The organism is Pseudomonas sp. GW456-12-10-14-LB2 (assembly GCF_002884345.1).
Taxonomy (GTDB): domain Bacteria; phylum Pseudomonadota; class Gammaproteobacteria; order Pseudomonadales; family Pseudomonadaceae; genus Aquipseudomonas; species Aquipseudomonas paraglycinae.
Window position 1 is genome coordinate 52,415 of the sequence record NZ_POHV01000015.1, and the last position, 55,602, is coordinate 108,016.

Annotated in this window: 55 protein-coding genes (2 of these 55 only partly in view); 34 read left to right on the forward strand and 21 right to left on the reverse strand. The window is 61.6% G+C overall.

Going from position 1 to position 55,602, the window contains the following annotated elements:
• Together arcD and C1X29_RS12740 are read left to right on the forward strand one after the other, a co-directional pair.
• A protein-coding gene (gene arcD, locus C1X29_RS12735) for an arginine-ornithine antiporter (protein ID WP_102717578.1) crosses the window boundary here: on the forward strand, window positions 1-37 show its 3' portion. 1,454 nt of this gene lie to the left of the window's left edge; 37 of the gene's 1,491 nt are visible here — the last part of the coding sequence; its start codon lies off the left edge, out of view; it ends in the stop codon at window positions 35-37.
• Between the two features lie 89 nt (window positions 38-126).
• Window positions 127-669, forward strand: coding sequence for an Hsp20/alpha crystallin family protein (locus C1X29_RS12740; protein WP_085746149.1), 543 nt, complete (start codon window positions 127-129; stop codon window positions 667-669).
• 42 nt (window positions 670-711) lie between these two features.
• On the opposite strand, the gene C1X29_RS12745 is transcribed toward C1X29_RS12740, so the two are convergent.
• Together C1X29_RS12745 and C1X29_RS12750 are read right to left on the reverse strand one after the other, a co-directional pair.
• Window positions 712-2,100 carry an MBL fold metallo-hydrolase RNA specificity domain-containing protein gene (locus C1X29_RS12745; RefSeq protein WP_102717579.1) on the reverse strand — a complete coding sequence of 463 codons (1,389 nt, stop codon included), beginning with the start codon at window positions 2,098-2,100 and terminating at the stop codon, window positions 712-714.
• Between the two features lie 98 nt (window positions 2,101-2,198).
• The gene (locus C1X29_RS12750) at window positions 2,199-3,119 is read right to left on the reverse strand and encodes a universal stress protein (RefSeq protein WP_085746147.1); all 921 of its coding nucleotides are present in this window, start codon (window positions 3,117-3,119) and stop codon (window positions 2,199-2,201) included.
• A 346-nt stretch (window positions 3,120-3,465) separates the two neighbouring features.
• Here C1X29_RS12750 and fnr point away from each other — a divergent pair, with 346 nt between their 5' ends.
• Window positions 3,466-4,209 (forward strand): fumarate/nitrate reduction transcriptional regulator Fnr, encoded by a 744-nt coding sequence (gene fnr / locus C1X29_RS12755; protein ID WP_102717580.1) that lies wholly within the window; start codon window positions 3,466-3,468, stop codon window positions 4,207-4,209.
• A 22-nt stretch (window positions 4,210-4,231) separates the two neighbouring features.
• On the forward strand, window positions 4,232-5,215 hold the full coding sequence (locus tag C1X29_RS12760) for a zinc-dependent alcohol dehydrogenase family protein (protein ID WP_085746145.1): 984 nt from the start codon (window positions 4,232-4,234) through the stop codon (window positions 5,213-5,215).
• Between the two features lie 18 nt (window positions 5,216-5,233).
• Here the strand turns inward: C1X29_RS12760 and C1X29_RS12765 are convergent, their stop codons facing one another.
• Window positions 5,234-6,307 carry an NAD(P)-dependent alcohol dehydrogenase gene (locus tag C1X29_RS12765; protein ID WP_102717581.1) on the reverse strand — a complete coding sequence of 358 codons (1,074 nt, stop codon included), beginning with the start codon at window positions 6,305-6,307 and terminating at the stop codon, window positions 5,234-5,236.
• A 219-nt stretch (window positions 6,308-6,526) separates the two neighbouring features.
• On the opposite strand from C1X29_RS12765, the gene C1X29_RS12770 reads away from it, so the two are divergent.
• Entirely contained in the window at window positions 6,527-7,453 is a 927-nt protein-coding gene (locus C1X29_RS12770; protein ID WP_102717582.1) for a universal stress protein, read from the forward strand.
• Window positions 7,454-7,466: 13 nt separating this feature from the next.
• Here C1X29_RS12770 and C1X29_RS12775 read toward each other — a convergent pair whose 3' ends face one another.
• On the reverse strand, window positions 7,467-8,018 hold the full coding sequence (locus C1X29_RS12775; protein WP_102717583.1) for a cytochrome b: 552 nt from the start codon (window positions 8,016-8,018) through the stop codon (window positions 7,467-7,469).
• Window positions 8,019-8,223: 205 nt separating this feature from the next.
• On the opposite strand from C1X29_RS12775, the gene C1X29_RS12780 reads away from it, so the two are divergent.
• The 7 genes from C1X29_RS12780 to C1X29_RS12810 are packed head-to-tail and all read left to right on the forward strand — an operon-like array spanning window position 8,224 to window position 14,518.
• Window positions 8,224-8,901, forward strand: coding sequence for a thermostable hemolysin (locus C1X29_RS12780; protein ID WP_102717584.1), 678 nt, complete (start codon window positions 8,224-8,226; stop codon window positions 8,899-8,901).
• On the forward strand, window positions 8,891-10,372 hold the full coding sequence (locus C1X29_RS12785; RefSeq protein WP_102717585.1) for an AMP-binding protein: 1,482 nt from the start codon (window positions 8,891-8,893) through the stop codon (window positions 10,370-10,372). The genes C1X29_RS12780 and C1X29_RS12785 overlap by 11 nt, the downstream gene beginning before the upstream one ends.
• Window positions 10,369-11,043 carry a TenA family transcriptional regulator gene (locus C1X29_RS12790; protein ID WP_039767068.1) on the forward strand — a complete coding sequence of 225 codons (675 nt, stop codon included), beginning with the start codon at window positions 10,369-10,371 and terminating at the stop codon, window positions 11,041-11,043. Before C1X29_RS12785 ends, C1X29_RS12790 begins: the two co-directional genes overlap by 4 nt.
• Window positions 11,030-11,839, forward strand: coding sequence for an SDR family oxidoreductase (locus C1X29_RS12795; protein WP_102717586.1), 810 nt, complete (start codon window positions 11,030-11,032; stop codon window positions 11,837-11,839). Before C1X29_RS12790 ends, C1X29_RS12795 begins: the two co-directional genes overlap by 14 nt.
• Window positions 11,836-12,480: a tetratricopeptide repeat protein gene (locus tag C1X29_RS12800; RefSeq protein ID WP_102717587.1), complete on the forward strand. Its 645-nt coding sequence runs from the start codon at window positions 11,836-11,838 to the stop codon at window positions 12,478-12,480. The genes C1X29_RS12795 and C1X29_RS12800 overlap by 4 nt, the downstream gene beginning before the upstream one ends.
• A gap of 11 nt (window positions 12,481-12,491) precedes the next feature.
• Window positions 12,492-13,154: a response regulator gene (locus C1X29_RS12805; protein WP_064379489.1), complete on the forward strand. Its 663-nt coding sequence runs from the start codon at window positions 12,492-12,494 to the stop codon at window positions 13,152-13,154.
• Window positions 13,151-14,518: an ATP-binding protein gene (locus C1X29_RS12810; protein ID WP_102717588.1), complete on the forward strand. Its 1,368-nt coding sequence runs from the start codon at window positions 13,151-13,153 to the stop codon at window positions 14,516-14,518. The genes C1X29_RS12805 and C1X29_RS12810 overlap by 4 nt, the downstream gene beginning before the upstream one ends.
• Window positions 14,519-14,540: 22 nt before the next feature.
• On the opposite strand, the gene C1X29_RS12815 is transcribed toward C1X29_RS12810, so the two are convergent.
• Window positions 14,541-15,803 carry an MFS transporter gene (locus C1X29_RS12815; RefSeq protein WP_102717589.1) on the reverse strand — a complete coding sequence of 421 codons (1,263 nt, stop codon included), beginning with the start codon at window positions 15,801-15,803 and terminating at the stop codon, window positions 14,541-14,543.
• 97 nt (window positions 15,804-15,900) lie between these two features.
• On the reverse strand, window positions 15,901-16,788 hold the full coding sequence (locus C1X29_RS12820) for a LysR family transcriptional regulator (protein ID WP_064379494.1): 888 nt from the start codon (window positions 16,786-16,788) through the stop codon (window positions 15,901-15,903).
• 133 nt (window positions 16,789-16,921) lie between these two features.
• Between C1X29_RS12820 and C1X29_RS12825 the strand changes: the two genes are divergently transcribed.
• The 5 genes from C1X29_RS12825 (at window position 16,922) to C1X29_RS12845 (ending at window position 24,345) form a co-directional block, all read left to right on the forward strand.
• Window positions 16,922-18,571: a GMC family oxidoreductase gene (locus C1X29_RS12825; RefSeq protein WP_102717590.1), complete on the forward strand. Its 1,650-nt coding sequence runs from the start codon at window positions 16,922-16,924 to the stop codon at window positions 18,569-18,571.
• A gap of 81 nt (window positions 18,572-18,652) precedes the next feature.
• Entirely contained in the window at window positions 18,653-20,275 is a 1,623-nt protein-coding gene (locus C1X29_RS12830) for an MFS transporter (RefSeq protein ID WP_085746133.1), read from the forward strand.
• A gap of 196 nt (window positions 20,276-20,471) precedes the next feature.
• Window positions 20,472-22,697, forward strand: a complete 2,226-nt coding sequence (locus C1X29_RS12835) for a C1 family peptidase (protein ID WP_102717591.1) — start codon at window positions 20,472-20,474, stop codon at window positions 22,695-22,697.
• A gap of 16 nt (window positions 22,698-22,713) precedes the next feature.
• A complete protein-coding gene (locus C1X29_RS12840; protein ID WP_102717592.1) occupies window positions 22,714-23,133 on the forward strand; it encodes a hypothetical protein in 420 nt (139 codons plus the stop codon).
• A gap of 138 nt (window positions 23,134-23,271) precedes the next feature.
• Entirely contained in the window at window positions 23,272-24,345 is a 1,074-nt protein-coding gene (locus C1X29_RS12845) for an SGNH/GDSL hydrolase family protein (protein WP_158247901.1), read from the forward strand.
• Window positions 24,346-24,383: 38 nt separating this feature from the next.
• Here the strand turns inward: C1X29_RS12845 and C1X29_RS12850 are convergent, their stop codons facing one another.
• Window positions 24,384-24,752: a DUF427 domain-containing protein gene (locus C1X29_RS12850; protein WP_102717594.1), complete on the reverse strand. Its 369-nt coding sequence runs from the start codon at window positions 24,750-24,752 to the stop codon at window positions 24,384-24,386.
• 171 nt (window positions 24,753-24,923) lie between these two features.
• Between C1X29_RS12850 and C1X29_RS12855 the strand changes: the two genes are divergently transcribed.
• Window positions 24,924-26,138 carry an MFS transporter gene (locus tag C1X29_RS12855; protein WP_102717595.1) on the forward strand — a complete coding sequence of 405 codons (1,215 nt, stop codon included), beginning with the start codon at window positions 24,924-24,926 and terminating at the stop codon, window positions 26,136-26,138.
• A 94-nt stretch (window positions 26,139-26,232) separates the two neighbouring features.
• Here the strand turns inward: C1X29_RS12855 and C1X29_RS12860 are convergent, their stop codons facing one another.
• Window positions 26,233-27,639 carry a serralysin family metalloprotease gene (locus tag C1X29_RS12860; RefSeq protein ID WP_102717596.1) on the reverse strand — a complete coding sequence of 469 codons (1,407 nt, stop codon included), beginning with the start codon at window positions 27,637-27,639 and terminating at the stop codon, window positions 26,233-26,235.
• Window positions 27,640-27,916: 277 nt separating this feature from the next.
• On the opposite strand from C1X29_RS12860, the gene C1X29_RS12865 reads away from it, so the two are divergent.
• Window positions 27,917-29,860, forward strand: coding sequence for a DNA topoisomerase III (locus tag C1X29_RS12865; protein WP_102717597.1), 1,944 nt, complete (start codon window positions 27,917-27,919; stop codon window positions 29,858-29,860).
• A gap of 47 nt (window positions 29,861-29,907) precedes the next feature.
• Entirely contained in the window at window positions 29,908-30,411 is a 504-nt protein-coding gene (locus C1X29_RS12870; RefSeq protein WP_085746128.1) for a GNAT family N-acetyltransferase, read from the forward strand.
• Window positions 30,412-30,423: 12 nt separating this feature from the next.
• Here the strand turns inward: C1X29_RS12870 and C1X29_RS12875 are convergent, their stop codons facing one another.
• A complete protein-coding gene (locus tag C1X29_RS12875; protein ID WP_052026217.1) occupies window positions 30,424-30,795 on the reverse strand; it encodes a hypothetical protein in 372 nt (123 codons plus the stop codon).
• Window positions 30,796-30,922: 127 nt separating this feature from the next.
• Between C1X29_RS12875 and C1X29_RS12880 the strand changes: the two genes are divergently transcribed.
• Entirely contained in the window at window positions 30,923-31,252 is a 330-nt protein-coding gene (locus C1X29_RS12880) for a hypothetical protein (protein ID WP_047293552.1), read from the forward strand.
• A gap of 69 nt (window positions 31,253-31,321) precedes the next feature.
• Here the strand turns inward: C1X29_RS12880 and cynR are convergent, their stop codons facing one another.
• On the reverse strand, window positions 31,322-32,200 hold the full coding sequence (gene cynR / locus C1X29_RS12885; RefSeq protein ID WP_102717598.1) for a transcriptional regulator CynR: 879 nt from the start codon (window positions 32,198-32,200) through the stop codon (window positions 31,322-31,324).
• A gap of 120 nt (window positions 32,201-32,320) precedes the next feature.
• Between cynR and cynS the strand changes: the two genes are divergently transcribed.
• The 3 genes from cynS (at window position 32,321) to C1X29_RS12900 (ending at window position 33,776) form a co-directional block, all read left to right on the forward strand.
• A complete protein-coding gene (gene cynS / locus C1X29_RS12890; protein ID WP_102687038.1) occupies window positions 32,321-32,785 on the forward strand; it encodes a cyanase in 465 nt (154 codons plus the stop codon).
• An 83-nt stretch (window positions 32,786-32,868) separates the two neighbouring features.
• Entirely contained in the window at window positions 32,869-33,105 is a 237-nt protein-coding gene (locus tag C1X29_RS12895) for a DUF2790 domain-containing protein (protein ID WP_085746126.1), read from the forward strand.
• 11 nt (window positions 33,106-33,116) lie between these two features.
• Entirely contained in the window at window positions 33,117-33,776 is a 660-nt protein-coding gene (locus C1X29_RS12900; protein ID WP_007950573.1) for a carbonic anhydrase, read from the forward strand.
• Between the two features lie 48 nt (window positions 33,777-33,824).
• Here the strand turns inward: C1X29_RS12900 and C1X29_RS12905 are convergent, their stop codons facing one another.
• Together C1X29_RS12905 and glsB are read right to left on the reverse strand one after the other, a co-directional pair.
• The gene (locus C1X29_RS12905) at window positions 33,825-35,327 is read right to left on the reverse strand and encodes an aldehyde dehydrogenase family protein (protein ID WP_102717599.1); all 1,503 of its coding nucleotides are present in this window, start codon (window positions 35,325-35,327) and stop codon (window positions 33,825-33,827) included.
• A 69-nt stretch (window positions 35,328-35,396) separates the two neighbouring features.
• The gene (gene glsB / locus C1X29_RS12910) at window positions 35,397-36,305 is read right to left on the reverse strand and encodes a glutaminase B (protein WP_085746123.1); all 909 of its coding nucleotides are present in this window, start codon (window positions 36,303-36,305) and stop codon (window positions 35,397-35,399) included.
• Between the two features lie 241 nt (window positions 36,306-36,546).
• Between glsB and C1X29_RS12915 the strand changes: the two genes are divergently transcribed.
• Both C1X29_RS12915 and C1X29_RS12920 read left to right on the forward strand, forming a co-directional pair.
• Window positions 36,547-36,750: a hypothetical protein gene (locus C1X29_RS12915; RefSeq protein WP_085746122.1), complete on the forward strand. Its 204-nt coding sequence runs from the start codon at window positions 36,547-36,549 to the stop codon at window positions 36,748-36,750.
• A gap of 57 nt (window positions 36,751-36,807) precedes the next feature.
• Window positions 36,808-37,323, forward strand: a complete 516-nt coding sequence (locus tag C1X29_RS12920) for a DoxX family protein (protein ID WP_102687035.1) — start codon at window positions 36,808-36,810, stop codon at window positions 37,321-37,323.
• A gap of 3 nt (window positions 37,324-37,326) precedes the next feature.
• Here the strand turns inward: C1X29_RS12920 and C1X29_RS12925 are convergent, their stop codons facing one another.
• Entirely contained in the window at window positions 37,327-38,940 is a 1,614-nt protein-coding gene (locus C1X29_RS12925) for a murein L,D-transpeptidase (protein WP_102717600.1), read from the reverse strand.
• 151 nt (window positions 38,941-39,091) lie between these two features.
• Here C1X29_RS12925 and C1X29_RS12930 point away from each other — a divergent pair, with 151 nt between their 5' ends.
• The 4 genes from C1X29_RS12930 to C1X29_RS12945 all read left to right on the forward strand — a co-directional run bounded on the left by C1X29_RS12930 (window position 39,092) and on the right by C1X29_RS12945 (window position 42,306).
• Window positions 39,092-39,805: a murein L,D-transpeptidase catalytic domain family protein gene (locus C1X29_RS12930; protein ID WP_102717601.1), complete on the forward strand. Its 714-nt coding sequence runs from the start codon at window positions 39,092-39,094 to the stop codon at window positions 39,803-39,805.
• 147 nt (window positions 39,806-39,952) lie between these two features.
• Complete coding sequence (locus C1X29_RS12935) at window positions 39,953-40,210, forward strand: DUF2790 domain-containing protein (protein ID WP_085746118.1); 258 nt, start codon at window positions 39,953-39,955, stop codon at window positions 40,208-40,210.
• A 12-nt stretch (window positions 40,211-40,222) separates the two neighbouring features.
• Window positions 40,223-40,894: a heavy metal response regulator transcription factor gene (locus C1X29_RS12940; RefSeq protein WP_102717602.1), complete on the forward strand. Its 672-nt coding sequence runs from the start codon at window positions 40,223-40,225 to the stop codon at window positions 40,892-40,894.
• Window positions 40,891-42,306: a heavy metal sensor histidine kinase gene (locus C1X29_RS12945; protein ID WP_102717603.1), complete on the forward strand. Its 1,416-nt coding sequence runs from the start codon at window positions 40,891-40,893 to the stop codon at window positions 42,304-42,306. Before C1X29_RS12940 ends, C1X29_RS12945 begins: the two co-directional genes overlap by 4 nt.
• On the opposite strand, the gene C1X29_RS12950 is transcribed toward C1X29_RS12945, so the two are convergent.
• On the reverse strand, window positions 42,251-43,651 hold the full coding sequence (locus C1X29_RS12950; protein ID WP_102717604.1) for an MFS transporter: 1,401 nt from the start codon (window positions 43,649-43,651) through the stop codon (window positions 42,251-42,253). The genes C1X29_RS12945 and C1X29_RS12950 overlap by 56 nt on opposite strands.
• A gap of 103 nt (window positions 43,652-43,754) precedes the next feature.
• Between C1X29_RS12950 and C1X29_RS12955 the strand changes: the two genes are divergently transcribed.
• Window positions 43,755-44,642: a LysR family transcriptional regulator gene (locus C1X29_RS12955; protein WP_102717605.1), complete on the forward strand. Its 888-nt coding sequence runs from the start codon at window positions 43,755-43,757 to the stop codon at window positions 44,640-44,642.
• Here C1X29_RS12955 and C1X29_RS12960 read toward each other — a convergent pair.
• Window positions 44,639-45,259, reverse strand: coding sequence for a cell wall hydrolase (locus C1X29_RS12960; protein WP_102717606.1), 621 nt, complete (start codon window positions 45,257-45,259; stop codon window positions 44,639-44,641). The two genes, C1X29_RS12955 and C1X29_RS12960, sit on opposite strands and share 4 nt — an antisense overlap.
• Window positions 45,260-45,458: 199 nt before the next feature.
• Between C1X29_RS12960 and C1X29_RS12965 the strand changes: the two genes are divergently transcribed.
• Window positions 45,459-46,310 (forward strand): CAP domain-containing protein, encoded by an 852-nt coding sequence (locus C1X29_RS12965; RefSeq protein ID WP_064379534.1) that lies wholly within the window; start codon window positions 45,459-45,461, stop codon window positions 46,308-46,310.
• A 45-nt stretch (window positions 46,311-46,355) separates the two neighbouring features.
• Here the strand turns inward: C1X29_RS12965 and C1X29_RS12970 are convergent, their stop codons facing one another.
• The 4 genes from C1X29_RS12970 to C1X29_RS12985 all read right to left on the reverse strand — a co-directional run bounded on the left by C1X29_RS12970 (window position 46,356) and on the right by C1X29_RS12985 (window position 51,381).
• Complete coding sequence (locus C1X29_RS12970; protein ID WP_102687029.1) at window positions 46,356-46,511, reverse strand: DUF2474 domain-containing protein; 156 nt, start codon at window positions 46,509-46,511, stop codon at window positions 46,356-46,358.
• Window positions 46,498-47,514, reverse strand: a complete 1,017-nt coding sequence (gene cydB / locus C1X29_RS12975; protein WP_102717607.1) for a cytochrome d ubiquinol oxidase subunit II — start codon at window positions 47,512-47,514, stop codon at window positions 46,498-46,500. Before cydB ends, C1X29_RS12970 begins: the two co-directional genes overlap by 14 nt.
• 17 nt (window positions 47,515-47,531) lie before the next feature.
• On the reverse strand, window positions 47,532-48,947 hold the full coding sequence (locus C1X29_RS12980; RefSeq protein WP_102717628.1) for a cytochrome ubiquinol oxidase subunit I: 1,416 nt from the start codon (window positions 48,945-48,947) through the stop codon (window positions 47,532-47,534).
• A 109-nt stretch (window positions 48,948-49,056) separates the two neighbouring features.
• Window positions 49,057-51,381, reverse strand: coding sequence for an FdhF/YdeP family oxidoreductase (locus tag C1X29_RS12985; RefSeq protein WP_102717608.1), 2,325 nt, complete (start codon window positions 51,379-51,381; stop codon window positions 49,057-49,059).
• A 357-nt stretch (window positions 51,382-51,738) separates the two neighbouring features.
• On the opposite strand from C1X29_RS12985, the gene moaA reads away from it, so the two are divergent.
• Window positions 51,739-52,737, forward strand: a complete 999-nt coding sequence (gene moaA, locus C1X29_RS12990; RefSeq protein ID WP_102687026.1) for a GTP 3',8-cyclase MoaA — start codon at window positions 51,739-51,741, stop codon at window positions 52,735-52,737.
• A 29-nt stretch (window positions 52,738-52,766) separates the two neighbouring features.
• Window positions 52,767-53,666, forward strand: a complete 900-nt coding sequence (locus C1X29_RS12995) for a bestrophin family protein (protein ID WP_102717609.1) — start codon at window positions 52,767-52,769, stop codon at window positions 53,664-53,666.
• A gap of 34 nt (window positions 53,667-53,700) precedes the next feature.
• Here the strand turns inward: C1X29_RS12995 and C1X29_RS13000 are convergent, their stop codons facing one another.
• The gene (locus tag C1X29_RS13000) at window positions 53,701-54,987 is read right to left on the reverse strand and encodes an ATP-binding protein (protein ID WP_102717610.1); all 1,287 of its coding nucleotides are present in this window, start codon (window positions 54,985-54,987) and stop codon (window positions 53,701-53,703) included.
• A protein-coding gene (locus tag C1X29_RS13005) for a response regulator (RefSeq protein ID WP_064380497.1) crosses the window boundary here: on the reverse strand, window positions 54,988-55,602 show its 3' portion. 93 nt of this gene lie beyond the right edge of the window; the window shows 615 of its 708 coding nt (coding positions 94-708); its start codon lies off the right edge, out of view; it ends in the stop codon at window positions 54,988-54,990.

Consider the following 55,602-nt stretch of genomic DNA (forward strand, 5'->3'; position numbering starts at 1 on the left):
CGGCTGGATGCTGTGGACCGGGGCACTGACGCTTTGAGGCCAGTGCCCGCGCCGTATTTTTTTTCCAGGGTGGACTCGCGTACAGGACATTTGCAGCCTGCCCTTCATCTGAGAGGAGTCGTCAAAATGAGCAATTCCGTGAAAAAAATGCCGATCCATCCCGAGGACAAATCGAGCCAGCTGCCCCTGCCATCAGACCCGTGGCGCCCTCTGGAAAAACTCCGGCAACAGGTTGATCGCCTGTTCGAAGATTTCAATCGCGGTTCGGCGCTGTCGCCGTTCAGCCGTGGACTGTTCGATGTCGAACCCTTCTGGCGGCGCGAACTGAGCAGCCACGGCCTGCCTGCCGTGGACATCACCGAAAAGGACAAGAGTTTCGAGATCACGGCCGAGTTGCCCGGCATGGATCAAAAGAACATCGAGCTCAAGCTGTCCAACGGCAACCTGATCATCAAGGGGGAGAAGAAAGAGGACAAGGAGGAAAAAAGGAAGGGCTATCACCTCAGCGAGCGTCACTACGGCTCCTTCGAGCGAGTATTCAATCTGCCCAAGGGCGTTGATGCCGAGAAGATCGAAGCCAGCTTCAGCAAAGGTGTGCTGAACATTTCCCTGCCGAAAAAGCCCGAAGCCATGAAGGCGGACAAGGTCGTGCCGATCAAGGCCGACTGACCGCCTGACAGCCTCCGCCCGATAACGGCGGGGGCTTTTTCATCAGAGTCGCGAATGCTCTGGGGCATCGGTTTCGCCTAAATCCACGCTGTCACGATACTCCGGCACCGACACCGACCATCCCAGTTCCAGGCTGATGCGGCGGCGCAGCGTGTCGGATGCGTTTGGCTCGCCGTGCACCACGAAGGTGTGTTTCGGCGGCCGCTTGAATCCACGCAACCACTGCATGATTTCGTCGGCGTCGGCATGCGCCGACAGGGTTTGCATGGGTACCACCTCAGCGTTGATGGGTACGTCCCTGCCATGGATGCGTACGCTGGGAGCGCCCGCGACAATCTGCGCCCCACGGGTGCCACCGGCCTGAAAGCCCGGCATCAACAATGTGTTGAGCGGGTTGGGAGCCAACGCCTTGAGATGATGGACGACCCGCCCTCCCGTCGCCATGCCGCTGGCAGCAATGATCACTGCCGGCGTGCGCAGTTGATCAAGCTCTCTCGAGTCCTGGACCGTCCGGACAAACTGCGCGACATGGCACATGCCGTCGCAGTCCTGCGCAGACAATTTGTGCTCGCTGCGAAATCGCTGATACAGGCCCGTGACGTCAGTAGCCATGGGACTGTTCAGGTAGACAGGAAGATCGGGAATCGCTTTTGTGCGTTTCAATTGATACAGGTGATACATCAGCAATTGGGCACGTCCGACTGCGAACGATGGCACCAGCGTGATGCCTCGGCGCAACGCAGTACGGTTGATGACCTCGGCCAACTGTTGATGCGGCGATTCGGCTGGATGCCTGCGGTCGCCGTACGTTGACTCCACCAGCAGAAAGTCCGCTTGCTCGACGATTTCCGGGGCGAGCATCAAGGGATCATCCGGTCGGCCAAGATCCCCTGAAAACACCAGGGACCGTCCGTCGGCAACCACCGTGACCGTCGCTGCGCCCAGGATATGCCCGGCGCAGCGTAGCTCGATGGTCATGCCGGGGATGATTTGAACCTTGTGACGCAACTCCACCGGCCGTAACAGTTTCAATGCTTGTGCCGCATCTTGCTCGGTGTAAAGCGGCTGCGCCGGGTTATGCTTCGAGAAGCCATGCCGATTGGCGAACTCAGCCTCTTCTTCCTGCAATCGGCCACTGTCCAGCAACAGGATCTTTACCAGTTCACAGGTCGCTGGCGTGGCGTAGACCGGGCCGCGATAACCATTGCGTACCAGTACCGGCAGATAGCCGCTGTGATCAAGATGGGCATGGGTCAGTACAATCGCGTCAAGACCGCCGAGAGGGAGCGGGAACGGGTCGCGGTTGTGCAATCGCAGTTGCTTGTAGCCCTGGAACAGGCCGCAATCGATCAGTACATGTTGATCATGATGTCCCAGCAAATACTTGCTGCCCGTCACCGTGCCCGCAGCACCCAGAAATGTGATTCGCATGGCCGTTTCCTTGAACGCTCAGAGGAGCACTATTGAGCGCTCCTTCTGGCTCGGGAGCCGTTGATTTTTATCAACTGCAGGCCTGACAGCGCTGACTTTCACTCGGAGGGCTGCGGCGGTTTGACGATCATCAGACTGCAGGGAGCCTGGTTCAACACGCTCTCGACGATACTGCCGATGAACCGGTGTTTGCCGTCGGGATACAGCGTGCCCAGCACCACCATGTCAAAAGCGTGCTGCCGGGCAAACAGGCCGATGACCTTTTGCGGGATGCCGGTCAGCAAGTGTCTGCATGAACTCTGGATGCCATAGCGTTCGGCGAGTGCTTCGAAAGCTTCTTGCTGGGCGTCCTCGATTGCACCTTTCAGACTGCCATCCAGGCTGCCTGTCGGCACACTTGCGGCCCCATCACCCATAACCGCCCAGCAACCGACATTGAGCAGGTGCAGCGTCGCGTCGCAGCCGGCCGCCAGTGTGGAAGCGAGGTCGAGTATCCGGTCGTTCAACCCTTGCGTCAGTTCTTCCAGATGCGACAGATCGACCGCCGCAAGAATTTTCATTGGCCTGGCATGCCCGGCGTGGGTCACCAGGTGCAGGTGTGCCGGACATTCGCGCAGCAAGTGCCAGTCCAGCGGGCGATGAAAGGCGCGGTCGAGTGCCGGGACGTAATGGGTATCCTTGATGACCAGGTCCGGATGAAAGTCATTCACGTACTCAAGCACGTGCGCCAGGTTCGATCTGGCCCAGACCACTTCAGTGGTCACGTTCAAGCCAATGCATCGTTTGAAGCGGGCCTGCTGCTCCAGCCAGTGCCGATGCACTTGCAGATACCCTTCCCGCGCCTGGGCCATTGCTTCCGGTGCAAACAGCCCGGCCGCTGCCAGCACCGGGACATAATCGAACGCGACGATGTGCAACAGCGCTCCGCTCGCACCACCCAGCGCATAGGCGCGTTCAAAGGCCGGGGTCAGGATCATTTCACCCGGGGCTATCAATAGAATGCGTTTGAGTTTGAGCATCACGTGCCTCTCCCCGAAACGTGTATCTGGAAGATTGCAAGCTTCATTTCCTGTGCCGGAACCCGGGCGTCGAAGCACGCACAAAGGCTTGATGCATGACGTCCCCCAGCGTGGTCACAACAGGCAATGCTGTCGTTCAAGTATCTGGCGGCGTTCGTGCGCAGTACTGATTTTTATCAATTGAGTCGGCGTTGCGTCACAGCAGTGATGCATGACTCATTTCCAATACGCCTGGATATTCGACAGCAACGGCTCCGTTCGTCGTTTCAGCTGGGCTCACGACACTTTTTGCGTGTCAAAGGCGCCTTGAGAACTATGCTCAACAGGTGACGGGGAGGGTTTCCTGGTGGCAGAAACTCGCGCGTACCACGACCAGCATCTCAAAACCGCATGCTCCAGTTGCAGCGTGCTCGAACTCTGTCTGCCGCTCGGCTTGACCGGTGGGGAAATCGAGCGTCTGGACACGCTGATCGTGCAGAGATCGAAGGTCAAAAAAGGTGTGGCGCTCTACCGTGCCGGCGACCCCTTGCGCTCGCTTTATGCCGTGCGGCTGGGCTCGTTCAAGACCAGCGTGCTGTCGATCGACGGTCGCGAGCAAGTCACCGGGTTCCAGATTGCCGGTGAAATGCTCGGTCTGGACGCCATCAGTTCGGATCTGCACACCTGCGATGCAGTCGCGCTGGAAGACAGCGAAGTCTGCCCCATCCATTTCGGTCATCTGGAAAAACTGGCCAGGGAGCTGCCATCACTGCAGCACAACCTGAACAAGATCCTCAGCCGGGAGATCGTTCGCGATCACGACATGCTGATGATGCTGGGCAACATGAGCTCGGATGAACGCTTGGCAGCGTTCCTGTTGAACATGTCGCAACGCTTGAACTCTCGTGGTTATTCGTCGCGCTGCTTTGTGTTGAAGATGCGTCGGGAGGAGATCGGCTCTTACCTGGGCCTGCGCCTCGAAACCATCTGTCGCGGCATCGCCCACCTGCGCGACATGGGGCTGGTGGAAATCACCGGCCGCGACGTCACCATTCAGAACATGGATGGGCTCAAGCAGTTGATCGTCGGCTGCCATCGTCACCTGCGGTGACCCTGCCGACGGGAGTGACGTCATGCGCGCCATGGTTCTGCACCGCCCCGGCCAGCCTTTGATACTTGAAGAGCGGCCCATTCCCACGCCCGGCTCACACCAGTTATTGATCAAGGTTTTGGCCTGCGGGGTGTGCCGTACCGATCTGCATCTGGTCGACGGTGAGTTGCCTCAGGCACGGTTGCCACGGGTGCCGGGGCATGAGGTGGTCGGCGCCGTCTCGGCCGTCGGTAGCGATGTCGGGCCCGAATGGGTCGGCCGAAGGGTCGGCGTTCCCTGGCTGGGCCGAACCTGCGGTCAGTGTTCGTTTTGCCGCACGGGCCGGGAAAACCTTTGCGACAAGGCCCAGTTCACCGGTTGCCATCTCGACGGTGGTTATGCCGAGTACCTCGTGGCCGACGCCCGTTTCTGCCTGGTCATTCCTGAAACCCTTTCCGATACCCAGGCTGCGCCGCTGCTGTGCGCAGGGCTGATCGGTTTTCGCGCATTGCAAATGGCCAGGGAGGCGCGCCATTTGGGGCTTTACGGTTTCGGGGCTGCGGCGCATCTGGCGATTCAGGTCGCACGCGCACGCAAACAGAAGGTGTATGCCTTTACACGACCGGATGACAGCGAAGGCCAGCGCTACGCCCGATCGCTGGGCGCCGAATGGGCCGGGCCTTCGGATCAGCCACCGCCACACCTGCTCGATGCCAGTCTGATCTTCGCCCCGGTCGGGGCCCTGGTGCCGTTGGCGCTGGCTGTCACGGCCAAAGGGGGGGGCGTGGTCTGCGCCGGAATTCACATGAGTGACATTCCGGCCTTCCCCTACCGGCTGCTGTGGGGCGAGCGCAGCGTCCGCTCGGTGGCCAACCTGACCCGCGAAGATGGCACGGCTTTTTTCGCGGAGCTGCAGCACGCCCCGGTGCACTGCGACACCACCCTGTTTGCGCTCGAAGAAGCCAATCAGGCACTGGAGCGATTGCGCGCCGGGCAATTCAACGGCGCGATCGTGCTCGTCCCGTGAGCGGCAGGACCTGCACCTTCACGGTGTAATCGCCACTTTCATCACTCCGTCACGCTGGTGCGCAAACAAGTCATAGGCTGCTTCGATGTCATCCAGTTTGAATCGGTGAGTCACCAGCGGTGACAGGTCAACCATGCCGCTCTGCACGACCGCCATCAAACGCCGCATACGCTCTTTCCCGCCGGGGCACAGGGTGGTGACGATGCTGTAATCGCCCAACCCGGCCGCAAAGGCGTCGAGGGGTATGTGCAGGTTGCTCGAGTAAACACCCAGGCTCGACAAGCGGCCGCCCGGACGCAGCACGCGCAACGCCGATTCAAAGGTACCTTGTGTGCCCAGTGCCTCGATCGCGACATCGACACCGCGCCCATCGGTGAGGGCCATGATCTGCTCGACCACATCGCCCTCGCGAAAATTGACGACATGCGTGGTCCCCAATCGACGCGCTACCGTCATGCGTTCGGCCACCGCATCGACACCGATGATCGTGCTGGCGCCTTTGAGCCGGGCACCGGCGACTGCACACAGACCAATGGGGCCGAGTGCGAATACGGCGACGCTGTCGCCGATGCTCACCTCGCCCCGTTCGGCACCGGAAAAACCGGTGGACATGATGTCAGGACACATCAGCACTTGTTCATCACTGAGGCCGTCCGGTATTGGACACAGATTGGCCATGGCATCGGGCACCAAGACGTATTCGGCCTGGCAGCCATCGATGGTGTTGCCGAACTTCCACCCGCCGATGGCCCGGAAACCATGACGAGTGTCCGGCCCGTCCTGAGAACCACAGCCACACAGGCAAGCATAACTTTGCCCACTGGGAGTGATGGCGCCGGCAATCACGCGTTGCCCCTCTACAAACCCGCGCACCTGTGATCCCAGACGCTCGATGAAGCCCACCGGCTCGTGACCGACCGTCAAACCCTGCGCCACCGGGTATTCGCCGCGCAGGATATGCACATCCGTACCGCATATAGTCGTGGTGGTTATTCGAATCAAAGCGTCCTGCGGGCCAACTTCGGGGATCGGCTTGTCGTCGAGCACGATGCGATTGTTCTCGACGAAAATCGCGGCTTTCATGGTGGCCATGAGCATTCTCCTGAGGGATTCGACTCGTAACCCAGCCTGCGCCGCACGGTCTGGCCAGCGTTTGATAATGATCAACAATCGACGACATCCACCTCGATTGACCACCCGTCTGACGGCGTTCTGCCGACCATCGGTTGTTTGACAAAGATCAAACGGCCACCCCGCGCCTGGCGCAGCCTGTAACCATCGGTTCAAGTGTCCTGCCAAAGGAGAGTCGTCATGTCAGAGCAATCGCGTTACATGCTGGTCGCCTCACCCCTGATGGAAAACAACCCTGCCTTCGACCGTGCAGCGGCACTGGCCAAGGCGGCGGGCGCGGCCCTGCACATCGTGGCTTTCGATTATCTGGAAGGTCTGGCGACCGCCAGCATGGTCAACGAGCAAGCACTGGAACAGATGCGAATCGGCTATATCGAGCGTCATCGTCAGTGGCTCGAAGAACGGGCGCATTCGATGCGCAAGCTCGGGGTCACCGTCACCACGGAAGTGGTGTGGGTGGAACGGCCCTTACAGGAAATCCTCATTCACCTCAGAGAACAGCCCATGGCGGCGTTGATCAAGGCGCTGGAGCCGGAATCGCTCCTGTCACGGTTGATGTTCACCCCGCTGGATATTCACCTGCTGCGCGAATGCCCGGTGCCGCTGCATTTCGTCAGCCATGTCGGGCATGCCCTGCCCCGCAAGATCCTGGCCGCCGTGGACCCGTTCCACCGTGACGGGCAGTACGCCGGCTTCAACGACCGGATCCTGCGCGAGGCCGCCAAACTGGCCAGCCTGTGCAATGCCGAACTCGACGTGCTGTATGCCCATGATCTGTCATCAATCAGCGCCAGTGAATTCGGCTTCAACAATGCCTCGGCGTTCTTCTCCTCCAGCGCCGCCAAGTCCCTGTTCGATGCCCAGGCCGAGGCGTTCCGCGAACTGGCCGAACGCAACGGCATTCCGGACGAGCGTCAGCACATGGTCATGGGCAACCCGGCCAAGGTGCTGTGCAGCTACGCGAGCGGGTATGACATCGACATGATCGTCATGGGCCGCGTCGGCCATCGCGGCGCAGGCCGGCTGGTCGGCAGCACGGTAGAACACCTGCTGTACAAGATTCCGTGCAGCGTATGGGTGGTGTCGCCGGAACACCTGGCTGACTGAGCGGGCCTGGTCCTCAGGAGCGATTGCGCCCGCCCAGCATCCGGTCCAGGGTGTCGTCGCCGACCCAGTAATGATGGAACAGTCCGGCAGCGGCATGCAGGCCGATCAGCCAGTAACCGGCATTGCCGATCAGCTCGTGCCAGCTCTTGATCTGCTTGGCCAGATCCGGATCGACCGCCACCGGCGCCGGCACATGAAAGCCGAAATACGGAAAAGGTTTGTCGCCGGCCGCGAGCATCAGCCAGGCCAGCACCGGGGTGGCGATCATCAGCCCATACAGGGCCAGGTGGATCAGGTGCGCGATTGCCGTCTGCCAGGCAGGCGGTTTGGGGGTGATCGGCGGACGCGGCGTCAGGCGGCCAAACAGGCGCACCCACACCAGAACGAAAATGCTCGCGCCGAACATCCCGTGCAGGCCCATTAACAGGCCCCGCGCTTCGCTGCCTCGGGGCATGAAGCCTTTGATTTCAACGCAGGCATACACGCCCACGAACAGCGCCAGCATCAGCCAGTGCAAGGTGATCGACAGTTTTCCATAATGGGGTGCGGCCATGTCGCGGGTCATAGTTGCCTCGTGATTGTTGTAAGCGACGGCCGACTCGTTCGGCTGTCTCGATCCGGTTGCCGGGCGAACCGACGGCGTCACACTGCCGTGACAGTCTTAAGACAATCTGAAGATCCGTCGTTCGTTAACCTTTTTTCACCTTCAGACTTCGTTAAGAAATGGTCCGGATACTCCACTCAAACCTATTGAGGGAGGCGTTCAGCCCATGCCCGATTCTGACTGGAACATCCACCTGCCCCTGCGTTTTGGCCAAGGCGAAACAACGCAGATGCAGCTGTCGAGCGCCCAACCCGGCGACGCTCAACGGGCGGCGTTCGAAGCGTTTATTCAACAACGTTTTCGCAAGGCCCACGGCGCCGATATCCGCCATTTCATGCCTGAACTGTTTGGTGTGCACAACGACTCCGGGGACTTGTGCGCGGTCGCTGGAGTACGTCGTGCGCACCTTGAACCACTTTTTCTCGAACGTTACCTGGATGAACCGATCGAGCCGTTGATCAGCGCGGCGGCAGACCATCCGGTGGAGCGCAGCGCGATTGTCGAAGTCGGCAACCTTGCCGCCAACGACACCGGCAGCGCGCGCCTGAGCATCATTGCGATCACTTATCTGTTGGCCATGGGCGGTCTGGAATGGGTGACCTTCACCGGCAATATCGGGCTGGTCAACAGCTTCCATCGCCTGGGTCTGAAGCCGGTGACGCTGTGCGCCGCTGACCCGGAGCGTCTGGGCGATGACCGTCACCACTGGGGCAGTTACTACGAAAGCAAACCCTGGGTGCACGTGGGCAATATCCGCTCCGGTTTCATCCATCTGCGCAACATCGGTCTGTTCAGTCGGCTGGGATTGCCGACTTCTGTCGAAGGAGCCTGCCATGTCGCTTGAACGCCAACGATTCCAGGAAACCCTGCGCAGCCATGCAGGGCGCAATGACAACGCCCTGGCGTTATGGGGCGACACGCTGAAAATCAGCTACACGACGCTGTACGCCGAGGTGATGTACCGCCAGCAGCGCCTGCGCGATGAAAAGGTGAAGGTTATCGCCCTGGCGCTGGACAACGGCGTCGAGGCCATACTCTGGGATCTGGCGGCGTTGTTTGAAGGTCTGGCCTGCGTGACGCTGCCGCCCTTTTTCAGCCCCGCGCAGCGTGCCCATTGCCTAGAGCAAAGCCAGGCCGAGCGAGTGATCGCCGAACCGGAGTTGGTGCCAGAATTGCTGGCCGCCGGTTATGAACAACGCGGTGAATTCTGGTGCCGCGCCTTTGAAGGCCCGAACCGCCTGCCAGTCGGCACCGCCAAACTGACGTTTACCTCCGGGACCACCGGTACACCGAAGGGCGTGTGCCTGAGCGCCGACAGTCTGCTGCGGGTCGCTCGGGAGCTGGAAGAGGCCAGCAAACCCACAGCCCCTCAACATCACGTGGCGTTGCTGCCGCTGGCGATCCTGCTGGAGAACCTCGGCTGTTACGCGGCGCTGTACGCCGGTGCGACGCTGAGCGTGCCGAGCCAGAAAACCCTGGGCATCCAGGGCGCCAGCGGCGTCGACCTGCCGCGCTTGCTGGGCTGTCTGGCCAGCCGGGCACCCGAGAGCCTGATTCTGGTGCCGCAATTGCTGCTGTTACTGGTCAGCGCTGCCGAACAGAAAGCCTTCGATCCGCAATCGCTGCGTTTTGCCGCCGTTGGTGGCGCACGGGTATCCGAGGATCTGCTGCACCGCGCGCAACGGGTCGGCCTGCCGGTCTACGAAGGCTACGGCCTGTCCGAATGCGCCTCGGTTGTCTGTCTCAACCGGCCTGGGGCTCGACGTCCGGGCAGCGTCGGGCGGCCCCTGCCCCACGTCGACGTGCGCTTGGCCGAAGATGGTGAGGTGTTGATCAAAGGCTCGCCCCTGCTCGGTTACCTTGGCGAACCGGCGTACACCGATGAGTGGTGGCCCAGCGGCGATCTGGGGGAGTTCGACCCGGAAGGTTTTCTCTACCTCAAGGGCCGCAAGAAGCATCAGTTCGTCACCAGTTTCGGCCGCAACGTCAACCCGGAATGGGTCGAATCCGAACTGACCCAGCGTCATCACATCGCCCAGGCCTTTGTGTATGGCGAAGCCTTGCCGCACAACCACGCCCTGCTCTGGCCGCACCGTCCGGACTGCACCGATGCTCAGCTCGCCGCCGCCGTCGCCGCTGCCAACGAGGCCTTGCCCGATTACGCCCAGGTGCATCACTGGACACGTCTCAAACAACCTTTCACGGCCGCCAACGGCCTGCTCACCGCCAACGGTCGCCCGCGCCGCGAGGCAATCGTCGCGCAGTACCGCGCCGTGCTTGCCGAATCCGCCCTTTCCGAGGAATCCGCACCATGAGTTTTTTCGACACCCTGCAAGAAGCCACGCACCAGGAACGCCACGAGCTGTTCAATTTGCCGATCATTCTCGATGCGCTGCAAGGCAAGGTCAGCCTTGAAAGTTATCGCGCGTTTCTCGCCCAGGCCTACTACCACGTGCGTCACACCGTACCTCTGATGATGGCCTGTGGTGCACGCCTGCCGACGCACCTGGAATGGCTGCGCAAAGCCGTGTGCGAATACATCGAGGACGAATACGGCCACGAGCAATGGGTGCTCAACGACATCGAGGCCTGTGGCGGTGACCGTAACGCGGTGCGTGACGGACAGCCGTCGCTGCCGATCGAGCTGATGGTCAGCTTTCTCTACGACCTGATCGCCCGAGGCAATCCGGTGGGCCTGTTTGGCATGGTCAACGTGCTGGAGGGCACCAGCATCGCCCTGGCCACCCACGCCGCGGGCAGTATCCGCGAGCGTCTGGCCCTGCCGGAAACGGCGTTCAGCTACCTCAGTTCCCACGGCTCGCTGGACATCGAGCACATGCAAACCTATCGCCGGCTGATGAATCAGCTGGAAGATCCGGCCGACCAGGCGGCGGTGATCCATGCCTCGAAAGTCGTCTATCGGCTCTACACCGACATGTTCCGCGGCCTGCCCCGTGACGCGGAGGCTCAACATGCAGCTGCATGAAGCCCGTGTGGTGTTGACCGGTGCCAGCGGCGGCATCGGGATAGCGATCACGCGTGCCTTGTGCGCTGCCGGTGCGCAGGTCCTGACGGTCGCGCGGCATCAGGAATCGCTGCGCCCGTTGCTCGACCTTTACCCGCAGAACCTGTGCTGGGTCGCCGCCGATCTGACGTTCCTCAGCGACCGGCGCAAGGTGCTGGCCGCCGCCGAGGCCATCGGCGGCATCAACCTGCTGATCAACGCCGCCGGGGTCAATCATTTCGCAATGCTGGAACAGCTCGACGACAGCGACATCAACGCCATGCTGGCGGTGAACATCGGTGCGCCGATCTGCCTGACCAAACTGTTGCTGCCGCTGCTCAAGCAGGCCGACAGTGCCATGGTGGTCAACGTCGGCTCGACCTATGGTTCGATCGGTTATCCAGGTTATGCCAGTTACTGCGCGACCAAGTTTGCCTTGCGCGGATTTTCCGAGGCCTTGCGCCGAGAGTTGGCGGATACCCGGGTCGGTGTGTTGTACGTGGCGCCCCGCGCCACACGCACCGCCATGAACAGCCCCGCCGCCCAGGCATTGAACGACGCACTCAAATCCAGCGTCGACGATCCGCAAGCCGTCGCTGCCGCCGTGATCCATGCGATTGCCGGTGATCGCCGCGACCTCTATCTGGGCTGGCCGGAGCGCTTCTTCGTACGCCTCAACAGCCTGCTGCCCAATCTGGTGGATCGCGGTCTGCGCAAGCAATTGCCATTGATCCGTCGCCTGAGTGAAAAACCTGAAAACGAGACGCCGAAACCATGAAAAAAATTCTCGCCTGTGTGCTGCTGGGCGCCCTCAGTCAATGTGTCTGGGCGCTGGACGCTGCCGATCAACAACGCCTCAACAGCATCCAACAGAGCTGGGCGCACATCCAGTACGAAACACCGGAAAAACAGCGCGCCGCTGCATTTGAACAGTTGGCCGTCCAGGCAACGCACTTCGCCACCGAACGTCCGGCCGTCGCCGAGGCCTGGATCTGGAAAGGCATCGTCACCAGCAGTTGGGCCGGTGCCGAGGGCGGGCTCGGGGCCCTGGGCAAAGCCAAGGACGCCAAAGCCGATCTGGAAAAATCCCTGACCCTCGACCCCAAGGCATTGCAAGGTTCGGCCTACACCAGCCTTGCCGCGCTGTACGACCGGGTACCGGGCTGGCCGATCGGGTTCGGCGACAGCGACAAGGCTGAACAACTGCTCAAACAGGCCCTGCAACTCAACCCGGACGGCATCGACAGTCTGTACTTCTGGGGCGATCACCTTTATCGTCAAAAACGCTACGCTGAAGCCAAAGCAGCGCTGCTCAAGGCCCTGCAAGCCGCTCCTCGCCCAGGCCGGGAAAGTGCCGATGCCGGGCGCCGCAAAGAGATCGCCGCGTTGCTGGTGGACGTGAACAAGAAACTCGACTGACAGGAGTCCGTGTGCGTTTATTACTGATCGAGGATGACGTGGCCCTCGGCGAGGGCATTCATCAGGCGCTGGGGCGCGAGGGCTACACCGTCGACTGGCTCAAGGACGGCAGCAGCGCCCTGCACGCCCTGCTCAGCGAAACCTTTGATTTGGCGGTGCTCGATCTCGGCCTGCCGCGCATGGATGGGCTCGAAGTCCTGCGTCGTCTGCGTGGCAGCGGTTCGAACCTGCCGGTGCTGATCCTCACCGCCCGCGATGCCACCGAAGACCGCATCGCGGGGCTGGATGCCGGCGCCGACGACTATCTGATCAAACCCTTCGACCTGGCCGAGCTCAAGGCCCGCCTGCGCGCCCTGCTGCGGCGCAGTGCCGGACGCGCGCAGATGCTGATCGAACATGCCGGCATCAGCCTCAACCCCGGCACCCAGCAAGTCAGCTACCTGGGGCAGCCGGTGGTGCTCACGCCCAAGGAATATCAGTTGTTGCACGAACTGCTCTCGCCGCCGGGTCGGGTCATGACCCGCGACCACCTCACACAACTGCTTTACGGCTGGAACGAAGAAGCCGAAAGCAACACTCTCGAAGTGCATATTCATCACCTGCGCAAGAAATTCTCCACCGACCTGATCCGCACCATTCGCGGCGTGGGTTATCTGGTGGAGGAGCGCCGATGACCTCGATCCGGCGCCGCACCCTGACCCTGATCATCGGCCTGATGCTCGCCGGTCTGACCGTGCTCAGCCTGTTCAATCTGCACGACAGCAACCACGAAATCGCCGAAGTCTACGACGCGCAACTGGCGCAGAACGCACGGTTGCTGCAAGGCGTGATGCGCATGCCGTTGCCGGGGCAGGAGCACGCGGATCTTTATCGGGCGTTCAACTCGGCCCTGGCTGAAGCCGTGCCCAAGGGTGACGGCCATCCCTACGAAAGAAAGCTCGCCTTTCAGGTCTGGAATGCCAAGGGCGAGGTCCTGGTGCATACCGCCAGCGCGCCCTCCTTCAGCACGCCACCGATCCAGCCTGGCTTCAGCGACGTGGAGGATCTGAACAAGCGCCACTGGCGGGCGTTTGTGCTTGAAGACAAACAGAACGGTTTGCGCATCTGGGTGGGTGAGCGTGGCGATGTGCGAGCGGACCTGGTTGACCGGATCGTCCGCCATACCCTGTGGCCGAACGTGATCGGCAGTCTGATCCTGGCGGCGATGATCTGGCTGGCCATCGGCTGGGGGCTCAAGCCCCTGGCCAATATGGCGGCGACGCTACGCGCCAGGCACAGCGGCTCCCTCGAACCGCTGCAACTGACGCCGCTGCCCAGCGAACTGGAACCAATGCAGGCCGCGCTCAACCGCATGCTTGCGCAGATCCAGGAAGTGCTCGGTCGCGAGCGCCGGTTCATCGCCGACGCCGCCCACGAAATGCGCACGCCGCTGGCGGTTCTGCGGGTACACGCGCAAAACCTGCTGGAAGCCGGCACCGAGCAGGAACGTCGCGAGTCACTCGAGTTTCTGATTGCCGGCGTGGATCGAACCAGCCGACTGGTCAATCAGTTGCTGACCATGGCCCGCCTCGAACCCAAGGCCAGTGCGCCTGCCAACCAACGCATCGACCTTGGCGACACCGTGCGCAACAGTCTGGTGCAACTCACGCCATGGTTGCTGAGCAAGCATCTGGAACTGGCCTTCGACGTCAGCGAACAACCTTTTCCAGTGTTCGCCGATGCTGCCACCATCGACATTGCCCTGAACAACCTCATCACCAACGCCGCCAACTTCTCCCCGGAGCAAGGCGTGATCAGTGTGCAATTGACCCGGGCCGACGGGTTTTACCATTTGAGCGTTGAAGATCAGGGGCCGGGTATCGATGAAGCGGACAGGGCACGACTGTTCGAACGGTTCTACAGCCGGGGCAATCCCGAGGGCGCGGGCCTCGGGCTGACCATCGTCAATACCATCGCAACGCGTCTGGGTGGAGGGATCACACTGGAAAACCGGGTCGAAGGTGGCCTGCGGGCGACGTTGTCGATTCCCGCCGGTTGAACAGGTCTTGAGACCGTTTGAGTCAAGGCGCAACCATCGGCGGCGCCTTGCCTTGCAGGGCCATTGAGTCAACGTTTGAGCGCTGCACCGTCTCCGGCACCGCCACCCAAAGCAGCACCAGCGCCGCCATCGCCACCCCCGCCAAGGTCAGGAACGCAGCGCTGTAACCGGCCTCTTGTACCACGATGCCCGCCAGACTGTTGCTCAATGCAGCACCCAGACCGAACACCGTTGAAATCGCCCCGAGACTGACATTGAAATGCCCGGTCCCCTGCGTCAGGTCTTTCACCACCACCGGAAACAGCGCGCCGAAAATCCCCGCGCCGATGCCATCGAGCAACTGCACCGAAACCAGCCACCTCGGATCGTTCGACAGCACATACAACACGCCACGCAACGGCAGGATCAGAAACCCCGCCAGCAGCAACGGCTTGCGTCCCCACAGATCCGCTTTCGCTCCCACCAGCAGCGCGACCGGCACCATCACGAGTTGCGCCGCGACGATGCAGGCGGACGTGAGCGGCGTGGCCATTTGCAGATTGGCCTGCGCCAGTTTCTGACTCACCAGCGGCAACATCGCCGCGTTCGCCAGATGAAACAGCGCGCAGCAAATCGCAAATATCAGCAACGGTCGGTTGGTGAGCAACACGGAAAAGCCCGAAGGCTGCTTGCCCTGCCCCGTTTCGCTGGGATTCAGGCCTCGGGCGAGATCGTGGTCAATCGCGTCTGCCGATACGAACGAAACGGCAATCACGCTGGCCAGCGCCATGACCGCCATCAAATAAAACACCGCGACCGGGCCGAACAGGTACGCGGACAAACCGGCCAACAACGCGGCGCAGGCGTTGCCGGCGTGATTGAAAGTTTCGTTGCGCCCAGTTCTTCGCGTGAAGGCACGAGGCCCGGTAATGCCGAGGGTGATCGCGCAAATGGCCGGCGCGAAAATCGAAGCGGCGACGGCACTGATAGCTTGCGTCACCGCCACCAGGCTGAACGACGTCACAAACGGCAGCAGCAGACAGCTTGCGGTGACCACCAGCGCGGCAATCGCAATCAGCGACCGTTTGAAGCGCGTGCTGTCGACCAGTGCGCCTGCCGGGGTCTGCGTGATGAGCGCGGCGATCCCGGCAATCGTCATCACCAGGCCAATGCTCGCCGGCTCCCAGTGGTGAACCGCCAGCAGGTAAATCGCCAGATAAGGACCGAGCCCGTCACGCACATCGGCGAGGAAGAAATTCAGGCTGTCGAGGGACAGGTTATTGCGGCGATCGAGGTGAGTGGCCACGGGTAACGCCTTCGTTGTCGAGGTTCTGCGAGATGACTCAACCTCCGCAAATCGAATGACCTTTTGCCAAGCATTTTAGTTGCATGAAACAGCTTCTTTACTGGCCCATCAACAACTCGCGCTCGCCTTCGCACAACCCCACCACGTAATCCCAGACCACCCGCAACCGCACCGACTTGTGCAACTCGCGCCGCGTACTGATCCAGTAGCTGCGCTCGATGCTCTCATCGGGCAACAGCGGCACCAGATCCGGGTCCGACGCGGCCATGTAACAAGGAAGAACTGCAATGCCGAGACCTGAGCGCGCCGCCTGCTGCTGCGCGATCACGCTGGTGCTGTGAAACACAACACGCGGGTTGCGACAGAAGCTGTTGAGAAACATCAGTTCCTGACTGAACAGCAGATCATCGACGTAGCCGATCCACGCGTGTCGTCCGAGATCTTCGCGACTGCGCAGCGGCGGCGCATTGTCGAGATAGGCGCGGCTGGCATAGAGCGCGAGCCGGTAATCGGTGAGTTTGCGGGTGACCAGCATGTCAGCTGCCGGCCGTTCCAGGTGAATGCTGATTTCCGCCTCGCGGTTGAGGATGCTGACGAAACGCGGCACCGCCACCAGTTCCACTTCCAGCCCCGGATAGCGTTCGAACAACCCGATCATGCGGCTGGCCAAAAACATGATGCCCAGCCCTTCCGTGACGCCGACGCGAATCTTGCCCAGCGGTGCGGTGGACTGGGTGATTTCTTCCTGGGCGAGCAGCGCGACGTTTTCCATCGCTTCGGCGTGTTTGAGCAGCGCCTCCCCCGCCGGGGTCATTTCGTAGCCTTGGGCGTGCTGGACGAACAGCGCGGTGCCGAGGCTTTTTTCGATGGCCTCGATATGCCGGGCGACGGTGGCGTGCGTGGTGTTCAGGCGGCGGGCGGCAGTGAGCAAGCGGCCGCTGCGCTGCAACTCGAGAAAGAACCGCAGGTCGTTCCAGTCGAACATGGCTTGTCCTTGTCGGCTATCGTCAGGGAGCGCTGTTTGAAAACGCACAGCGGCTGCGCAAAAACTAACATTCTTTTGACGAAAGCTAACAACTAGGATGACCGACAACAAAAACAATAAGCGAGGTCAGGGAATGCAGACTTCCCTCGATGAATTCGATTACATCGTGGTCGGTGCCGGGCCGGCCGGGTGTTTGCTGGCCAATCGGCTGTCGGCGGATCCACAGCAGCGCGTGCTGTTGCTGGAGGCCGGCGGGCGCGACAACTACCCGTGGATTCACATCCCCGTGGGTTACCTGTTCTGCATCGGCAACCCGCGCACCGACTGGTGCTTCAAGACCGAAGAGCAACCGGGCCTCAATGGCCGCGCGCTGAGTTATCCGCGCGGCAAGGTGCTGGGCGGCTGTTCGTCGATCAACGGCATGATCTACATGCGCGGCCAGGCCAACGACTACGACGGCTGGGCTGCGGAGGGCAATCCGGGCTGGGCCTGGAATGACGTGCTGCCATTGTTCAAAAAGAGCGAAAACCACTTCGCCGGCGCGGCGGACTTTCATGGCGACAAGGGTGAGTGGCGAGTCGAACGCCAGCGCCTGTCGTGGCCGATTCTCGATGCCTTCCGCAGTGCTGCCGAGCAGAGCGGCATCGCCAGCATTGATGACTTCAACCAGGGCGACAACGAGGGTTGCGGCTACTTTCAGGTCAATCAGAAAGCCGGCGTACGCTGGAATGCGGCGAAGGCGTTTCTGAACCCGATTCGCGATCGGGCCAATCTCAAGGTGTTGACTGACGTCGAGGTTGATCGCGTGTTGTTCGAGGACGGTCGCGCTTCGAAAGTCAGCGCCCGGTGGCAGGGTCAACAAAAGAGTTTCAAGGCGCGCAAGGAGATCGTGTTGTGCGCCGGCTCCGTGGGTTCGCCGAGCATTCTGCAACGCTCCGGAATCGGCCCGCGCCCGCTGCTGGAAAAGCTCGGGATCGGCGTGGTGCATGAACTGCCGGGCGTCGGCGGCAACCTGCAGGATCACCTGCAACTGCGGCTGATCTACAAACTGGAAAACGCCCGCACCCTCAACCAGATCGCCGGTAGTGTGTGGGGCAAGATGGGCATGGGCCTGCGTTATCTGTATGACCGCAGCGGGCCGTTGTCGATGGCGCCGAGTCAGCTGGGCGCGTTTGCCCGATCCGGGCCGGAACAGACCTCGGCCAACCTCGAATATCACGTGCAACCGCTGTCGCTGGAGCGCTTTGGCGAGCCGTTGCACAGCTTCCCCGCGTTCACTGCATCGGTGTGTGATCTGCGGCCGCAGAGCCGTGGCCGAATAGAGATCCGCTCCGCCGATCCGAAAGAAGCCCCGCTGATTCAACCCAATTACCTCAGCCATCCCGAAGACCTGCGCGTGGCCGCCGACGCGATTCGCCTGACCCGGCGCATCGTCAGCGCCCCGGCCCTGCAAGCCTTCAATCCGGTGGAATACCTGCCCGGCGCCAGCCTGCAGACCGAAGAACAACTGCACGAAGCGGCGGCGAAGATCGGCACGACGATTTTCCACCCGGTCGGCACCTGTCGCATGGGCAACGACGCGGACGCGGTGGTCGATGCGCAGTTGCGCGTGCACGGCGTGCCCGGTCTGCGGATTGCCGATGCGTCGATCATGCCGCGCATTACCTCGGGCAACACCTGTTCGCCTACGCTGATGATTGCTGAAAAAGCGGCACAGCTGATTCTCAACCCAACCGCCCGGAGTTTTCCCGCCGAAGAAAAAGCACTGACCGCACTCTCTTGACCAAAGGAACAGCGGCGCACGCCCACAAGGTCGGCGCCGACAGTGGAAACAACAAAAACAATCACTGTGAGGGATACCGATATGTCAGAACACGCTCAACCGCTGGACGCCGTGCGCAGCACGGACGCCAGCCCCGATACCCGAAAGGTCATATTCGCCTCGTCCCTGGGGACGGTGTTCGAGTGGTATGACTTTTTTCTCTACGGCGCCCTGGCGGCGGTCATCAGCAAGCAGTTCTTCGCTGGGGTCAACGACACCACGGCGTTCATCTTCGCGCTGATGGCGTTTGCCGCAGGCTTCATCGTGCGGCCGTTCGGGGCGCTGGTGTTCGGTCGGTTGGGGGACATGATCGGGCGCAAATACACCTTCCTCGCGACCATCATCCTGATGGGCGTAGCGACCTTCGCGGTGGGCCTGCTGCCGACCTACGCCAGCATCGGCATCGCCGCGCCGATCATTCTTGTTGTGTTGCGCATGCTGCAGGGCCTGGCCCTTGGCGGCGAATATGGCGGCGCCGCAACTTACGTGGCGGAGCACGCGCCGATCGGCAAACGCGGTTTCCACACAAGCTGGATTCAATCCACTGCCACCCTCGGTCTGCTGCTGTCGCTGCTGGTGGTGCTCGGTTGCCGCTACTTCACCGGCGATCAGTTCGAAGTCTGGGGCTGGCGCATTCCGTTCCTGCTGTCGATCGTGCTGCTGGGCATTTCCACCTGGATTCGCCTGAGCCTGCACGAGTCGCCGGCCTATCTGAAAATGAAAGAGGAAGGCAAGGCCAGCAAGGCGCCGATCCGCGAATCCTTTGGTAAATGGGAAAACCTCAAGGTCGTGCTGATCGCACTGTTCAGCATCAACGCCGGCCAGGCGGTGACCTTTTATGCGGCGCAGTTCTACGTGCTGTTCTTCCTCACCCAGTTCCTGAAAATGGACCCGGCGGTGGCCAACAGTCTGTTGATCATCAGCGTGGTGATCGGCGCGCCGTTCTTCATCATTTTCGGCTGGCTATCGGACAAGGTAGGGCGCAAACCGGTGCTGATGCTCGGCCTGCTGCTGGCCACCGCGCTGTACTTCCCGATCTTCAAATCCCTGGCCCACTACGCCAACCCGGCCATCGACCACGCCAGCCGTCAGGCACCGATCACCGTGGTGGCTGACCCGGCGACCTGCACCTTCCAGTTCGATCCGGTGGGCAAGGCCAAATTCGACAGCCCGTGCGACAAGGTCAAGACCTTCCTGGTCAAGCAAGGCCTGCCCTACTCCAGCGTCGCCGCCCCAGCGGGCAGCACGGTGCAAGTGAGCGTCGGAGATGTGAAACTCGACGGCTTCGACGAAGCAGCCTTACGCGGCGCCATCACCCTCGCCGGTTATCCGCAACAGGCTGACATGCAGCAGATCAACAAACCGATGATCGTGGCCCTGATCGTCGGCCTGATCATCATCTCGGCCATGTGCTACGGCCCGCTCGCGGCGCTGATGGTCGAACTGTTCCCGACCCGCATCCGCTACACCTCGATGTCCCTGCCGTACCACATCGGTAACGGCTGGTTCGGCGGTTTCCTGCCGACCGTGTCGTTTGCGCTGGTGGTGTACACCGGGGATATTTTCTATGGGCTGTGGTATCCGGTTTTGATCACCGGGGTGAGCCTGGTGGTGGGCATGATCTGTTTGCGGGAGACCAAGAATATCGACCTCGACAAGAACTGATGCAGGCTGTCGCTGACGGGGCAGTTCCTCGTCAGCGACGTACCGTGCGGCCACTCGTCGGCGCTGTAGAACTTCTCGCGGGTCCCAATTTGCTTCGGCAAAAACTCGTCTACGATAAATCAGACCAATAGACCCTACGACGCAGAAAAGCGTTCGTGGCGTGGGGGTACGAGCCTCTGGACCCGAGGATCCTCCCATGCCTGCCAGCCTGTTTTCGTTCGCCAAAAATTCGATCACCCTAGACGCCCGTCCGGATCGCCTGGATCTGCGCGATCGCCTTTTCACTCCACGGGCGCAATCACTCCCCGCCTCCTTTCCGTCGGACGAGGACATTACCGGCAAACTGGCCGATTACCTCGGCCGGGGCATGGTGCTGTATCAGGGCAACGAAGGGGCGTGTACCGGTTTCGGACTTTCGGCGGTGATCAACTACCTGTTGTGGCGGCGTGACAGTCAATCGGTGCTGACCAGCCCGCGCCAGCTCTATCACCTGGCCAAGCTCTATGACGAATGGCCGGGTGAAGACTATGCCGGCTCCAGTTGCCGTGGTGCGTTGAAAGGCTGGCACAAACACGGTGTCTGCGAGAGAAGTCTCTGGCCCTACACCGTCGCACCGAACGGCTCGGTACCCGACTTTGAGGCACCCACCGACAACTGGGCAGAGGATGCCGTGACGCGGCCCCTGGGTGTTTACTATCGGGTTGAAAAGGATGACATCACCGCAATGATGGCGGCGCTGTATGAAACCAATGCGCTGTATGTCTCGGCCAATGTGCACAAGGGCTGGGATCTGCCAGCCACAGGCAAACCGGGTCCCAAGGTGTTCCAGAGCACCTCCCAGCTGCCTGTCATCAAGTGGAAATCAAAAGTCGAAGGCGGCCATGCCTTCGCTCTGATCGGCTACACCCACGAAGGTTTTATTGTGCAGAACTCCTGGTCCACAGACTGGGGCTTTTCGGGCTTCGCGATCCTGACCTACGAGGACTGGCTGGCCAACGGCACCGATGCCTGGACCGTTGCCCTCGGTGTGCCGATCAAGCACGGCGCCATCACACGCAGCACCAGACCTTCGAACAGCCGCAACGTTGTTCAGTCGGCATTTCTGGGGGCCCTGCCCTCCGCAAGCGCAAAGCGCGAGGGCATGTCACTGCTCTCCTTCGATTCTTCGATGGTTACCCGCAAGGGACCGCCCGCTCTGACCACGGATCAAGCCTATGGAATGACCGTGGTCATGGAGAACAACGGCAGCATCGGCCCGCGCCTCACCGATGTAGAGAATGTGCGCGCAGGCGTGGCCCGAATCGTCCGGGAAGCTCCGAAGGTCTGGTACGGCAATCTTCCTGATGCAACCCGACCCGACAAATTGCGTATCGCCGTGTTCTCCCACGGCGGGCTGAACAACGAAGCCGACTCGATCAAGCGCATTTGTGCGATGGCCCCGTACTTTCTCGAAAACGGTATCTATCCGTTATTCGTCACCTGGCGCACCGGGGTTCTGGAAACGCTGATGGACATCGTCAAGGACACATTGCCCGGCTTGTTCCCCGAGGCAGGCGGCTTCGGTGACATTTTCAAAGTGGTCAAGGACAAGGCCGCCGAAGGCCTCGATCGCACGGTGGAAATGATCACCAAAAAACTCGGTGGCGACCAGTGGAGCCAGATGAAACAGAATGCCGAGGCCGCAGCGGTCAGCGGTTTCACGCCCCGTGGTCTTGTGGAAATGACCCTGAACCTGCAGGCGCTGGTCAATGATCTGGGCGCCGATAAAGTCGAACTGCACCTGATCGGGCATTCGGCGGGGTCACTGATCAACGGACATCTGATTCGCCTGCTCTGGGCCAGGCACCTGCCAATTGCAACCTCGACCCTGATGGCTCCCGCGTGCACCCTCGATTTCGCCAACCGGACTTATCGCAGTGTCATCGAAGGTGGCGGACTGCAACGCGATGATTTCCACATGCACATCATGTCGGACAAGCGCGAACAGGATGACAATGTCATCGGTGTCTATCACAAATCACTGCTTTATCTCGTCTCCCGTTCCTATGAAGAATTGCAACGCATGCCCCTGCTGGGCATGGCCAAGAGTCTGGATGGCGCGTACCAGGATTTCAGCGATCCCAAACTCAGCGAATGGAACATCGCCGCGCAAGACATGACGACTCAATGGAACGCTTTTTTCTGGGACAACGACGTTCCTGCCGGCTTTGCCGCGACCGGTAGCGGTCTCACGCACCCCCGGGCGTCAACCCTGCACATCTATAACGACCCGAAAATGACCTATGGGCCACACACCAAGGCCGACACCTCGCATGGCGGGTTCGATAACGACTTGAACGTGATGACCACCACACTCAAGAACATCCTTGGGCTCGACGCCGACGCCAGGCTGGATCAACCCTTCATTGACCTGGATTATTGAGCTACGGAGAGCGCTCATGGCTCCTTCAGTCATCGCGCCACCGGGCGCACAGACGTTGCTGCACAGTGTGCAGATTCAGGCCAATGACCCCTGGTGCCCGACATCGGTAATGCTTGCCGTCGGTCAACGCTATTTCTTCCGCGCCACCGGCAACTGGTTCGACTGGCACGAAGAACACAACGTCAACGGCGCGGCCGTCCCGAAGCTGAAACTGTTTCTGCCACTCATCCGGTGCAAGGCACAAGGTGCCACATGGTTCACCCTGATCGGTTCGATCGACAAGGATTCGCACAGTTTTTTTCCCATCGGTGATGGCAGCCGCTGGCCGAACGGTTGGGTCGCACCGGCCAGCGCACAACTCAGGTGCTTCGCCAACGACGTGCGGTTGATGTATCGCAACAACACAGGCGCGATCACCCTGCAGGTCTGGACTTAGGTGCCTTCCTGTCGCTATGCAGAAGTGCTGAACAGTCTGGACGTAGCAGCACCCTGAAGACGTCGTTCGGACTCAATGAATGGAGCCGGCAACGCGCCGGTTCCCGAGCGTTTTTTCCGACAAAAAGAGACTGCCGACATGAATTACGAAAGTGAAGACGCACTGGCAAAAATCAACCTGGCCATCTGGCAACATGAGCAGCCCGCACAAAAAATGGCACCGGGCGCCGCTGGGGGATTCTTCTTTGGTTCCGATGGTGTGGATGTAGTTGCCCAGGGAGATTCCTGGTTCGACTACTTGCCAGGGGTGGACATCATCAAATGGCTCAAGCTGACATCCGGCTACAAGATCAAGAACTTCGCCACGGGCGGCGACACCCTGGAAAATATGGTGTACGGCACTGAAATCAAAGAAGGATCATGGACCCGGAAACCGACGGAATTCGTCGAGGTACTGGCAGAAATCAAACGCACGAAACCGGCGTTCTTTCTGTTTTCGGCCGGTGGCAACGACATCGCCGGGGACGAGTTCGCATCGTTTCTGAACCATGCCGACAGTTCGCCTCCTTCTCTACTGCGAACCGCATACGTCACCGACATCATCGACCGGGTGTTTCGAGGTGGTTACGAAGACATGATCAAGAAGGTCAAGGCTGCCAGCCCCAAGACCAGAATCATCTTCCACGGCTACGGCCGCGCCGTTCCGACCGGTAAAGGTGTGGTCAACATCGGCAACTATCGCTTCATCGGACCGTGGATCCGTCCGTCGCTGACCCGCAAGAACATTCTCGACCCACAGGTGCAGCGCAAGATCGTGGCGGACTTTATCGATCAGCTCAACGTGATGCTCCAGTCAGTCGCCAACAGCCATCAAGACGTCTACTTCCTCGACCTGAGAAACTTGATCAACGACGATGACTGGATCAACGAACTGCATCTGAATGCACTCGCATACAAACGTGTAGCGCAGGTGTTCGAGAATAAAATGGACGCACTGTTATCACCGAAGCTGGCGGCCATCCAGACGAAAGCCAAGGCGGTCGCACAGGCGTCGTTCCAGTTGCTTGAACAATCGTTGGAGAGCACCCAACCGGGGGCGCCGGCCCAGGCTCATCGTGCGGCAGCTGCGCCACCACCGGCCATCAAGCACACACGAAGCCGCAAAGCGGAGTCGGCGAAAGCCAAATCGACGACCCGGCGCAAAGGCAAGTGAGCATCAACCGGCCGCCCTCTGCGGGCGGCCGGTTGCGTTCAGACCTCGGCATCCAGCAATTCGAATTTCACCTGATCAGGGTAGAACGCAACATAGTCCTTGATTTGACTGACTGATATTTTCGGATGCTCGTACGTCCACACCGCATTCGCTCCTTCATGCCCCGGCACTTGCAGACTGAAATAGTTGGCATCGCCCTTGTACGGGCAGTAGGTGGTGTGGTCGGTGCGGGCGAAGTATTTCTCGTCGATATCCTCGCGCGGGATGTAGTAGACCGGCGGGTAATTGGCTTCGAGCAGCACCAGCGCTCGAGCCGAGGCGGCGACTTGTATGCCGTGGAATTTCACAAGGAGGCAGCCTGGCTGCTCGGCGATGGTGATGACGGGACTGGGACCGGAAGTTTTCATCGGTTTCTCCTGACTGCGGCGAAGGCACCGGTTCAGGTATAACCCATGCGGGGGAATCTCGTCGGGTTCGCAGCCGAACGGTTTTTCTCCGATCAGATATGACCGCCGCTTGCGGAGGCGGCGGATTCTGGTTTCATATCACGCCCAAAACGCCCACCGACAGGAGTCATCATGCGCAAGGATTACCTGGCTTTTTTCATCTCGCTGTTCCTGTCGCGGCTGGCGGACCAGATCCTGTTGTTCATCGTGCCGTTGGTGGTATTCCAGACCACCAACAGCGCGTCCTGGGCGGGGCTTGCATTCTTCGTCGAGTCGCTGCCGCGCTTTCTCGCGTTTCCGCTGTGCGGGGCCCTGTGCGACAAGTTCTCGCCCATCAGAATCCTGCACATCAGTCAGGTCTACCGGGCGCTGCTCTGCGTGCTGGCAGTAGGGCTTTATGCCGTCTTCGGCGGTATCGCATGGCTGGTGGTGCTGTCGGCGCTATGCGGCGTGCTGACGACTCAGGGCATCATGGCCCGCGAAGTGCTGATGCCGCATATTTTCCAGCACTACAGCTACACCAAAACCCTTTCCTACTCGCAGATAGCCGACCAGACCGGACTGGTTCTGGGGCCCTTGGTGGCGGCATTGCTGCTGGAGTTTTCGGCTTGGCACTGGGTGGTGCTGTGGGTGGCCGGACTGTTCCTGCTGGCCGACCTCAGCATGCTGGTGTGGCAACGTTTCAGCCGTATCACTCTGGAGGTGTTCGAGCAGCATCAGGACATCTGGCTGCAGCCTCTGCGCATCGCTTTCAGGCATATCCGCGAACTGGCGGAGCTGAAAAAGATCATCACCCTGGCAGTCGGGGTCAACCTGATTGTCGGGGTCACCCTGGCCACTTCGGCGGCCATGGTGCTCGGTCAATACAGCGCCGGCAAGGACGACTACGCCGTGCTGCAAGCGGCTGGCGCGGTGACCACCATCGTGATTCTGTTTTTCCTCGCCCGGGTGGTATTGCCGTTGCGCGTACTGGGTGGCGTTGCCTGTTCGATGCTCGCCGCCGGCGCCTTCATCAGCGCCCTGAGCCCGAACCTGGCGGGTTATGTGCTGGGTTTCCTGCTGATCGTCGGTTTCGACAAGATGTTCAACGTTTACATGCGCAGCATTCGCCAGCGAGTCATTCCCCCTCAGGACTTCGGCAAGACCGTGGGCGTGATCACCCTGCTCAACAACTTGTCGCAACCGCTGGCCGGTCTGCTGGTCGCACTGCTCGCCGCGCCATTGGGGACGCAACGTGTGATTCTGATTCTGGCCGTGCTGGCGACGCTGCTGGGCGTGGCGGCTCTCTGGTGGTTTGCCAGAGTACGTAATGCCCACGCCACGTCGATCCTCGAGACCGAGCAGTAACGGATTTCACTGTCGTAGAGCGATGTCCAAAAACAAAAAAACCGCAGCCTGCGAAGGACTGCGGTTTTTTCGTTTCAGATTTTCCGTTTTCAGATCAGGCGACGATATCGGTCGCCACGGCCTGCCCCACCACACCCACGGCGAAGTCCACCGAACCCTGGCCTGTAAGGTCAATCATCAGGCTGGTCTGGTTGGTCTGTTCGAAGTACGTAAGGATCGCATCGCCCGCGTGCCCGGTGAAGCCGCTGACGAAGTTCAGCGTGGCTGCGCCGGTGGCGAACCCGGCGATGCCCGACAGGTCGATCTTGTCCAGGCCGCTGGTGAAATCCATGATCCAGTCCGGCGCAGTCATGGTCGAGTCGCTGGCCGCACCTAACACGAAGGTGTCCGCGCCCTCACCGCCCCACAACGAATCACCGCCGCCACCGCCGTAAATGATGTCGTTGCCGGCACCGCCGATCAGGTCGTTGGCCGCCGCGTTGCCGATCAGCAGGTCATTGCCCGAACCGCCAATGGCGTTTTCCACGGTCACGCCGTGGGCGATGGACACGTTGCCCACCAGACCGCCGACGTCGGAGAACGAACCTTCGTTGAGGTTGATCTTCTGGTTCTGGCTGAAGCCGGAGAAATCCAGGGTGTCGTTACCACCGCCATCCCACACCGAGAACACCACTTTGGAGGTGTTCGACGTGGCGCTGTAGAAATCGCGATCGGCGTTGGAGTTGAAGCCGTACAAGGTGTTGTCGGCACGGGTTTGGAAGTTGGCGCCGTAGAGTTTCTGCACCGCGACGATGTCGTCCATCAACGGTGCCGAGGCGTAGGCGCCGCTGCCGTCCTTGCTGAAGTTCTGGTCGGTGTTGGCTTCGCTCCAGTAGCTCATCAGGCTGTAGCCACGGGTGTCTTCGGCGTATTTGGCGTCGCCGTAGGTCGGGTTGCCGTTGCCGGCGTTGTAGGCGCCCGGGTGCGACAGGCCGAGGGTGTGGCCGATTTCGTGGGTCAGGGTCTGACGCCCGTAGTTGTTGGTGTCCGGGGTCTTGTTGACCTGGTACTGATCGTTGATCAGGTACCACGATTGGCCGTCGTAGCTGCTGCCCTGCGGCAGGTAGGCGAACGCTGCGCCGCCGGTGCTGACGTCGTAGTTGCCGAAGGTCATGTGACCGTCCCCGCCCTTGCCCTCGGTGAAGGTCACGTTGGCCACGTCCGACCACGACTGCATCGCCAGCACGGCCTGGGCTTTCTGCTGGGCGCTGAACTCGCTGAAGTTGCCGAGTTTCGGGTTGTAGTTCGACGGTTTGTCGGTCAGGAAGGTGTAGGTCAGATCAATCTTGCCGTCGGCGTTCTTGTCCTGCCACGACATGCCCTTGCGCAGGATTTCGTCGGCGGCCTGGTCGGCGGTGAACGACGGTTTGCCGTTGACGGTCCCGGTGCCGCGATCGTACAGGTGGCTGAAGGTGTCGACGGCGGTGAAGGCGCTGCTGGCCTGGGAGGAAGGTTGAGACATGGTGTACGTCCTTGTTTCTGAAGAGTCAGTGTCAGACAGAAAAACGGCGATCTTCTGGCGAGATCGTCCTGTCACTCGCCTTGTCAGGCAGATTGAACCTGCCACAGCCGCCAACGGGGGCGCTAATCAATTTCTCGATAGCGTCCCGGATTGCCCCGACGCGGCTGTCATGACCGGCAATCCTTTTATCTGTATATCCATACAGATAAAAGTTGCCCGAACGCCCGACTCAGGCCATTCTGTGCGCCTCTTCGGGCAATGATCGACGACGGTGGTTATGCGGCTGTACCTCTGTGAAAAACCCTCCCAGGCCAAGGATATTGCGGCCGTGCTCGGCGCCAAGCGTCGGGGCGACGGCTGCTGGCTGGGAACGGATGTCACGGTGACCTGGTGCATCGGCCACTTGCTGGAAACCGCCCCGCCGGACGCCTATGACGCCAGATACAAGCGCTGGGTGCTGGCCGACCTGCCGATCATTCCCGACAAATGGAAAATGACCGTCAAACCGCGTACCGCCAGCCAGTACAAGGCGGTCAAGCGCCTGCTCGGCGAGGCCAGCGAACTGATCATCGCCACCGACGCTGATCGTGAGGGCGAGATGATCGCCCGTGAGCTGGTCGAGCATTGCCGCTATCGCGGTCCGATCCGCCGCTTGTGGCTGTCGGCGCTGGACGAAGCGTCGATTCGCAAGGCGTTGGCGGCGCTCAAGCCGGGCGCCGAAACCTTCAGCCTTTACCACTCGGCATTGGGGCGCTCGCGGGCGGACTGGCTGATCGGGATGAACATGAGTCGCCTGTTCACCCTGCTCGGCCGGCAATCGGGCTATCAAGGCGTGTTGCCGGTGGGCCGGGTGCAGACGCCGACCTTGCGACTGGTGGTGGATCGCGACCGCAGCATCGCCGATTTCGTGCCGGTGGCGTACTGGGCCATCGATGTGCAACTGCTGCACAACGGCATGCCGTTCACGGCGCAATGGCGTGCGCCGAACGATGCCTGTGACGATCAGGACCGCTGCCTCAATCAGGCCCTCGCCCAGCAAGCGGCCGCCGCAATAAGCAGCGCTGCCAGCGCCCGGGTGATCAAGCTGCGCACCGAGCGCATGCGCGAAGTGGCCCCCCTGCCCTTCGATCTGGGCACCTTGCAGGAAGTCTGCTCGAAGAAGCTCGGCCTCGGTGCCCAGGAAACCCTCGACATCGCCCAGGCGCTTTACGAAACCTACAAAGTCATCACCTACCCGCGCAGCGATTGCGGCTACCTGCCCCTGAGCCAGCACAGCGAGGCGCCGGGGATTCTCGCGGCGTTGCGTCAGGCCGACCCTAGCCTCGAAGCGCTGCGTGAGCATCTGGAGCCACAGCGCCGCTCTCGCGCCTGGAACGACGCCAAGGTCAGCGCCCACCACGGCATCATCCCGACCGCTGCTGCGAAAAACATGGAGCGCCTGACCGGCAAGCACCGCGCGGTCTACACGCTGATTCGCGCACGGTATCTGGCGCAGTTCCTGCCCAATCACGAATACGACCGCACCCAGGCCGATTTCGATTGCGCCGGGGAAGCCTTGCGCGCGGTTGGCAAGCAGATCATCGAGCCGGGCTGGAAACGCGCGTTGCCCGAAGCGCTGGCCCCGGCCAAGGGCCGAGAAGCCCCCGCGCCGCAAACGCTACCGACGCTGACCCAAGGTGCCGAATGCGCCGTGGCGGACGTGAAGCTCAAGGACCTGTGGACACAGCCGCTCAAGCCCTACACCGAAGGCGACCTGATCAAGGCGATGAAGAACGTCGCCAAACTGGTGGAAGATCCGCTGCTCAAGCAGAAACTCAAGGACACCACCGGCATCGGCACCGAAGCCACCCGCGCCTCGATCATTCAAGGGTTGCTGGATCGTGGTTATCTGGTGAAGAACGGCAAGGCGCTGTCCGCCACCCCCGCCGCCTTCAGCCTGATCGACGCCGTGCCGCGCGCGATTGCCGACCCCGGCACCACGGCGATCTGGGAGCAGGCGCTGGACATGGTGCAGAGCGGCGAAATGAGTCTGGAAGAGTTCGTCACCAAGCAGGCCGCGTGGATGAGCAAACAAGTGACCCGCTGCGCCGGACTGAGCCTGACCCTCAGCGGCCCGCCGCCTGCCGGTAAGGCCGCTGCGCCATGGAAGAACAAACGCAAGACCACCCGGCGCAAAACCACCGGAACCAGCAAGCGTGCGGCAAAACCGGCAGCCAAATAGCCCGCTGCACGCTACTGTTTCTGCAGTGATGGTCAGGAGGCAGCCGCATGTCTGTCATCGAACTGCGCGTCGCCCGGCGTGACGAACTGGACACCCTCGAAAACCTGATGCAGTTCTACACCTATGACTTCAGCGAGTGGCTGCCGCTGAAGCTCGGCGGGCATGGGTTCTTCCCGATCCAGTTGAAAGACGATTACTGGCGCCAGCCGGCGACGCGGCCATTCCTGATCCACGTTGACGGTGAACTGGCGGGATTCGTGACCGTGGATGACCACCTCCTCATCGAAGGCGCCGACTACAACATCGGCTATTTCTTCGTCAGCCGACGCTGGCGTGGCCAAGGCGTCGCGCAGTTTGTCGCCTCTGCCCTCTTGAGCCACCTGCCCGGTCGATGGCAGATTTTCCATGTCGACGCCAACCTGCCTGCACAGCGGTTCTGGGCCCGGCTCATCCCTGAGCTGAGCGGCGGCGACTTTACCCGCCAGACCAAAACAGTGGACGGCTATCCCTGCACGTTCTACTGCCTGCGCAGCCTCTCTCCCGCTGCCTGACCGCCGCTTTTTTCATTCCAGAATGACTTTGTCCGACAATATGTAGTGACCAAAAATAATCACTACAAAACCGTTGACGGCATCGTTTTGCTTTTGCATGATGCAGACGTCTCCCCGATCGGGAGCACTGGCAACACGCTTGAGCAAGCTCGTCTGACCGCCGAGCTGTTTTTTCCGGATACACGCTGCCCACAAGGCAGATTGAAGAAGCTGACCTGGCCTGAACGTCCAGTACAAGGACGAGAAGCGCTGGCGAAAATTCTCAAGACGCTTGTGGTCGACCCTGAAAACGTCGTCAAGGAGCCTCCCGGTTTTCGCTGCTTCTCCTCGTTGTGACGCTATTGCGTAGCAGTTATTCAACACGACTACATGCAACAGACGCATGACCCCGTACTTCACACGGGCGACCGCTGACGTCCTGGTTTCGGTGCCAGGGATCAACTAACCGATGGGCTACCTGTATTAGCGAATCAACTTTGAAAGATCACCAGACTGGTCAAGGGGCAATATCATGAATCTGAACAATCAACCTACTATCGAAGAACTGGCTCGTATGTTCGCGGCGCAAAAAGACAGCCACGACAGCCATATTCTGTGGATCAGCAAGTCGGGTCAGGTCCATATCGACTGCCTGTCGCCCCATGCTGGTGAAGAAGAGTTCGACCGGAACAACCAGAACCTGCTGGCCCGCCTGAAGATGTACCGCCGCGGCCACGGCTATGTCGGCAAGAAAGCCGCGGCCGACAAGGACTTCATCGGTAATGTTCTGCAGACGCTGAAACAGGCTTGGGACTCGATGCAGAACAAGAACGAAGTTCGGGTGATTGATCGGTTCTGCTAAGTTAAAACTTCAATAAAAAGGGCCTGCTTCGAAAACGAAGCAGGCCCTTTTTATTGCTCGCAAAAAAACTCATGAACGAGTTTCCAACACCAGCTTCATGAACGCCTCAGCCGCCGCACTGTGATAGTTATTCTGGCGCCGCAACAACGCCGCTCCCCGCTGCGGCGCCTCGCTCTCGACACGCAAGCGGCGCAACGCCCGGTCCTCGGTCGCAATCGCCTCCGGCAACATGGTCGCAATCGGCGCATGCCGGATCACTTCCAGCAACGTACTCACCGAGTTCACCTCGATCTGCACCTTGGGTGTGATGCCGTGCTGACGGAAATACTCGTCAATCGATAGCCGCGTGATGAAATCCGGCGCCAGCAACGCGAAATCCAGCTGCGCAATGTCATCCGGGGTCAGCACCGATGAGCTGTCGTACAGCGGATGCTCACGCCCGACCATCACCCCCAACGTCTCGACAAACGCCGGAATGCACTCAATGTCCGGATTGCGCACCGGCGTGAAGGCAATCGCAATATCCAGCGAGTCATCCGCCAGCCCGGCCTCGATGTCATCCATCGACAACTCGAAAATCTCCAGGTGAATCCCCGGATACCGCGCCACGTAGTCGCGCACCAACGGCCCGACCAGATACGCCATGAATGTCGGCGTCATGGCCAGGCGCAGCGAGCCTCGGGTCAGATCCTTCACGTCATGCAACGCGCGCTTGCCCGCCTCCAGCTCCACCAGCACCCGTCGCGCGCATTCGATATAGGCCTGCCCGGCGTCAGTGGGTTTGACCGAGCGCGAGGTGCGATCAAAAAGATCCACACCGAGGCTTTCTTCCAGTTGGCGGATCTGTTGCGACAGAGTCGGCTGCGACACGTGCAGCGCCTCGGCCGCCCGGGTGAAGCCGCCGTGATCGGCCACGGCCAGCAGGTATCGCAAATGTCGCAGCAGCATGGGACGCTCCATCTATAGGCAGTGCTTATGCTTTGCATTGTATATCGGTCTTGGACGCTATGGATCAATCGGCAGAAGATGAATCCCACACAGCAAGCCAACCCCGAAAGGAGAAGCACCATGCAATCCCAAGCCTACAACGACAGCCGCATCGCCCTGACCACCCGCGCCCTGGATGCCAAGGCTGAGAAAAACCTGTCGTGGCAGGACCTGGCCGACGGCACCGGCCTGAGCCTGGCCTACGTGACCGCCGCCCTCCTCGGCCAGCATCCACTGCCCAAAGCCGCTGCCGAAGTGGTCGGCGACAAGCTTGAGCTGAGCGCCGAAGACGTCGCCGCCCTGCAAATCATCCCGCTGCGCGGCAGCCTCGACGGTGTGCCGACCGACCCGACCATCTACCGCTTCCACGAGATGATCCAGATCTACGGCACCACCCTGAAGGCGCTGGTTCACGAGCAGTTCGGCGACGGCATCATCAGCGCGATCAACTTCAAGCTCGACATCAAGAAAGTCGAAGACCCTGAAGGCGGTTCCCGCGCCGTGGTCACCCTCGACGGCAAGTTCCTCCCGCTGCGTCCGTTCTGACGCCTCCGGGCCCGCACTCCGCGTGCGGGCCCCTCCAAACCTGATTTGCCAAGTCATCACCACATCTGCCTGGAGGCTGCCCCATGCAAAAAATTCTGCTGACCCTTGCCCTGCTCGCCGGCCTTTGCACTCAAGCCCAGGCCGATGACGAAGCCGTCGCTTACCGCTACGGCATGTCTCTGGATATCGCTGAAGTCGTGAGCATCACCCCGGTCGCCGATGTCTGCGGCGTAGTGCCGGTCGAGATGACTTACCTCGACAGTCACGGCGCAAAACACATTCTTCAATACAGCGAATTCGGCACCGGCTGTTCGAACTGAGAGGACACACCATGAAAAACCTGATCGAAGGCTTCCTGAAGTTCCAGAACGAAGCGTTTCCGCAACGCACTGAACTGTTCAAACACCTGGCGACTACCCAGACGCCGGGCACCTTGTTCATCACCTGCTCCGACAGCCGCGTCGTCCCGGAACTGCTGACCCAGCAAGAACCCGGCGAGCTGTTCGTGATCCGCAACGCCGGCAATATCGTGCCGTCCTACAGCCCGCATCCGGGCGGGGTTTCGGCGACGGTGGAATACGCGGTCGCCGTGCTCGGCGTGACCGACATCGTGATCTGCGGCCACTCCGATTGCGGCGCGATGACCGCCATCGCCCAGTGCAAATGCATGGATCACCTGCCTGCCGTCAGCGGCTGGCTGCAACACGCCGAGTCGGCGAAAGTGGTGAATGAATCGCGACCGCACGCCAACGACGCAGCCAAGCTGAGTTCGATGGTGCGAGAAAACGTGATCGCGCAACTGGCGAACATCCAGACTCACCCGAGCGTGCGCCTGGCCCAGGAGAAAGGCCTGCTGAATCTGCACGGCTGGGTCTACGACATCGAGACCGGCTCGATCGACGCGCTGAGTGCCGACCGCCGTACCTTCGTCTCGCTGGCCGAGCAACCGTCGACGTGCGCGGTGTACGGTCAGGCAGTCGATGCTGCTTGAAAACACAACGCCGCGCCCGTCATTGCGACGGGCGCGGCGTTGTTCTGTTCAGCGTTTTACGCCCAGATCGATTTGCGTCATGCGGCTGCGTACGGTGAACACACCGTCACCGGAGAGAATCGCGCTGCGGGCAAACAACCGGCCGCTTTCCCAGTTCGAAAGCCCCAGCTCCGGCTTGTTCAGCGCGTACTGGCCATCGACCCAACGGGTAATCCCGTTGCCCACGAACGGCGCGTTGACCGCGCTGTAGAAACGCTCCTGAACCGCCGCGTCTTCGCTGATCAGCGACACCGTGAACTGCGGGCTGTAGCGATTGAACAGCGCGATGGCCTGATCCAGATCGTCGACGATCATCAGGCTGGTTTCCGGGGTTTCTTCCCATTCCCACTCGCGGCCCAGTTGCGCTTCCGGCAAGGGCTCGGCCAGGGCTTCGGTCTGGTAACCCTCGGCGCGATAGACCTCGACCGTCGCGTTCTGCCAATCGCTCGGCAGGTAGCTTTCGCTGCCTTCGACGATGTGCAATTTGCAGCCCTGACCGCGCGCGGTACCGGCCTGCTGCAAGGCATCGAGGAACAGCGGCACCAGTTCGGCAGCACGGTCGCGCTGGATCAGGCAGACGTTCAGCGTGTTGCAAACCTTGCGATCCAGCGAGTTGCGCACCACAGCGGCAAAACGCTTGGCGTCGGCCTCGCGGTCGGCGATCAACCACGCGCCACCGGTGCCGTGCAGGCTGACGGCGGTACCGGCCTGCTGGGCGATGCTGCCCAACTGGCTGACCGCACGGCCCGAACCACGGGCCACCGCCAGCGACAGACGCCGGTCGGCGAACATCGCCCAACCGGCGGCGTGGTTGACGCTCTCCACCAGCGACACCGCACCCGCCGGCAGACCGGCATCGGCCAGCGCCGGGTTCAGGGCGTGGGTGACGATGGCTTGCGCGGTGCCCAGCGCATCGCTGCCAATGCGCAGCACGGCGGTGTTGCCGGTGCGCAATACACCGGCGGCGTCAGCGAAGACGTTTGGCCGACCTTCGAACACGAATGCGACGATGCCCAGCGGCGACACCACCTGCTCGACCTTCCAGCCGTCATGCTCGACGCTGCTGATCACTTTGCCACGGGTGGCCGGCGCATCACGCCAGGCGCGCAGGCCGGCGATCATGTCGCGGCGCATGCGCTCGTCGGCGAGCAACCGGGTGGTGGAACGACCGCGCGCCTTGGCCCGTTCGATGTCGGCGAGGTTGGCGGTTTCGATCAGTGCCCAGGCGTCCGGGTTTTCCAGACGTTGGGCAAACAGATCGAAGAAGCGGCTGATGGCCTCATCCGGCACCGCAGACAACGCGGCAAAGGCCGCCGCTGCACGCTCGATCGCCACCGATGCGGCCTGCTGATCCACCACCGGAATCAGCAACAGCTCGCCGCTCACTTGCTCCACCAACAGGTGGTCGCCGGGTCGGAAACGCTCGGCCAGTTCGGGGCTGACCACGGTGACGCGGTTACCGGCGAAAGGGATAGGCGTGCCAGCGACGAGACGTTCGAGCGCGAGAGACATGGAGCGGATTCACCATATTGAGGGCGGCCGGAAAATGTATAGGTTGGCCTCCCTCAAAGCAACACGGGCTCAGAACACCGACCAGCCAATCCGCGAACTGAGCATTTCCAGCGCCGCCATCCCCGCCAGCGAATTGCCCGCCGCGTTCAGTTCCGGCGACCACACGCACACCGTGAACTGCCCCGGCACCACCGCGACGATACCGCCACCGACGCCGCTCTTGCCCGGCAGGCCGACGCGATAGGCGAAGTTGCCGGCCTCGTCGTATAGACCGCTGGTGGCCATGATCGAGTTGACTTGCTGGGTCTGGCGGCGAGTAAGAATCTGCTCGCCGCTGTGTTTGCAGAAACCGTCGTTGGCCAGGAAACAGAAGGCTCGGGCCAGGTCGATGCAGCTCATGCGCAACGCGCAGTGGCTGAAATAGCTGCGCAGCACCGCTTCGACGTCGTTGTGAAAATTGCCGAAGGATTGCATCAGGTAAGCCATCGCTGCGTTGCGCGCGCGGTGCTGGTACTCGGAGTCGGCGACCTTGCCGTCGACCATCACCTGCGGGTTGCCCGACAGCCGCCGCACGAAATCGCGCATCGACAACGCCGGTGCCGCAAAGCGCGACTGGTTGATGTCGCAGATCACCAGCGCCCCGGCATTGATGAACGGATTGCGCGGACGGCCGCGTTCGAACTCCAACTGCACCAGCGAGTTGAATGGCTGGCCGGATGGCTCGTGGCCCAGACGTTCCCAGATCGCCTCGCCGGAATGTTCGATGGCCTGCACCAGGCTGAACACCTTGGAAATACTTTGCACCGAGAACGGCGTCTCGGCATCGCCGGCGCAATACATCTCGCCGTCATTGCCATATACGGCGATGCCCAATTGATTGGCCGGCACGGTGCCGAGGGCGGGAATGTAGTCAGCCACCTTGCCCTGCCCGATCAGGGGCCGGACAGCGTCAAGGATCTCGTTCAACAGCGCTTGCATGCCGGGTCTCGAAGTCTCGCCCCATGGGATTGCGGGGACACCGTGGCTAGACGCTGCGCCCGGCAATCGAATCACACCGGCGCTCTGTATCGCAGTGTGTACGGCCCGACGCCCGACACATCCCGCGCACAAATCCGGCCCTTCGCGACACATCAGCGATACAGCCCGGCGTTCAAATGAACCTGTCGATCGGCAGCCCCGATCAAGCCTTTGAACTCAAACATCGCATCGGAGATTCACCATGACCAAGCGCTCGAAAACCTCCCTGACCCTCGGCCTGCTGCTTGCCGGTGGCCTGGCCCTGTCCAACGCGGCTTCGGCTTCCGAAGCGTTCAGCGTCAAGCAACTGGATCACGGCTACAGCCAGTCCCAGGCCAAGGCCGACTCGGCGGAAAAAACCTCGGAAGGCAAATGCGGCGAAGGCAAGTGCGGCGCCGGCGAGTAACCCTTTTCACGGGGCACGTTGGTGCCCCGTTTTCTTTCGAATGAATGGAGCCTTCCCATGACCACAGCTCTCTCGTCGGCCGTCAAAGGCCTGCACTGGAACCTCGACCGCGCCGGCCAGTGGCTCGCGCCGCTGACCTTGCGCCTGTTCATCGCCTGGGAGTTTTTCGAATCGGGACTGGAGAAATTCAACGGCCAGAACTGGTTCGAAGACATTCAGGAGCGGTTTCCGTTTCCCTTCGACCACTTGCCGGCGACGCTGAACTGGGAGCTGTCGATGTGGGCAGAGCTGATCTGCGCGCTGGCGATCCTGATCGGATTCGGCACGCGGATTTCGGCGATTTCGCTGATTGTCGTGACCGTCGTCGCCACCGCTGCCGTGCACTGGCCGGCGGACTGGTCATCGCTGAGTGAACTGGCCCAGGGTTACGCGATCACCAACAAGGGCTTCGGCAACTTCAAACTGCCGGCGATCTACCTGGCTGCGCTGGTGCCGCTCGTATTTGCCGGGGCCGGCAAGTTGAGCGTGGATGCGTGGCTGGCGCGGTTTTTCTGGAAACGCGCCAGCCGCTGAGGATCAATGCGCCCGGTCCAGCCCCGCCAGCAACGCGCTGTCTCGGCTGTAAATGTCCGGCGCGTAGAGCACGCGACCCTGGCCATCGACCTGTGCCGTCCAGTAAGTCATGAGGATCGGCACCGGATTGCTCAGGCGGAATTCATGGGTGGTGCCGGTGGCGAGCAAGGTGTCGGTGCGCGCCTTCTCCGCCGGGCTGAGCAGGAAATCGCGCAGCTTCATCGGATGCTCGACCCGCACACAGCCGGAACTGAACGCCCGTGGCCCCTTGTCGAACAGCGCCTTGCTCGGCGTGTCGTGCAGGTACACCGAGAACGGGTTGGGGAACCGAATGACCATCTGCCCCAGCGGGTTGCGCGGCCCGGCGTCCTGACGCAGAAGGATGTTGCCGGGATTGTCCCAGTCGATGTCGGCGGCGGCCAGCGGCTGGCCGTTGGCGTCGAGCACTTGCAGGTTCTGGCGGCTGAGGAAGGTCTGATCCTTACGGATTTCCGGCAGCTTGTCTTCCTTCCAGATGGTCGGCGGCACGGTCCAGGTCGGGTTCAGGGTCAGACGCGTGACCCGGGATTTGAGCAGCGGGGTCTGGCGTTCGGCGCGCCCGACCTGGGTGCGGGTCTGCCACACCGGCAGGCCACCCTGATAAAGCGTCAGTTCGGCAGCGGCGACGTTGACCAACAAACCGTCCGGCTCCATGTCCTGGGCCATCCAGCGGAAACGTTCAAGGTTGACCCGCAACTGTTCACGGCGGCTCAGCGGACTGATGTTGAGTTCGGCAATCGTTCCCGGCCCGACCACCCCGTCGGCCTGCAACGAATGGTTGGCCTGAAAGCTCTTCACCGCCTCCACCAATACGCCGTGATAAGCGTTGTCCGGCGTGCCGACCACACTGCTCAGATAGCCTTCGCTGTACAGCCGGCGGGCCAGTTCCGGCACGCGTTTGTCTTCCATGTCCGGACGCAGCAACGGCCCATTGCCCACCGACGTCCACTGCGGCAAGGCTTTGAGGCGCTGCGCGGCATACAGATGACGCAGGTTCTGGTACTGCGCCAGCTGCGGCCGGGCCAGATCGAAGGCGGCGGGAACGTTGTGCACGCCTGGCACGGCTATCGCCAGCAATTCAGCCTGCCGGTCGCGAGGCGTTTCGTCGGAATGCCACAGCGGTTCGAAGTGCGATTGCAGCAGGCGGCCGTAATGCAGATCCTGCAGGGCTTGCAGGTAATAGCGGCTGATCTCGATATCGGCGCACAGTTCGCCGTCCTGCGGGGCGGTGAGCGCTACCGGATAGCGTTTCGGGTTCAGGCCATCGTCGGCCAACAGCTGCAATTGCGCATGCAAGGCCGGCAATTGCCCGCCATCGGCCCACACCGGCAGCCAGTCCTGCTGCTGGTAGAATGCGCGCAATTGATCCAGCGCCGGGCCGTTGAGGCTGGTGCCGATCGTCGGGCACGCCTGGGGCAGGCTGATCAGCGCAGCCTGCAGCGGGCTCTGTGGCTCGATGGGCATTTCCGTCGGCACGGGCGGCAGCGTCGGGAGTCCCGGCAACGGCTCTTCGGCGCAAGCGACAAACGGCGCAGCGAGCAAACAAATGCTCAAGTAGCATGCGTACTTTTTGAACAACTGCTTTACTCCAATCCATGGCCGTCTTGATTGACGGTCAACCTTACCTCAGGTGCGGTGCACAGTCAGGCCCGATTCGCGGGCTTGCCGGGAACGACTGGACGTCAGGAGCCTAAGTGCCAAACAAGTAGCAAGTGGAGACTCACTTTAAATGTTGACGTTTTTGCGCCGACTTCTGCTGACTGCCACCGCCCTTGGCGTGCTGACCAGCCCAGCCTTTGCCGCCGGCACCACTTCGCCGGTTCTGTACACCAGCCTCGCGCACGCCGCTCCGGAACTCAATCCCCAGGCGCTGAAAGGTGCCTTGAACGCCATGCAATGTGCGATCAACAACGGCGCGAAGCAGTCCCGTCACCTGGCGATCATCGACTATTCGCAGCCGTCCACCGAGCGCCGGTTGTGGATCTTCGACCTGACCCGGAAAAGACTGGTGCTGCGCGATCTGGTCGCCCACGGCTCGAACTCCGGGGAAAACTTCGCCACCCGGTTCTCCAACCGTGAAGGCAGTTTTCAGTCCAGCCTCGGCCTGTTCCGTACCCAGGAAAGTTACCAGGGCACCCACGGTTACTCGCTGCGCATGGACGGTCTGGAACCGGGCGTCAACGACATGGCCCGTGACCGCGCCATCGTGATCCACGCCGCCGACTACGTGAACCCGTTCTGGAGCAAACGTACCGGCCGTCTGGGTCGCAGCCAGGGTTGCCCGGCCGTGCGACCGCAAGTTGCCAAACGGGTGATCGACAGTCTGAAGAATGGCCAATTCATGTTCTCCTGGTACCCGGATCAGCAGTGGCTGAAATCCTCGCCGTACCTCAACTGCCAGCCACAACAGATCGCGAGCATTCTCAGCACGCACGCCAGCTGAATACTCTGTGGGAGTGCGCTGGCTCCCACAGGTTCGGTTTATTACAGATTTGTCATCGAGTTGTCGGTTTGCCGAGCGGATCGCCCGGTAGCTTGAAGTTGTCCCGGCCAGAACGCCGATCAACTTCAACGACTTGAGTGACCCATCATGAAAACCCTGATCCTCGCCTTCACCGCCCTCCTCGCCACCGGTTCCGTGTTCGCCGCCCCTGCACCGGACGCTGCCGTCATTCATGACAAAACCGGTTTCTTCGTGCACCTGGATGTCGACAAAGTCCTCTCCAGCACCGATATTTCCCAGGCTTGCGGCGTGATCCCCGCGCGACTCAACTACCTCGACCACCAAGGCCGTGAACATGTGCTGGACTATCAAGTGCAAGGCAGCGGCTGCATCAATGACAATTGAGGCACAGTGCCCATGAATATCCTTGTTGTCGAAGACGAACCCAAGGCCGGCAACTACTTGCTCAACGGCCTGCAGGAACTGGGCTACAGCGTGAGTCTGGCCCGTAACGGCGCCGACGGTCTGCACCTGGCGCTGGAGTTCGACTTCGACGTGATCGTGCTGGACGTGATGATGCCGAAAATGGACGGCTGGGAAGTCCTGCGCCGGCTGCGCAGGGAGACCGACACGCCGGTGCTGTTCCTCACCGCCCGCGATGACATCGCCGACCGGGTCAAGGGCCTGGAACTGGGCGCCGACGATTACCTGATCAAGCCGTTTTCCTTCGCCGAACTGGTGGCGCGCCTGCGCACCCTGACCCGGCGCGGGCCGATCCATGAAGAGGAGCAATTGCAGGTGGCCGATCTGCAGATCGATGTGCTCAAGCGCCGAGTCACCCGCGCCGGCAACCGGATCACCCTGACCAACAAGGAATTCGCCCTGCTGCAACTGTTCGCCACCCACACCGGGCAAGTGCTGTCGCGCTCGCTGATCGCCTCGCGGGTGTGGGACATGAATTTCGACAGCGACACCAACGTGGTCGATGTCGCCGTGCGCCGCCTGCGGGCGAAGATCGACGATCCGTTCCCGCTCAAGCTGATCCACAGCGTGCGCGGCATCGGCTACCGCTTCGATACCCAGCCATGAAAATCGCCGGCACGTATTCCCTGACCTTGCGTCTGGCGCTGGTCTTCGCCGTGCTTGCCTTCGCCGCGCTGGGAGGCCTGGGCGCGGCGCTGTACAACCAACTGGAAGCAGCTCTGATTCGCCGCGACGACATCCAGTTGGTCAGTCGCGTCGATCAGTTGCGCACCTTCCTCAACGACAGCAACACCCTGGAGCTGATCAAGAACAAGCCGGCGCTGTTTCAGAACATGCTCGGCAACCGAGAAGCCTTGCTGACCATCGGCGCACCCGGCCAGCCGCCGTTGCTGGTGGTCAACCCCGGCAACCTCGCCACTCCGAACTTGCCCGCCGTACCGATCGATCACCCGATGGCCCTGAGCGATGTACAGCACTTGCCGAGCGTCGACGGTGTGCCATTTTCGGCGGTGGCGGCGACCATCGACTCGGGCGATCTGGGCAACCTGCAGGTGCTCACCGGACGCCTGATGACCGAGCGCACGGCGATGCTCGCCAATTACCGGCTCAGCGTGTACGGCCTCGCGTCACTGGCGGCGATTGTGCTGGCGCTGGTCGGCTGCCTGCTGGTGTATCGCGGCCTGCTGCCGTTGCGGCGAATTGCCCGACATGCCCACGGGATCGGCATCGCCAATCTCGGCGAACGCCTCGACCGCCACGGCACGCCTCGGGAATTGCAGCCGATGATCGAAGCCTTCAATGCGATGTTGAACCGGCTCGACCGAGGGGTTGCGCAACTGAGCCAAGTCTCCACCGACATGGCCCACGAACTGCGCACACCGATCAACAACCTGCTCGGTGAAACCCAGGTCGCGTTGCAACAGAATCGCAGCGTCGACGCCTATCAACAGTTGCTCGCCTCCAACGTCGAAGAACTCGAACGGCTGGCGCGGATGCTCGACAACATGCTGTTTCTCGCCCGCACCGACCCGGCCAGCGCGCTGAGCCAGCGTCAGGAGCTGGACGCCAGCGATGAGATGCAGCGCATTGCCGATTACTTCGAAGGGCTGGCGGCGGACGTCGGTGTCACCATCGAGGCCAGTGGCAGCGGTGTGATCTGGGCCGAACCGATGCTGCTGCGTCGGGCACTGGCCAATCTGTGCGCCAACGCGATCAAGTACGGCGCGGCGGATTCGACGTTGCAGGTCGAAGCCATCGCCGAAGCGGACGGCAGCTACCTACGGGTACGCAATCAGGGCGCGACCATTCCGGCGGAACATCTGTCGCGGTTGTTCGAGCGCTTCTACCGCGTCGATCCGTCCCGCGAGCGCTCCGCCCAATCCAACGGACTGGGCCTGTCGATTGTCGCGACCATCATGCAATTGCATCAGGGCCGCTACAGCGTCAGCAGCGCTGATGGTGTTACCTGCTTTGAACTGTTCTTTCCGGCACGGGAGACGCGAGACGCAGGTGTGTGAAGGCACCGAGCGCAAACGCCGCGAACATCAATGCCGAGGCCACGCCGAAAGTCATGTGCAAGCCGGCCGCAATAACTTCGGCCGGTGCCTGAGTCGGATCGTCCGTGGCCAAGGCAAACACCGCGCCCATCGCCGCCGCCCCGGTGATCAACCCCAGATTACGCGACAGCCCGAGCATGGCCGAAACCACGCCGCGCTGTTCCTGAGCAACGCCGGACATCAACCCGGTGTTGTTGGCAGCCTGGAACAGCGCATAACTCAAGGCCACCACCGTGATCGGCAGCACGTATGCAAGCACTCCGAAACTCACCGTAAACAGCGCCAGCAGACCGCAACCGCAAGCCAGACCGAACAACGCGCCCGGCACCATCCGCCGCGCTCCGAAACGATCCACCAGCCGCCCGGCCGGTACGCCGCTGAACGCCGCCAGCAACGGCCCGATCGACAGCACCAGTCCTACCTGCGTGCTGGTGAGGCCCAGGCCTCGGCTCAGGTAAAACGGCCCGACCACCAGCGTGGTCATCATCACGGTCGTCACCAGCAAGGTCAGCGCCAGACTGCTGCTGATTCGCGTGTCGGTGAACAGTGACAGGTGAATCAGCGGCGCCTTGCTCCGCTTCTCGACCAGGATGAACAACCCCACGCCCAACAGGCTGAGCAACAGCAACGTCGGGGTGAGTCCTTCAACCGTCATCGCCAGCGCGTAGGCCGCCAGCGTCAGCATCAACACGGCGGTGCCGGGATAATCAAATGCAACACCCGAGCGCACGATTCGATCCTTCGGCAAATAGCGATACACCAGCCACGCATTGAGCAAGCCCAACGGCACGTTGATTACAAAGATCGACTGCCAGCCGACATGCGCCATCAACAGCCCGCCGAGCGACGGCCCGAGGGTGGTGCCGGTCGCCGACATCGTGGCCAGCAACCCCATCGCACTGCCGGCCCGGGATTTGGGCACCGCATCGGCCACCAATGCCACCGTCAGCGCGAACATGATCGCCGCGCCCAGGCCCTGCACCGCCCGCGCACCGATCAGCCAGGCGAGGCTCGGCGCCAGTGCGCACGCCAGTGAAGCGGCGGTAAAAATGCCGATGCCGATCAACAGCAAGCGCCGCCGACCGAAGCCGTCACCCAGCCGCCCGACGCTGACAATCAAGGTAGTGACCGCCAGCAGGTAGGCCAGCACGATCCATTGCACCTGTTGAAACGTCGCATCGAACGCCGCCGCCAGCGTGGGCAATCCGGCGTTGGCGATACTGGTGTCGAGCGACGGCATCAGCATCGACAGTGCCAGACTGGTCAGCGCCCAGCGGGCTGAAGGGCTCAGGGGTTCTCGGTGCATGGGGGGCTCACAATGCAGAAGTCATGGGACATAGCCTGAGCCTCGACAATACGAGGCGCAAGACGCATGCTTTGCACTTGATACCTGCATGGAACGCCACGTCATGAATGCACCGGATCTGAACCTGTTGATCACCCTCGACGTGCTGCTGAGCGAAGGCAGCGTCGCCCGCGCCGCCGAGCGCCTGCGTTTGAGTCCGTCAGCCATGAGCCGGGCGCTGGCCCGGCTGCGGGAAACCACCGGCGATCCGCTGCTGGTGCGCGCCGGTCGCGGACTGGTGCCGACCCCGCGTGCGCTGGAGCTGCGCGACCGGGTCAGTTATCTGGTGCAGGAGGCCGAAGCGGTTTTGCGCCCGGCAGAAGTGCTCGATCCTGGCCAGTTGCGGCGCACCTTCACCCTGCGCAACACCGACGGTTTTGTCGAAACCTTCGCCGCCGCCCTGCTCGCCCGCATCGCCGAAGAGGCGCCTGGCGTGCGCCTGCGCTTTGTGCAAAAAGCCGACAAGGACAGCACGCTGCTGCGCGTAGGCCGGGTGGATCTGGAAACCGGCGTGGTCGACGACAGCACCGACCCGACGCTCCACAGCCGCATCCTGTTCCACGATCAGTGGATTGGCGTGGTGCGTGAGGGGCATCCGTTGAGCAGCGGAAAGATCAGCGCCAAACGCTTCGCTTCGGGCCAGCACATTCTGGTGTCACGCCGTGGGCGCAGCAGCGGACCGGTGGACGAAGCGCTGCTCGCCTTAGGCCTGACGCGGGACATCGTCACTTCATTCGGCGGATTTTCGGCGGCGCTGACGCTGGTCCGTGAGTCGGACCTGATCGCCACCGTTCCGGAACGTCACACCAGCAAACTGCGCACGGGCCTGCACAGCTTCGCCCTGCCATTCCGGATGCCGGACATCAGCGTGTCGATGCTCTGGCACCCGCGCATGGACGCCGACCCGGCGCACCGCTGGTTGCGCCATTGTGTGCGCGAAGTTTGCGCCTAACGCGCATCACCGCCAGCGGGTTTGTAGAACAGGAATTTCCTGGTCTCGGCGGTTTTTCTGTATTCCTTGGCCCAACTTGGATGAACGTTGCGGTCGTGGAAATACAGGGCGCCATGGGTGCGGTCGGTGAGCTGGCGGTTCAGCGCCTTGCCGGCGATTTCCTTGGCCAGCGCGTATTCGGCATCTTCCTTGACCTGATCCGGACGCCCGTCGCACCACCAGGAAAACTGGCAGCTCTTGGTTTCCGAGCCCTGCTTGACCACCTCGCACACCGTGCCCGGAAAGCCGTCATGCCCGAGGCGATTCATCACCACACTGGCCACGCCTTCCATGTCGGCATTGTCCTTGCCCTTGGCTTCCCAATAGATACTGCGCGCCAGACAGGTGATCGGGTCGTCCAGCGGAGCGGCGCCAGCGGGGTCGACCGCCTGCGCTTCGGTCGGGGTGATGGCTTCGGATTTGAGTGCCGGAGGCGCGTCGGGTTTGTCGGCGGCCTTCTCTTCCAGAACCTCGGCTTTCGCCTCGGCCTTTTCCTTGATCGGTGCCTGATCGGTGGCCAGTGCCGCGCCGCTCAGCAAGGTCAACGCAAGACAGCAAAGGAACCCGTTCAATTGCATGATCATTCTTCCGGCAGCGCCCGATGCGGGCGAAGTGTTACGTGGTTGAGACGCCCGTTTTCCGGGGTCTTCGCGAAGTGTAGACGGCAATTTTCACGGCATCGTTCCGCAGAAAAAACCGCGTTATGAAGAAAAAGACATTGCACCAACCGGGGCCCTTTCGCGCATGATGTGCGCACTCAGCCCAAGGGAGATTTCCATGCGCTTCATGCCATCCGTTCTGCGACTCGCCGCGTTGTCCGTGGGCCTGGCGCTGGCCACTTCGGCCATGGCCACCGACGAGTCGCAATTGATCGAATCGATCAACAGCTACCGCAGCCAGCCGCAGCGTTGTGGCAGCCAGGCGTCCAGCGAATTGCCGCCGCTGTCGGCCGATCCGCGCCTGATTCTGCCGGCCAGCGGCGTGGTGGATTTGCAGCAGGCGATGTCCAGCGCTCGCTACCCGATGGTCAACGTGCAGGCGATTACCCTTAACGGGCCAAGGGATGCGGCGTCGGCGATGAAGGCGATTCAGGAGAGTTTCTGTCAGGTGGTGCTGGATCCGCAGTTCGTCGATATCGGCGTCAGCCGCGCTGATCGTGACTGGCGCATCACCCTCGCCCGGCCACTGCTGTCCGCCCGCCTCGGCGACGGTCAGGCTGAAGGACAGAAACTCCTCGAACAACTCAACGCCGCCCGCGCCCAGCCGCGCCAGTGCGGCGGTCAGGCCTTCGCAGCGACTGCGCCGCTGGCGTGGAACGCAGTACTCGGCGGCGTCGCCCAGGAACACAGCCGCGAGATGGCCAACAACAATTATTTCGACCACAAGGACCGCAACGGCGGCACTCCCGGCGACCGCGCGGAACTGGCCGGTTACAGCGGCCAGCAGGTCGGCGAAAACATCGCCGCCGGGCAGGACACGGTGCAGAAAGTCGTTGCCGGCTGGCTCGCCAGCCCTGGCCATTGCGCCAACCTGATGAACCCGCAGTACCGCGAGCTGGGCGCTGCTTACGCAGTCGATCCGAAGAGCAGCGCCGGGATTTACTGGACTGCGATGTTTGGCGGGGAGTAAATCCCGCGCAATAAAAACCGGAGCCAGGCTCCGGTTTTTTTATGGTCAATGAGTCCTCATTCCCGCCGCATACATAGCCAGTTTCAGCAGGCTCGCCACCACCGCCAGCGAGACCACGCTGCCCAACCAGATCAGCAGCAGCCAGCCCAGACGCTTGTACCAGGGGCTGGATTTCACCTCACGCGAATCAATGGTAGCCATCGCCAATCCTCACTTTGCCGCGGAACACGTAGTAGCTCCAGAAGGTGTACATCAGGATCACCGGCAGGATGAACAGCGCGCCGATAAGGGCGAACAACTGACTGGTGGCCGGTGAAGCCGCCGCCCACAGGCTGACCGACGGCGGGATGATGTTCGGCCAGATGCTCAGCGCCAGCCCGATGTAACCAAGGAACATCAGCACCAGGGTGAACACAAACGGCCAGTGGGTGTGGCGCTGACGCAGCGAACGCAACAGCCCGAACAGCGCCAGCACCGCCAACACCACCAGCCCGGCGAACACGGTCAGGTGCGCATGGTTGAACCAGCGGCCAGCCAGTTCCGGATGCAGTTGCAGCGTCCACGCGCCGATCACCACCACCATCGCCAGCAGCAGCCACGCCAGCGGACGGCTGTAGTGACGCATCCGCGATTCGAGCATGCCTTCGGTCTTGACCAGCAGCCAGGTGCTGCCGAGCAAGGCGTAAGCAATCACCAGACCGACGCCGCAGACCAGCGGGAACGGCGCCAGCCAGTCGAGACCGCCACCGGCGAACTGCCGATCCACCACCGGAATCCCCGACACATACGCGCCGATCACCACGCCCTGGGAGAACGTCGCCAGCAGCGAACCGCCGATGAACGCCCAGTCCCACAGATGACGTTTTTCAGCCGGCGCCTTGAAGCGAAACTCGAACGCCACACCGCGGAAAATCAGCCCCGCGAGCATGAAGATCAGCGGCAGATACAGCGCCTCCAGAATCACCCCGTAAGCCAGCGGAAACGCGCCGTACAACGCCGCGCCGCCGAGCACCAGCCAGGTTTCGTTGCCGTCCCAGACCGGTGCGACGGTGTTCATCATCACGTCGCGTTCCTGCTCGTCGCTGATCATCGGGAACAGGATCCCGAGGCCCAGATCGAAGCCGTCCATGATCACGTACATCATTACCCCGAAGGCAATGATCACGCCCCAGATCAACGAGAGATCGATACCTTGAATACCCATGACTCAACGCTCCTTTTTCAGTGGATCCGGGTCGCGGATTCGAGGTTGTCGGTGACCGCCGACAGTGGCCGGCGCGGGGTCTGCACCTGGGTGCCTTCGGGCGGATGCTCGTGGTGCGGCTGCGGGCCCTTGCTCACCAGTTTCATCATGTAGCCGATGCCCACGGTGAACACCGAGCAGTAGATGACAACGAACAGCGCCAGCGAGGTGCTCATCTGCGCCACCGAGTGATGAGACGCGGCGTCATGGGTTCGCATCAGGCCGTACACCACCCACGGCTGACGCCCGACTTCGGTGGTGATCCAACCCGCCAGCAGCGCGATCAGGCCGCTCGGCCCCATCAGCAGCACCAGCCGCTGGAAGCCGCGATGGCGGTAGACCTTGCCATTGCGCCGCAACGCCAGCCCCAGCACACCGACCAGAATCATCAACATGCCCAGCCCGGCCATCACGCGGAAGCTCCAGAAAATCACGGTCGAATTCGGCCGGTCTTCTTTCGGGAAGCTCTTGAGTGCCGGGATCTGCTTGTCGAGGCTGTGGGTGAGGATCAGGCTGCCGAGGTACGGAATCTCGATCGCGTATTTGGTTTTCTCCGCCTGCATGTCCGGGATGCCGAACAGCACCAGCGGGGTCGGCCCGTTGTCGGCGTTTTCCCAGTGGCCTTCGATGGCGGCGATTTTTGCCGGTTGGTGTTCCAGAGTGTTCAAGCCATGGGCGTCACCGACCACCGCTTGAATCGGCGCCACGATCAGCGCCATCCACAGCGCCATGGAGAACATCTTGCGCACCGGTTGGGTGTCGTTGCCACGCAGTAAATGCCAAGCCGCCGAAGCGCCGACAAAGAACGCCGTGGCGACGAATGCGGCAATCGCCATGTGCGCCAGACGGAACGGAAACGACGGGTTGAACACGATCGCCAGCCAGTCGACCGGCATTACCCGACCGTCGACAATTTCGAAGCCTTGCGGGGTCTGCATCCAGCTGTTGGAGGCAAGAATCCAGAAGGTCGAAATCAGCGTGCCGATGGCGACCATCACCGTGGCAAAGAAGTGCAACCCTCGGCCGACGCGGTTCCAGCCGAACAGCATCACCCCGAGGAACCCGGCTTCGAGGAAGAACGCGGTCAGCACTTCATAGGTCAGCAACGGCCCGGTGACGCTGCCGGCGAAGTCGGAAAACCCACTCCAGTTGGTGCCGAACTGGTACGCCATGACCAGCCCCGACACCACGCCCATGCCGAAGTTGACGGCGAAGATCTTCGACCAGAAGTGGTAGAGATCGCGGTAAGTGTCGTTACGGGTTTTCAGCCACAGGCCTTCGAGCACCGCCAGGAAACTCGCGAGACCAATGGTGATCGCCGGGAAAATGATGTGGAACGAAACCGTGAACGCGAATTGAATTCGCGCCAGGTCCAGTGCCTCCAGGTTGAACATGATGATGTCCTCATCCAGGCTGAAAAGCGGCAGCACACGGCCGGGCCACCGCCAGGCGCGAACGCCTGCAGCCAGTCAAAATGCAAAAGGGTTGGATCGCGTGAGTCGGCTACGCCACCGACGACGGGATCAGGTTGCTCGCCTCGGCCGCTTCGAGGCGGATCGCCACGAACTTGGAGGTCGGCGTGTAGGTGCGGTCACCGTAGCTTTCCAGCGGCACCAGCGGATTGGTTTCCGGGTAGTACGCGGCAGCCTGCCCGGCCGGAATGTCGTAGGCGATCAGGGTGAAACCGCTGACCCGACGCTCACGCTCGTCATCCCACAGCGCTACCAGATCAACCTTCTGTCCCGGTTCAAAACCGAGCCGGCGGATGTCCTGTTCGTTGGCGAACACCACGTCGCGCATGCCGTAGACCCCGCGATAACGGTCGTCGAGGCCGTACAGCGTGGTGTTGTACTGATCGTGGGACCGCATGGTTTGCAGGATCAGATGCGGTTTGACCGGCAGGTTGCGCACGCCTTCGCTAATCAGATGCTCCGGCAGCACGCACGGGGTGAACTGGGCCTTGCCGGACTCGGTTTTCCAGACCCGGTCGGAGGCGTTGTTACCGAGGTGGAAACCACCGGGGATCAGCAGCTTCTCGTTGAAATTCTCGAAGCCCGGAATCACGTCGGCGATCAGGTTACGGATGCGCCCGTAGTCGCCCACCGCCCATTCCCAATCGATCGGGTGTTTGCCCAAGGTGGCGGCAGCGATCCCGGCAATGATCGCCGGCTCGGATTTCAGATGTGCCGACTTCGGTTTCAGTTGGCCGAACGACAAGTGCACCATGCTGAAGGTGTCTTCCACGGTCACGCCTTGCGGGCCTTCGGCCTGGACGTCGATGTCGGTACGGCCGAGGCACGGCAGAATCAACGCATCACGCCCGGTCACCAGATGGCTGCGGTTGAGTTTGGTCGAGATATGCACGCTCAGGTCGAGTTTGCGCATCGCGGCGTGGGTGCGCGGGGTGTCCGGCGTAGCTTGAGCGAAGTTGCCGCCGAGCCCGATAAACACCTTGGCTTCGCCACGTTCCATGGCACCAATCGCCATGACCGTGTTGTGGCCGTGCATCCGCGGCACTTTGAAGTTGAAGCGTTTTTCCAGGGCGTCCATCAGCTCGGTCGGGGCCAGTTCGTTGATGCCCATGGTGCGGTCGCCCTGCACGTTACTGTGGCCGCGCACCGGCGACAGCCCGGCACCCGGACGGCCGACATTGCCGCGCAGCAGTTGCAGGTTGATGACTTCCTGCAGGGTCGGCACCGAGTGCACGTGTTGGGTCAGGCCCATGGCCCAGCACATGATCACGCTCTTGGCCCGGGCATACATGCGCGCTGCCAGTTCGATGTCATGCAGCGGCACACCGGACTGCTCGACGATGTGCTCCCAGCTCGTGGCATCGACTTCGGCCAGGTAGCTGTCGAGACCCGAGGTGTGCTCGGCAATGAAGGCGTGATCGAACACCGGTTCGCCGCCGGTGGCCTGGGCTTCACGTTCCCATTGCAGCAGGAACTTGGCCATGCCGCGAATCATCGCCATGTCGCCGCCCAAGGCTGGACGGAAGTACGCGGTGTTGGTCGCTTCCCAGCCGTTGCTGAGCATCTCGATCGGGTTTTGCGGATTCTGGAAGCGCTCCAGCCCACGTTCCTTGAGCGGGTTGATGCACACCACTTGAGCGCCGCGTTTCACCGCTTCTCGCAGCGGTTCGAGCATGCGCGGGTGGTTGGTGCCGGGGTTCTGGCCGATCACGAAAATCGCATCGGCGTGGTGCAGGTCTTCATAGACCACCGTGCCTTTGCCGACGCCCAGGCTCTCGCCCATGCTCACCGCGCTGGCTTCGTGGCACATGTTCGAGCAGTCCGGGAAGTTGTTGGTGCCGTAGGCGCGGACGAACAACTGATAGAGAAACGCCGCTTCGTTGCTGGCACGACCCGAGGTGTAGAACTCGGCCTCGTGAGGCGATTTCAGGCCTTTGAGGTGCTTGGCGATCAGCGCGAAGGCATCGTCCCAGGTAGTTTCCACATAGCGGTCGACCCGCGCGTCGTAGCGCATCGGATGGGTGATCCGGCCCTGGTATTCGAGCCAGTAATCGCTTTGTTCGGCCAGGGTCGAGACCGTGTACTTGTTGAAGAACGCCGGATCGACCAGGCGGCCGGTGGCTTCCCAGTTCACCGCTTTGGCGCCGTTTTCGCAGAACTTCAGCATGCTCGCGCCGGGTGCCTCACCCCAGGCGCAACCGGGGCAGTCGAAGCCGCCGTTCTGGTTGGTCTTGAGCATGGCGCGGATGTTTTTCAGGGCGTTTTCACTGCCCAGCCAGTTCTTGGTGAGGCTGATGACAGCGCCCCAACCCGCAGCGGCGCCCTTGTAGGGTTTGTAACGGTCGACTTGTGACATGGGACTTCTCCATGACGATGCACACAGGCAAAAACCTGATCGGGTTTAAACAGCGACGACTGACTTTCAAGTTAAAAAAGCGGTCGTTTCGTTTGACGGGGCCAAGGATAGGAACCGCTGCAAAAACTTGTCTAATCGCTATTAATGACTGCGTTATCGAAAGCATCTATCACGGACTTAAACCCTTTAAATACGGGCACTTGCAAAACTAAGAAGGGAAAAACAGCAAATAATTATTTCATCATCGACAGCATCAATCGGCCGGTCATTAAGAGTGATTGGACTCTGTCTCAAGTTGCTCATAACCTGCGCCGACCCAATCCCTTCAATAGCGGATTTCACCCAAGCGAGGCTGTCATGTCAGAGCGCGTCTTGATCGATGGTTACAACCGCCGCGTCGACTATCTGCGCATGTCGGTCACCGACCGCTGCGACTTTCGCTGCGTGTATTGCATGGCCGAAGACATGCAGTTTTTGCCGCGCCAACGGGTGCTGACGCTGGAGGAGATCTATCAACTGGCGCAGAGCTTCGTTGCGCTGGGCACCCGCAAGATTCGCCTGACCGGCGGCGAGCCGTTGATTCGTCCCGGCGTCGTCGGCTTGTGCAAGCAGATCGCCGCCCTGCCCGGCCTGCGCGAACTGTGCCTGACCACCAACGGCTCGCAGCTCGGCAAACTGGCCAGCCCGCTGTTCGACGCCGGGGTCAAACGCCTCAACGTCAGCCTCGACAGTCTTGATGCCGAGCGTTTCAAGCAGATGACCCGCACCGGTGACCTGGCCCAGGTGATCGACGGCATCGACGCCGCGCGCGCCGCCGGATTTACCCGCACTAAACTCAACTGCGTGGTGATGCAGGGCCGCAACGATCACGAGATCAACGATCTGGTGCAGTTCGCCATCGAGCGCGATCTGGATATTTCCTTCATCGAGGAAATGCCGCTGGGGATCATCAGCGAACACAGCCGCGCCGAGTCGTTCTTCTCCAGTAACCAAGTGCGCGAACGAATCGCCGAGCGCTACACCCTGATCGACTCCGCCGAATCGACCCAGGGCCCGTCGCGCTACTGGCGGCTGGCCGAAGCGCCGCACATTCGGCTGGGGTTCATTTCGCCCCACAGCCACAACTTCTGCGGCACCTGCAATCGGGTGCGGCTGACCGTCGAGGGGCGTTTGCTACTGTGTCTGGGGAACGAGCATTCGGTGGATCTGAAAGCGGTGCTGCGGGCCCACCCGGGTCAACCGGAGCGGCTTGAGAAAGCCATCATCGAAGCGATGAAACTCAAGCCTTACCGGCATAACTTTGAAGTGAACGACGACGTGCAAGTGGTGCGTTTCATGAACATGACCGGCGGCTGATCCGCCACGTTTTCAAGGCAGAGAGCCGCATGATCATCCGACCCAAGGTCAATCAATTCGCCATTCTCTTCACCCTCAAGGGCTCGATTGCCAAGCGCATCGCCCTGCGCACCCTGATGGTCACACTGCTGGCGTCGGCCATCGTGCTGGTGGAAATGCTCCACCCGAGCAACTTCACCAAAGTCAACGCCACGCCGTTCACCCTGCTCGGCCTGTCGCTGTCGATCTTCATGAATTTTCGCAACAACGCCTGCTACGACCGCTGGTACGAAGCGCGCAAGGCCTGGGGCGAAGTGATCGTGCATGTGCGTTCGGTGATTCGCGAGACCCATGTGATCCGCGAATCGGCCCAGCGTCGGTTATTGCTGCTTAACCTTTGTGGTTTCGCCCACGCGCTGAATGCGCGACTGCGCCGGGAAGACGAAGCCGCCGCCAGCGCTCAATGGATCACCCCGCAACACGATGCGCAGGTGCCGGATTACAGCGGGCGGATCCTGCAAACCGTCGGCCAGCAATGTTCCGATCTGCATGAAGCGGGCGATCTCAGCGAATGGCGCTACATGCTGCTGGCCAATCACCTGACCAGCCTGACCCAGGCGCAGGCCGTGTGCGAGCGGATCAAGAACACGCCGCTGCCCTTCCCTTACACCCTGCTGCTGCACCGCACAATTTACCTGTTCTGCATCCTGCTGCCGTTCGCCATGGCCGAACCGCTGGGGTGGCTGACGCCGCTGTTCACGGCGATTGTCAGCTACACCTTCTTCGGGCTGGATGCGATTGCCGATGAGCTGGAGGACCCGTTCGGCCGGGATGAAAACGATTTGCCGACCGATGCGCTGGTGCGGGGTATCGAGCGGGATATTCTGGCGGAGCTGGGGACTGAGCCGTTGCCGCCGGCGCTGAAACCGGTGGACTACGTCCTCAGTTAATCGACTGCCTTCCCCTTCGGGGGAGGGAAAGTCATCAATCCAGATGCGCCCAGGTCATGCGAAACGACGCGCCGCCCCACGGCGAATCGCCGACCTCGACCTGCCCGCCATGGGATTGCGACACCCGCCGCACCAGCGCCAGACCGAGGCCGAAGCCGCCCGTGCGGCGGTCGCGGCTGGCGTCCAGGCGCGAGAACGGTTCGAAGATTTTCTCCCGCCCTGCCAGCGGCACACCCGGCCCGTCGTCGTTGACCTGCACTTCGTATTGATCGCCAACGCGCACCAGCGACACCTCGACCCGCTGCTCGGCATACCGGATGGCATTGCGCAGCAGATTGATCACCGCACGCGCCATGAAACGCGGTTCGATCCGCACTTCGTCGACCCGGCAATCTACGATCAACAGCTGCACCCCGGCCGCCTCGGCTTCCAGCGCCACGCTGCCGACCACGCTGTCGAGCCAGTTGGCAGCCTGAATGTTTTCGCGGGTGATCACCGTCGCGCCGCGCTCGAGGCTGGCGTAGGTCAGCAGTTCGGAGACCATTTCTTCCAGCTCGCCGAGGTCGGCGTACATGTCGGCGATCAGTTCGCGGTTCTGGCTGGCGTCCGGTTGTTGCTTGAGCTGGTCGAGTTCGAACGACAACCGGGCAATCGGCGTGCGCAGTTCGTGGGAGACCGCGTTGGTCAGTTCGCGCTGATTGGCGATCAGGCCTTCGATGCGCGCCGCCATCAGGTTGAAGTGACCGGCGAGGTCGCGGATGTTGGAACGTTTGGACAGCTGGATCCGCACCGAGAGGTCGTTGTCGCCGAAGCGCTCGGCGGCCAGGCGCAGTTTTTCCAGATCGCGCCAGTGCGGGCGAACCCAGAAGTACAAAACGATGCCGAGCAGCACCGCCAACATCATATAGGCCCCGGCAATGTAGAACGGCATCAGGCTCGGCTCGGGCGGCAGCTTGATGCTGAGCAACTGCGAACCACCGTCGATATTGCTGATGAACTGGGTGTAGTCATCGCGGATCACCAACACATCCTGGGCCAGTTCGGCTTTTTCCTGATCGTTGAGTTTCAACTGGTCAGCCTCGACCAGGCTCAGCGTGAGCCCGTAGTGCGGCCGCAAGGCTTCCAGTTGCGCCTCGCGCGCCGCGCCCTGCTGGTCGCGCATGTGTTCGACCAGCGACCACGCTTGGCCGCGAACCGCCTCACGGTTGTAGGCCTGCATCTGGTTGTCGAGCAAAGCGTTGAAGGTGTGCTCGACGGTTTGCAGCGCCGCCACCAGCCCGACGGTCATCACCAGAAACAGCCCGAGAAATAACCGCAGCATCTACAACTCCCACGCGAACGGATTGAACAGATAACCCTTGCCCCACACGGTCTTGATGCAGACCGGCTCGCGAGGGTTGTCCTTGAGTTTGTTGCGCAACTTGCTGATGTACACGTCGACGCTGCGATTGAGGCCATCGAAGGCGATGCCGCGCATGCGGTTGAGAATGTCATCGCGCGACAGGATCTTGCCGGCGGCGCTGGCCAGCAGCCACAGCAGCTCGAATTCCATGGTGGTCAGTTCGATCAGCTCACCCGCCAGACGCACTTCGCGGCAACTGCGGTCGATGACCAGATTGCCGAATTCCAGCGAGCTGACCACACCGCTGTCCGGCACCTGCCGGCGTTGCAGCGCGCGCAGGCGTGCGAGCAGAACAGGCGGCTTGATCGGTTTGATCACGTAGTCGTCGGCCCCGGACTCGAGGCCCAGAATATGGTCGAGGTCATCTTCCTTGGCCGTCAGAATAACAATCGGTGTGTCCGACACGCTGCGGATTTCCCGGCACACGTGCAGGCCGCTCTGCCCCGGCAGCATCAGGTCGAGCACCACCACTTTGGGCTTGAATTCGAGAAACGCGGCCACGGCCAGATCGCCGCGATGCACCGTGCGAACCTC

What these genes read in the sequence shown, in the direction of transcription:
- C1X29_RS12970 (WP_102687029.1), bottom strand. Translation starts at nt 46,511, where the DNA reads ATGGCTACCATTGATTCGCGTGAGGTGAAATCCAGCCCCTGGTACAAG.
- C1X29_RS12745 (WP_102717579.1), bottom strand. Translation starts at nt 2,100, where the DNA reads ATGCGAATCACATTTCTGGGTGCTGCGGGCACGGTGACGGGCAGCAAG.
- C1X29_RS12750 (WP_085746147.1), bottom strand. Translation starts at nt 3,119, where the DNA reads ATGCTCAAACTCAAACGCATTCTATTGATAGCCCCGGGTGAAATGATC.
- C1X29_RS12830 (WP_085746133.1), top strand. Translation starts at nt 18,653, where the DNA reads ATGTCAGAACACGCTCAACCGCTGGACGCCGTGCGCAGCACGGACGCC.
- C1X29_RS12915 (WP_085746122.1), top strand. Translation starts at nt 36,547, where the DNA reads ATGACCAAGCGCTCGAAAACCTCCCTGACCCTCGGCCTGCTGCTTGCC.
- C1X29_RS12795 (WP_102717586.1), top strand. Translation starts at nt 11,030, where the DNA reads ATGCAGCTGCATGAAGCCCGTGTGGTGTTGACCGGTGCCAGCGGCGGC.
- C1X29_RS12765 (WP_102717581.1), bottom strand. Translation starts at nt 6,307, where the DNA reads ATGGCCACCATGAAAGCCGCGATTTTCGTCGAGAACAATCGCATCGTG.
- C1X29_RS12935 (WP_085746118.1), top strand. Translation starts at nt 39,953, where the DNA reads ATGAAAACCCTGATCCTCGCCTTCACCGCCCTCCTCGCCACCGGTTCC.
- C1X29_RS12790 (WP_039767068.1), top strand. Translation starts at nt 10,369, where the DNA reads ATGAGTTTTTTCGACACCCTGCAAGAAGCCACGCACCAGGAACGCCAC.
- C1X29_RS12905 (WP_102717599.1), bottom strand. Translation starts at nt 35,327, where the DNA reads ATGTCTCTCGCGCTCGAACGTCTCGTCGCTGGCACGCCTATCCCTTTC.
- C1X29_RS12920 (WP_102687035.1), top strand. Translation starts at nt 36,808, where the DNA reads ATGACCACAGCTCTCTCGTCGGCCGTCAAAGGCCTGCACTGGAACCTC.
- C1X29_RS12880 (WP_047293552.1), top strand. Translation starts at nt 30,923, where the DNA reads ATGAATCTGAACAATCAACCTACTATCGAAGAACTGGCTCGTATGTTC.
- C1X29_RS12785 (WP_102717585.1), top strand. Translation starts at nt 8,891, where the DNA reads ATGTCGCTTGAACGCCAACGATTCCAGGAAACCCTGCGCAGCCATGCA.
- C1X29_RS12775 (WP_102717583.1), bottom strand. Translation starts at nt 8,018, where the DNA reads ATGACCCGCGACATGGCCGCACCCCATTATGGAAAACTGTCGATCACC.
- C1X29_RS12820 (WP_064379494.1), bottom strand. Translation starts at nt 16,788, where the DNA reads ATGTTCGACTGGAACGACCTGCGGTTCTTTCTCGAGTTGCAGCGCAGC.
- cydB (WP_102717607.1), bottom strand. Translation starts at nt 47,514, where the DNA reads ATGGGTATTCAAGGTATCGATCTCTCGTTGATCTGGGGCGTGATCATT.
- C1X29_RS12955 (WP_102717605.1), top strand. Translation starts at nt 43,755, where the DNA reads ATGAATGCACCGGATCTGAACCTGTTGATCACCCTCGACGTGCTGCTG.
- cynR (WP_102717598.1), bottom strand. Translation starts at nt 32,200, where the DNA reads ATGCTGCTGCGACATTTGCGATACCTGCTGGCCGTGGCCGATCACGGC.
- C1X29_RS12940 (WP_102717602.1), top strand. Translation starts at nt 40,223, where the DNA reads ATGAATATCCTTGTTGTCGAAGACGAACCCAAGGCCGGCAACTACTTG.
- C1X29_RS12825 (WP_102717590.1), top strand. Translation starts at nt 16,922, where the DNA reads ATGCAGACTTCCCTCGATGAATTCGATTACATCGTGGTCGGTGCCGGG.
- glsB (WP_085746123.1), bottom strand. Translation starts at nt 36,305, where the DNA reads ATGCAAGCGCTGTTGAACGAGATCCTTGACGCTGTCCGGCCCCTGATC.
- C1X29_RS12900 (WP_007950573.1), top strand. Translation starts at nt 33,117, where the DNA reads ATGAAAAACCTGATCGAAGGCTTCCTGAAGTTCCAGAACGAAGCGTTT.
- moaA (WP_102687026.1), top strand. Translation starts at nt 51,739, where the DNA reads ATGTCAGAGCGCGTCTTGATCGATGGTTACAACCGCCGCGTCGACTAT.
- C1X29_RS12950 (WP_102717604.1), bottom strand. Translation starts at nt 43,651, where the DNA reads ATGCACCGAGAACCCCTGAGCCCTTCAGCCCGCTGGGCGCTGACCAGT.
- C1X29_RS12965 (WP_064379534.1), top strand. Translation starts at nt 45,459, where the DNA reads ATGCGCTTCATGCCATCCGTTCTGCGACTCGCCGCGTTGTCCGTGGGC.
- C1X29_RS12780 (WP_102717584.1), top strand. Translation starts at nt 8,224, where the DNA reads ATGCCCGATTCTGACTGGAACATCCACCTGCCCCTGCGTTTTGGCCAA.
- C1X29_RS12740 (WP_085746149.1), top strand. Translation starts at nt 127, where the DNA reads ATGAGCAATTCCGTGAAAAAAATGCCGATCCATCCCGAGGACAAATCG.
- C1X29_RS12845 (WP_158247901.1), top strand. Translation starts at nt 23,272, where the DNA reads ATGAATTACGAAAGTGAAGACGCACTGGCAAAAATCAACCTGGCCATC.
- C1X29_RS12800 (WP_102717587.1), top strand. Translation starts at nt 11,836, where the DNA reads ATGAAAAAAATTCTCGCCTGTGTGCTGCTGGGCGCCCTCAGTCAATGT.
- C1X29_RS12995 (WP_102717609.1), top strand. Translation starts at nt 52,767, where the DNA reads ATGATCATCCGACCCAAGGTCAATCAATTCGCCATTCTCTTCACCCTC.
- C1X29_RS12945 (WP_102717603.1), top strand. Translation starts at nt 40,891, where the DNA reads ATGAAAATCGCCGGCACGTATTCCCTGACCTTGCGTCTGGCGCTGGTC.
- C1X29_RS12855 (WP_102717595.1), top strand. Translation starts at nt 24,924, where the DNA reads ATGCGCAAGGATTACCTGGCTTTTTTCATCTCGCTGTTCCTGTCGCGG.
- C1X29_RS12865 (WP_102717597.1), top strand. Translation starts at nt 27,917, where the DNA reads ATGCGGCTGTACCTCTGTGAAAAACCCTCCCAGGCCAAGGATATTGCG.
- C1X29_RS12810 (WP_102717588.1), top strand. Translation starts at nt 13,151, where the DNA reads ATGACCTCGATCCGGCGCCGCACCCTGACCCTGATCATCGGCCTGATG.
- C1X29_RS12870 (WP_085746128.1), top strand. Translation starts at nt 29,908, where the DNA reads ATGTCTGTCATCGAACTGCGCGTCGCCCGGCGTGACGAACTGGACACC.
- C1X29_RS12860 (WP_102717596.1), bottom strand. Translation starts at nt 27,639, where the DNA reads ATGTCTCAACCTTCCTCCCAGGCCAGCAGCGCCTTCACCGCCGTCGAC.
- C1X29_RS12770 (WP_102717582.1), top strand. Translation starts at nt 6,527, where the DNA reads ATGTCAGAGCAATCGCGTTACATGCTGGTCGCCTCACCCCTGATGGAA.
- C1X29_RS12895 (WP_085746126.1), top strand. Translation starts at nt 32,869, where the DNA reads ATGCAAAAAATTCTGCTGACCCTTGCCCTGCTCGCCGGCCTTTGCACT.
- C1X29_RS13000 (WP_102717610.1), bottom strand. Translation starts at nt 54,987, where the DNA reads ATGCTGCGGTTATTTCTCGGGCTGTTTCTGGTGATGACCGTCGGGCTG.
- C1X29_RS12960 (WP_102717606.1), bottom strand. Translation starts at nt 45,259, where the DNA reads ATGCAATTGAACGGGTTCCTTTGCTGTCTTGCGTTGACCTTGCTGAGC.
- C1X29_RS12840 (WP_102717592.1), top strand. Translation starts at nt 22,714, where the DNA reads ATGGCTCCTTCAGTCATCGCGCCACCGGGCGCACAGACGTTGCTGCAC.
- C1X29_RS12980 (WP_102717628.1), bottom strand. Translation starts at nt 48,947, where the DNA reads ATGTTCAACCTGGAGGCACTGGACCTGGCGCGAATTCAATTCGCGTTC.
- C1X29_RS12930 (WP_102717601.1), top strand. Translation starts at nt 39,092, where the DNA reads ATGTTGACGTTTTTGCGCCGACTTCTGCTGACTGCCACCGCCCTTGGC.
- C1X29_RS12850 (WP_102717594.1), bottom strand. Translation starts at nt 24,752, where the DNA reads ATGAAAACTTCCGGTCCCAGTCCCGTCATCACCATCGCCGAGCAGCCA.
- cynS (WP_102687038.1), top strand. Translation starts at nt 32,321, where the DNA reads ATGCAATCCCAAGCCTACAACGACAGCCGCATCGCCCTGACCACCCGC.
- C1X29_RS12760 (WP_085746145.1), top strand. Translation starts at nt 4,232, where the DNA reads ATGCGCGCCATGGTTCTGCACCGCCCCGGCCAGCCTTTGATACTTGAA.
- C1X29_RS12875 (WP_052026217.1), bottom strand. Translation starts at nt 30,795, where the DNA reads ATGCGTCTGTTGCATGTAGTCGTGTTGAATAACTGCTACGCAATAGCG.
- C1X29_RS12835 (WP_102717591.1), top strand. Translation starts at nt 20,472, where the DNA reads ATGCCTGCCAGCCTGTTTTCGTTCGCCAAAAATTCGATCACCCTAGAC.
- C1X29_RS12985 (WP_102717608.1), bottom strand. Translation starts at nt 51,381, where the DNA reads ATGTCACAAGTCGACCGTTACAAACCCTACAAGGGCGCCGCTGCGGGT.